Raw genomic sequence first — 56,900 nt, 5'->3', positions numbered from 1 at the left:
CTCGCCGTCGACGCCCGCGCGGGCCGACTCGTCGGCCAGACACCCGCGCGCCTCAACTCCAACTCCGACCGGATCAGCGCGGCGCTGCCCGAACCCGTCGTAACAACCAACCACGTCTACGCAGCCGCCCCCGACGGCACGATCTTCGCCGTCAACTCCCTTACGCCCAAGGCCTGGTAGCGGCAGCCGAAAGGGCCGCCCCCGTCAGAACGAAGGGGGCGGCCCCGCAATGCGGCAATGCCGTGTCTCAGCCGAGCTTGCTGACGTCCCGCACGGCCCCCCGGTCCGCGCTGGTGGCCATCGCCGCGTACGCGCGCAGGGCGGCCGAGACCTTGCGGTCGCGGTTCTTCGGGGCGTACCGGCCCTCCAGGGCGGCCTCGCGACGCGTCAACTCGGTGTCGTCGACGAGGAGTTCGATGGTGCGGTTCGGGATGTCGATGCGGATGCGGTCGCCGTCCTCGACCAGCGCGATCGTGCCGCCGGAGGCCGCCTCGGGGGACGCGTGGCCGATGGACAGGCCCGAAGTGCCGCCGGAGAAGCGGCCGTCGGTGATCAGGGCGCAGGTCTTGCCGAGGCCGCGGCCCTTGAGGAAGGAGGTCGGGTAGAGCATCTCCTGCATGCCGGGGCCGCCCTTGGGGCCCTCGTAGCGGATGACGACGACATCGCCGTGCGTCACCTGTTTGTTGAGGATCTTCTCGACGGCTTCCTCCTGCGACTCGCAGACGACCGCCGGGCCCTCGAAGGTCCAGATCGACTCGTCGACGCCGGCCGTCTTCACGACGCAGCCGTCGACGGCGAGGTTGCCCTTGAGGACCGCGAGGCCGCCGTCCTTCGAGTACGCGTGCTCCGCGCTGCGGATGCATCCCTCGGCCGCGTCCTCGTCCAGCGCCTCCCAGCGCTCGGACTGGGAGAAGGCCTCGGCGGAGCGGACGCAGCCGGGGGCCGCGTGCCAGAGTTCGATCGCCTCCGGGGAGGGGGAACCGCCGCGCACGTCCCATGTCTTGAGCCAGTCCGCGAGGGACGGGCTGTGGACGGAGTGGACGTCCTCGTTGAGCAGGCCCGCGCGGTGCAACTCGCCCAGCAGGGCGGGGATGCCGCCGGCGCGGTGCACGTCCTCCATGTAGTACGTGCGGTTCTTCGCGACGTTCGGGGCGACCTTGGCGAGGCACGGGACCCGGCGCGAGACCTCGTTGATCTCCTCCAGGCCGAACGGGACCTCCGCCTCCTGGGCCGCGGCCAGCAGGTGCAGGATCGTGTTGGTCGAGCCGCCCATCGCGATGTCGAGGGCCATCGCGTTCTCGAACGCGGCGATCGTGGCGACGTTGCGGGGCAGGACCGTCTCGTCGTCCTGCTCGTAGTAGCGGCGGGTGATGTCCATCACCGTGCGGGCCGCGTCCTCGTACAGGCCCTTGCGGGCGGTGTGCGTGGCGAGGACCGAGCCGTTGCCCGGCAGGGAGAGGCCGATGGCCTCGGTCAGGCAGTTCATCGAGTTGGCGGTGAACATGCCGGAACAGGAGCCGCAGGTCGGACAGGCGTTCTCCTCGATACGGAGGATGTCCTCGTCCGAGATCTTGTCGTTCACGGCGTCGGAGATCGCGTCGACGAGGTCCAGGGTGCGGACCGTGCCGTCGACGAGCGTGGCGCGCCCGGACTCCATCGGGCCGCCGGACACGAAGACCGTCGGGATGTTCAGCCGCAGGGCCGCGTTGAGCATGCCCGGGGTGATCTTGTCGCAGTTGGAGATGCAGATCAGGGCGTCGGCGCAGTGCGCCTCGACCATGTACTCGACGCTGTCCGCGATCAGGTCGCGGGAGGGCAGGGAGTACAACATGCCGCCGTGGCCCATCGCGATGCCGTCGTCCACCGCGATCGTGTTGAACTCGCGCGGGATGCCGCCGGCCGCGGTGATCGCCTCGCTGACGATCCGGCCGACCGGCTGGAGGTGGGTGTGACCGGGCACGAACTCGGTGAAGCTGTTCGCCACCGCGATGATCGGCTTCCGGCCGATGTCCGCACCGGGTACACCGGAGGCGCGCATAAGGGCGCGTGCGCCCGCCATGTTGCGTCCGTGGGTGACTGTGCGGGACCTCAGCTCGGGCATCGTCGCTCGCTCCTTCAGACAGATAGGGCTGCTAACGAGCGTACGCCGGTCATCCAGGGGGCGGACACGATGTCCGCATTACGGGATGCCCGTCTCGCCGTAGGACGGCTTCACGGGCCGGTCAGATGCCCCTGCACCACCGGCGCCACCCGCGCGATGATCAGCTCAGGGTCCGCCGAGGCCAGCGGCTCCACCTTGATCACGTAGCGCAGCATCGCCGTACCGACCAGCTGCGCCGCCGCGAGTTCGGCGCGCAGTTCCGCGTCCGGGAGGTCGAGCTGGGCGGCGACCCGGCCCAGCACCTGGGAGACCACGAGCCGGCGGAAGACGGCCGCGGCGGCTTCGTTGTTGACGGCGGAACGGACGATCGCCAGCAGTGGCCTACGGGTGGCCGGGTTCTCCCAGACGCCGAAGATGAACCGGGTCAGCCGCTCGCCGACACCGTCCACCGGCCCCTCTGCGACGGCCTCCGGCGCGTCCAGGGCGGGCGCGAAGGCGACCTCGATGGCCGACTCGAAGACCTGTTCCTTGGTACCGAAGTAGTGGTGCACGAGCGCCGGGTCGACCCCGGCGGCCTTGGCGATGCCGCGCACGGACGTCTTCTCGTAGCCCCGCTCGGCGAACTCGTCCCGGGCCACGGTCAGGATGCGGTCCCGGGTGTCGGCGGATTCCGTACGAGGGGGTCGGCCCCGACGTTTGGCGGTGGCGTCGGTCACCGTCGGGGCACCTTCACGGCCGAGGCCAGATGCAGCCGCGTGAAGGCGAGCGCCTCCGCGAGATCGGCCTCGCGTTCGGCGCTGGACATCGCGCGGCGGGTGTTGACCTCGATGACGACATGGCCGTCGAAACCGGTCAGCGCGAGCCGTTCCAGCAGTTCGGCGCAGGGCTGGGTGCCGCGGCCGGGGACGAGGTGCTCGTCCTTGTTGGAGCCGTTGCCGTCGGCGAGGTGGACATGGCCGAGACGGTCGCCCATGCGGTCGATCATCTCGGTCGCGTCGACGCGGGCGGTCGCGGTGTGGCTGAGGTCGATCGTGAAGTGCCGGTAGTCCTCTTTGGTCACGTCCCAGTCGGGGGCGTAGGCGAGCATCTCGCGGTCGCGGTAGCGCCACGGGTACATGTTCTCTACGGCGAACCGCACATCCGTCTCGTTCGCCATCCGCCAGATCCCGCTGACGAAGTCCCGCGCGTACTGGCGCTGCCAGCGGAACGGCGGGTGGACGACGACGGTGCTCGCGCCGAGCTTCTCGGCGGCCGCCCGGGCGCGCTGGAGCTTGATCCACGGGTCGGTGGACCACACCCGCTGCGTGATGAGCAGGCAGGGAGCGTGCACGGCGAGGATCGGCACCTGGTGGTAGTCGCTGAGTCTGCGCAACGCGTCGATGTCCTGGCTGACCGGGTCGGTCCACACCATGACCTCGACCCCGTCGTAGCCGAGGCGCGCGGCGATCTCGAAGGCCGTCGCCGTCGACTCCGGATACACGGACGCCGTGGACAGCGCGACCTTCGCATCCGGGATGCGCACGACTGGTTCTGCCACGGAGGACAGACTACGGGGCGCCGCTTTGCGCACGGGAGCCGGTTGCTGTGCCCGCCCTGTGCGGGGTACGGCAACCGGCCATCCGCGGCGTGGGGTCGCGTTGTGGGGATACTTCATGGGGGTCTGATACGTGACGCACCTTGCGGGTGTTCAGTGGTGGGGGTGTTGGGTGCGGGGCGCCGGACGGCCTGGAAGCGCGGGCCATGACCGGGGGGCGTGCTCGTGCTGTGCACGGACGGGTGCGGGGGCATGACCGGGCGGGCGTACGCCCGGGGCAACCGCGCGAGCAGGCACCACGGCGGAGCGGGCGGGCGCCGGCACAAACCAGGCGAAGGGGCCCACGCGGGCAGTCGGGGCCGTGGGCGTCGCCCACGCGCGCGTGCACAGCGGACGGCCGCACGCGCGTGGACCACAGCCACGCGGGCGGAGGGCTTGGAGAATCCACGTGCCCCCCACGCGCGCGTGCCCGACGGACGACCACGCGCGCGTGCCCTACGGCCAGGCAGGCAAAGGGACCGATCGGCGCCTCTCGGACAGTCACGCCCGTCCACCACGGCTACACCCACGCACGCGCACCAAAGCCCCGCGCCTCTCAGGACACCGGACTCCCCAGCCCCGCCTACGCCGACGGCATCTGGTCCAGCCGCCGCAGGATCACGCCCTCGCGCAGGGCCCACGGGCAGACCTCCAGGGTTTCGACGCCGAAGAGGTCCATCGCGCCCTCGGCGACCATCGCGCCGGCCAGGAGCTGTTCGGCGCGGCCTTCGGAGACGCCGGGGAGGACGGCTCGCTGGGCGGTGGTCATGCCGCCGAGGCGGGGGACCCAGGCCTCCAGCGACTCGCGCTTCAGCTCGCGCTGGACGTAGAGGCCGTCGGCGGAGCGGGCGGCGCCGGCCAGGCGGGCGAGCTGCTTGAAGGTCTTCGACGTGGCGACGACGTGGTCGGGGGCGCCGAAACGGCTGAACTCCCCCACCGTACGGGCGATCTGGGCGCGCACATGGCGGCGCAGGGCCCTTATCGCCCCGGCTTCGGGCGGGTCCCCGGGGAGCCAGCCGGCGGTGAGGCGGCCCGCGCCGAGGGGCAGCGACACGACCGCGTCGGGCTCCTCGTCGATGCCGTAGGCGATCTCCAGGGAGCCGCCGCCGATGTCGAGGACGAGGAGTTTTCCGGCGGACCAGCCGAACCAGCGGCGGACGGCGAGGAAGGTCAGCCGGGCCTCCTCGGCGCCGGTGAGGACCTGGAGTTCGACGCCGGTCTCGGCCTGCACGCGCGCGAGGACGTCGTCCGCGTTGCTGGCCTCGCGGACGGCGGAGGTGGCGAACGGGAGCAGTTCCTCGACGCCCTTGTCCTCGGCGGCCTGGAGCGCCTCATGGACGACGCCGATGAGTTTGTCGACCCCGTCGGGGCCGATGGCCCCGTCCTCGTCGAGGAGTTGGGCAAGGCGGAGTTCCACCTTGTGCGAGTGCGCGGGCAGCGGGCGCGCGCCCGGGTGTGCGTCCACCACCAGCAGATGCACCGTGTTCGATCCCACGTCGAGGACACCGAGTCTCATGTACGGAACGCTACTGCCACCTGCACCGATCTCTGTCCCCGGAGCGGTTTCTGGGGCCGCCCCGGGCGACTTACCCTGGACGCGTGCCAAAGACGAAAAAGGCGAAGACCGACAAGGCGGCCAAATCACCCGGCGATTCCTCGCCGGTGAAGTCGGCCAAGCCCCCGAAGCCGTCGCAGATGTCGAAGAAGGCCCTGAAGAGCGACGAGAAGGGGCTCGACTTCGCGCGCGCGTGGGTGGAGTTCCCGGATCCGGCGGACGAGGAACAGCTCTTCCGCTGCGATCTGACATGGCTGACCTCTCGCTGGAACTGCATCTTCGGAAGCGGCTGCCAGGGCATCCAGGCGGGCCGCGCGGACGACGGGTGCTGCACCCTGGGCGCGCACTTCTCCGACAAGGACGACGAGAAGCGGGTCGCCGGGCATGTGGCGAGGCTCACTCCGGAGATCTGGCAGCACCACGACGAGGGCGTGGAGCACGGCTGGATCTCCGAGGACGAGGACGGCGACCGCCAGACCCGCCCCTACAAGGGCTCGTGCATCTTCCAGAACCGCCCCGGCTTCGCCGGCGGCGCGGGCTGCTCGCTGCACATCCTCGCCGTGAAGGAGGGCCGCGAGCCCCTGGAGACCAAGCCGGACGTCTGCTGGCAGCTCCCGGTGCGGCGGACGTACGAGTGGATCGACCGGCCGGACGACACGCGTGTGCTCCAGGTGTCGATCGGCGAGTACGACCGCAGGGGCTGGGGTCCCGGCGGCCACGACCTGCACTGGTGGTGCACGTCGGCGACGTCGGCGCACGGCGCGGGCGACCCGGTCTACGTGTCCTACGGCCCGGAGCTGACCGAGCTGATGGGCAAGGCGGGCTACCACCGGCTGGTCGAGCTGTGCGAGGAGCGCCTGGCCTCGCAACTGCCGCTGCTGGCACCGCATCCGGCGGACCCGGTCGGCTGACCGGTCAGGACGAACTCGGGTCGCCGCCGTCGTCGGGCGGCGATGTCGAGCCCCCGGGGTCGGCGGGCGCCGAGTCCGTTGGGGTGGGGTCCGGGGCGGTGGAGGTGGGCGGGGGCTCGCTCGGCGTCGGGTCGCTCGGGGCCGTGCCCGTGGGCGTCGGGTCCGGGCCGGACGAGGGCGGTCCGCCGGGGCCGGGATCCGAGGGGTGCGACGGGTGCGAGGGGTCGGTCGGGGCGGGCGCGCTGCCGTAGCCCTCGATCGAGACGACGGCGCCGGCGGGTGAGACGGCCACGCGCGCGGTCCAGTGGCCGGAGGGCTCGCGCAGATGGTCGACGTACACCTTGATCGTCAACGACTCGCCCGGTGCGAGGGTTCCCGAGGACTGGCTGAGGTAGAGCCAGGGTGCGGCGGTGGTCGCGGACCAGCGGACCGGGGCCGAACCGGACGCGGTGAGGGTGATGAGCGTGGTGTCGGCGCTGTTGGCGGCCGAGACACCGAGGTGCCCTGCGCCCTTCTGACCGGCGCCGGTGACGCTGATGACCTCCACTGAGACGTCGTTCTTGCCGCTCTTGCCGGGCCGGCCGCCGGGGCTCGCGGTGCCGACGTCGCCGGCGTTCTCGTAGCCGCCGCTCGCGACCTCGCCCTCCAGGCTGCCGGAGCCGTGCTGCTCGCTCGCGGTGACCGCCCGGCCGTCGGCCCCCTCGCCGGTCGGTGTGCCCCGGTAGGCGGCCCACAGGGCCAGTACGGGTGCCGCGATGACGGTGGCGACGACGGTCGTCGTGACGGCACGCGCGCGTAGCCGGTCTCTTCGGGCCGCGCGGTCCTTGGGGTCCATCGGGAAACCGCGCCGGTCGAAGCGGGGTGCCGCGGTGCCACGCGCGCGCGGGAGGTGCGCCATCGCCATGTGCAGGGCCGCGCGCGGCGCCTCCAGCACAGGCAGTTCGGCGGGCGTGACACTCGCGCCGGGCCAACTGCCGGGCAGCGCGCGCTCGGCGGTACGACGGCAGCGCGGGCAGTCGTCGACGTGCCGGACCAGCTCGCGGCGCAGGGCACTGCTCAGCACGAGCTGGTGGTCGCCGGTCAGGCGGGCGACGCTCGGACAGGTCCCGGTCTCCACGACGGCGAGGGCCGCACGCGTGCGTTCCACCTCGCAGGCGGCGGAGGCCAGCAGCTCGCGGGCGGTGGCGAGGTCCATGCCGAGGACGGCGGCGACCTCGTGGGCGGCGAGCCGGTGGCGCACGGCGAGTTCGAGCGCCTCGCGCTGCTCCGGGGTGGTCCCGGCGGCCTCCGGCCAGGCGAGCCGGGCGAGTTCACGCCGCCGCTGTTCACGCGCCCCCTCGGAGAGGGACGATTCCTCCGTCTCGGTACGCCCCACCGCGTGCGTGCCCTGACGTTTCTGCTTGGCCTCGGCCAGCTTGCGCAGGCACACCCAGCGGGCCAGCGCGTACAGCCAGGCCCTGCGGTCCCCGGCCGGCTCCGGCACCCGCCCGCCCCGGCGCTCGGCCAGCGCCAGCACGTCTCCCAGGGCCGCGGTCGCGGTGTCGTGGTCGCACAGCACGGACAGGCAGTACGTGAACAGGCCGTCCAGATACGGCTCGTAGCGCGCGGGCGGACACTGCGCCAGCGTGCGCGCCGCAGCGCGGTCGCGCGCCTCCCGATGCGCCCGGTGTGCGCCGGTGGTGCGGGTCGAGGTCTCCGGACTGCTGCTCATCACCCGTGCGACCGTAGGCGGCGGGAGATGACACCTTCCGCCCCCTTGAGCACTTTTAATCCGTACGGGTGAAACGATCCCTCAATAGGGGACAGGAACCCCGGATCCCCTGGCTCGTTCCCGACGGGCAGTGGCCGGATACCGAGCACTGACGATCCGTCCGCCGACCGCGTTGTCAGTGCCGCCGGTTACGGTTCACGCATGGCTGCCCGTACGAAATCCACCAAGGACCGTCCGTCCTACCGCTGCACCGAGTGCGGCTGGCAGACGGCCAAGTGGCTCGGCCGCTGCTCCGAGTGCCAGGCCTGGGGGACGGTCGAGGAGTACGGCGCGCCCGCCGTGCGTACGACGGCCCCCGGCCGGGTCACCACCTCGGCGGTGCCCATCGGCCAGGTCGACGGCCGCCAGGCCACCGCCCGCTCGACCGGTGTGCCCGAGCTGGACCGGGTGCTCGGCGGCGGTCTCGTCCCCGGAGCGGTCGTCCTGGTCGCGGGCGAGCCCGGCGTGGGCAAGTCGACGCTCCTCCTGGACGTGGCGGCCAAGTCGTCGAGCGACGAGCACCGCACGCTCTATGTGACGGGCGAGGAATCGGCCAGCCAGGTCCGCCTCCGCGCCGACCGCATCAAGGCCCTGGCCGACCACCTGTATCTCGCCGCCGAGACCGATCTGGCCGCAGTCCTCGGCCACTTGGACGCGGTGAAGCCGTCCCTCCTGATCCTGGACTCCGTACAGACGGTGGCCTCCCCTGAGATCGACGGCGCGCCCGGCGGCATGGCCCAGGTCCGCGAGGTCGCCGGCGCCCTGATCCGCGCCTCCAAGGAGCGCGGCATGTCCACCCTCCTCGTGGGCCATGTCACCAAGGACGGCGCGATCGCCGGCCCCCGCCTCCTGGAGCACCTGGTGGACGTGGTCCTCTCCTTCGAGGGCGACCGTCACGCCCGCCTGCGTCTGGTCCGGGGCGTCAAGAACCGCTACGGCACGACGGACGAGGTCGGCTGCTTCGAGCTGCACGACGAGGGCATCACAGGCCTGGCCGACCCGAGCGGCCTGTTCCTGACCCGCCGCGCGGAGCCCGTCCCCGGCACCTGTCTGACCGTCACCCTGGAGGGCCGCCGCCCCCTGGTCGCCGAGGTCCAGGCGCTCACCGTCGACTCCCAGATCCCCTCCCCCCGTCGCACCACCTCGGGCCTGGAGACCTCCCGCGTCTCGATGATGCTCGCCGTCCTGGAGCAGCGCGGCCGGATCAGCGCCCTGGGCAAGCGGGACATCTACTCCGCGACGGTGGGCGGGGTGAAGCTCTCCGAACCGGCCGCCGACCTCGCGATCGCCCTGGCCCTGGCCTCCGCGGCGAGCGACACCCCCCTCCCCAAGAACCTGGTCGCGATCGGCGAGGTGGGCCTCGCGGGCGAGGTCAGAAGGGTCACGGGCGTCCAGCGCAGACTCTCCGAAGCACACCGCCTGGGCTTCACCCACGCCCTCGTCCCGAGCGACCCGGGCAAGATCCCGCCCGGCATGAAGGTCCTCGAAGTGGCCGACATAGGAGACGCCCTCCGGGTCCTTCCACGCTCCCGTAAGCGAGAGGCCCCACGGGACGCCGAGGACCGCCGGTAGACTTTGCCCTGGTCTCGCCCGTCCGTACGAACCAGGTACGTGAAACGGGAGCACCAGAAGAACCTGCGACCCGAGGAGTGCAGTGGCAGCCAACGACCGGGCGTCAGCTCCCGGAAAGTCCGGCGGGAGCTCCGGTGCCGATGGCCTGATGCGCGCCTCCCTGAGCGCCGTGGCACCCGGCACGGCCCTGCGCGACGGCCTGGAGCGGATCCTCCGCGGCAACACGGGCGGGCTCATCGTGCTCGGTTCCGACAGGACCGTGGAAGCGATGTGCACCGGCGGTTTCATACTGGACGTCGAGTTCACGGCCACCCGCCTGCGCGAACTCTGCAAGCTCGACGGCGGCATCGTGGTGTCGTCCGACCTCTCCAAGATCCTCCGAGCGGGCGTCCAACTGGTCCCCGACCCCACGATCCCCACAGAGGAAACAGGCACCCGCCACCGCACAGCGGACCGAGTGAGCAAACAGGTCGGCTTCCCCGTGGTCTCGGTCTCCCAGTCGATGCGCCTGATCGCCCTCTACGTGGACGGCCAGCGCCGCGTCCTGGAGGACTCGGCGGCGATCCTGTCCCGAGCAAACCAGGCTCTCGCCACCCTGGAGCGCTACAAGCTCCGCCTCGACGAAGTGGCAGGCACCCTCTCGGCGCTGGAGATCGAGGACCTTGTGACGGTCCGCGACGTGTCGGCCGTGGTCCAACGCCTCGAAATGGTCCGCCTGATCGCCACCGAGATCGCCGAATACGTAGTGGAGTTGGGCACGGACGGCCGCCTACTGGCCCTCCAGCTGGACGAGTTGATCGCGGGCGTGGAGCCGGAACGCGAACTGGTGGTCCGCGACTACGTCCCCGAGCCCACCGCGAAACGCTCCCGCACGGTGGACGAGGCCCTGGCCGAACTGGACGCCCTCTCCCACGCCGAACTCCTCGAACTCCCCACCGTGGCCCGTGCCTTGGGCTACACCGGCTCCCCCGAGGCCCTCGACTCGGCGGTCTCCCCCCGAGGCTTCCGCCTCCTGGCCAAGGTCCCGCGCCTGCCCGGCGCGATCATCGACCGCCTGGTGGAACACTTCGGCGGCCTCCAGAAACTCCTGGCGGCAAGCGTCGACGACCTCCAGACGGTCGACGGCGTAGGCGAGGCAAGGGCAAGAAGCGTACGAGAAGGCCTCTCCCGCCTGGCGGAGTCCTCAATCCTGGAACGCTACGTCTGACCCAAAACCGTCAGTCACTGGCCAGCACGAACGAGGTCTGCGCCTTGGCGAACCCGGAGGCCTCAGCCTCCACCAAATAGGTCCCCGCCCCAGCCGAACCAGCGGCCGGGGTAGCGCACTCGGGCGCACTCGGCTTGCGGTCCCACTTCAGGGTGTACGTGACGCTGCTCCCAGCCGAAACCCGGTAATAGACACTCCCGGAGCTCTTGGGACAGTCGGCCGACGACCAGAAATCAGCAGCGCCCCCCGCCTCCGTGATCGTCAACACCGCACTCTTGGGCCCGAGATCAACCTTGCAGTCACTGCCGGAGGAGTTCTTGGCGGTCAGCACAAAGGTCGGCGTCTGATCGGGCGAGTAGGAGTTATGAAGACTCCGCAGACTCAACTGCACGGCACTGGCAGTGCAGTTGGGCAGAGTCGAGTCGGCAGGCACCGTAGTCCCCGTACTACTACCGCCGTTACTCGCCCCACCGGACCCACTACCGCTACCGTCACCGGAGCCACCACCCACCGACCCACTGGCCGCACCCGACCCGCCACTACTGCTGCCACCACCGCTGCTGCTGTCGCCACCACTGGACTCATCACGCCCGCCCGGGTGTTGACTGATGGCGGGCCCAGAACCGGACGGCCCGGCAGTGATCGTAGGAGCGGGCGTCTTCCCGTTCTTCGCCCCATCCGCACCGTTCTTGCCGCCCCCGCCACCCGACGTGACGATCCAGGTGATCAGCAGTGCCAACAGGGCGACCACGGACACCATGAGGACCCTCCGTCGCCAATAGATGGAGGAGGGAAGCGGCCCGACCGGATTGCGCAGAGATCCCACGGCGCAAACTGTACGAGAGATCGGCGAGTTACCTCGCCCCACCCGCCGCCCCAGCCCCAACTTTTCCGGATCATCATCCCGGTAAGGGAGTTGAGCGGAGCGGACCGCAGGCCGCGTACGGCACGAAGGTGTCGTGTCGGGGGGTATCCGCCCGCAGCGGTTGGCGCGTCAACACGGCCCCCTTCTCGAGATACCGATTCCGCGCCGTTCCGAGGACGGACACCCCCGGCGCGGCACCGACCCACAACGAAACGACGGGCGAACCACCCACACACCCGCACCCGCCGAACCACCCGCGCATGGCAGGATCGGACGGCGATGACTGCGCCTACGAAACCCCCTCAGAGCAGCCCCTCCGACGGAGCGGCCCTCCACTCCCCCGTGATCGACTGGTTCGAGGACCACGCCCGCGACCTCCCCTGGCGCCGCCCCGACGCCGGCCCCTGGGGTGTGATGGTCAGCGAGTTCATGCTCCAGCAGACGCCGGTCACACGCGTGCTGCCCGTCTACGAGCAGTGGCTGGCCCGCTGGCCGCGCCCCGCCGACCTGGCCAAGGAGGCCCCCGGCGAGGCGGTCCGCGCCTGGGGCCGCCTCGGCTACCCCCGCCGCGCCCTGCGCCTGCACGGCGCGGCCACCGCCATAACGGAACGCCACGGCGGCGACGTCCCCACCGACCACGCCCAGCTCCTCGCCCTCCCCGGCATCGGCGAGTACACGGCCGCGGCCGTCGCGTCCTTCGCCTACGGCCAGCGCCACGCCGTACTCGACACCAACGTCCGCCGCGTGTTCGCGCGCGCGGTCACCGGCGTCCAGTACCCCCCGAACGCCACCACCGCCGCCGAACGCAAGCTCGCCCGCGCCCTGCTCCCCGAGGACGAGCCCACCGCCGCCCGCTGGGCCGCGGCCTCCATGGAACTGGGCGCCCTGATCTGCACGGCGAAGAACGAGACGTGCCACCGCTGCCCGATCGCCGCCCAGTGCGCCTGGCACCTCGCGGGCAAGCCGGAACACGAGGGCCCGGCCCGCCGCGGCCAGACCTACGCCGGCACTGACCGCCAGGTACGCGGCAAACTCCTCGCCGTACTCCGCGAGGCAGAGGCCGACACCCCCGTCCCCCAGTCGGCACTGGACCGCGTGTGGCACGAGCCGGTCCAGCGGGCCCGCGCCCTGGACGGCCTGGTGGCCGACGGCCTCGTAGAACCCCTCCCGAACGGCCTGTACCGCCTGCCCGCGACCCGCACCTGACACACGGTCACTTCACAGACGGGCGACGACCCCACAGCCCACACCCAGCCCTCGCAACACTCCCGCAGACCACAAACCACCCCATAACAACCCCAAAGACCCCGCCCCCTTACCCCGCACCTACTTCCGTTACACAACCGACGGACAGCCGAGCGCTCCCCGCAGGCTGCTGCGCACAACCCCGTGACAACCCCTCCGTAGCTTCGTTCCTGTGCCGCAGACCGGCGGGACACAGCAACGAAAAACCGGCAGCAGGCAGGTCGGAAACGGGGATGGAGGCGGTTGATCATGGCGCAGGGCGAGGTGCTCGAATTCGAGGAGTACGTCCGCACCCGACAGGACGCGCTGCTGCGCAGCGCCCGCCGGCTGGTGCCGGACCCGGTCGACGCCCAGGACCTGCTCCAGACCGCGCTGGTACGGACGTACGGCCGCTGGGAGACCATCGAGGACAAGCGCCTCGCGGACGCCTACCTGCGCCGCGTCATGATCAACACCCGGACCGAGTGGTGGCGGGCCCGCAAGCTGGAGGAGGTCCCCACCGAGCAGCTGCCGGACGCGTGCGTCGACGACGCGACCGAGCAGCACGCGGACCGGGCACTCCTTATGGACATCATGAAAGTTCTCGCTCCGAAGCAGCGCAGTGTGGTCGTCCTGCGACACTGGGAGCAGATGTCCACCGAAGAGACGGCCGCCGCCCTGGGCATGTCGGCCGGTACGGTCAAGAGCACGCTGCACCGGGCGCTCGCCCGGCTCCGGGAGGAGCTGGAGGCCCGCGATCTGGACGCACGCGCGCTGGAGCGTGAGGAGCGGGAGCGTTGCGCGGCCTGAGCGACACCCATGGGCCCGGCCTGAGCGACGACATTCCCGGGCCCGGCCCGAGCGGCCCCTCCGGACCCGGCAGAGGTCGCGGGAGCAGGGCTCGCGGGAGCTACGAGGCGGCGTTCACGGCGATGGCCGTGCTCGCCGCCCTCGCCCTGTTGGTGTCCGGCTGCGCGACCGGCGGCACCGGTGCCCGTGACGAGGGCCCGGCGCACTCGGACACGGTGGCGGGCCCCGTGGAGGCCGCCAAGTCCCCCTCGCCCTCCGCCACCGTCGACGACCACGTGGACGCGGTCAAACTCGTCAAGGACGATCCCAAGGTCTCGGCGGCGGTCAAGCGCGAGCTGAAGCCGTGCGTCGCCGACGAGTACGCGGTCGACGTGTCGTACGGCGAGCTGACCGGAGGCACCGTCAACGACGTAGTCGTCAACGTGATGACCTGCGGCGACGCGGTCGGCATCGGCTCATACGTGTATCGCGAGACGGGTGGGACGTACGAGAATGTGTTCAAGACCGAGGAACCCCCGGTCTACGCGGAGATAGACCGCGGCGATCTGGTCGTCACCAAGCAGGTGTACGAGAAGGGCGACCCCGTGTCGAGTCCCTCCGGTGAGAACGTGATCACGTACCGCTGGGCCGCGGGCCGTTTCATTCAGGAGTACAGCACCCACAACGAGTACAGCAACGCGGTCGGCGGCGACGCCACGCCCGCCCCGACCGCGAACTGAGCGGAAACCGAGCGGGAACCGAACCGGCACTGAACCGATCGGCCCGCCCGAACCGATCCTCCAGTGAACGCGGACGCCGCCCCAGGCGTCCCATGCTTGAGAACGACCTGTACGAGTCATACGAGGACTGAGAGCACCGGGATGGCAGACCAGACCCACGTCCTGTTCGTCGAGGACGACGACGTCATCCGTGAGGCCACCCAACTCGCCCTGGAGCGGGACGGCTTCGCGGTCACGGCGATGCCCGACGGGTTGTCGGGCCTGGAGGCGTTCCGGGCGAACCGCCCCGACATCGCGCTCCTCGACGTCATGGTCCCCGGCCTGGACGGCGTGAGCCTGTGCCGCCGGATCCGCGACGACTCGACCGTGCCGGTGATCATGCTCTCGGCGCGCGCGGACTCGATCGACGTGGTGCTGGGCCTGGAGGCCGGCGCCGACGACTACGTCACCAAGCCCTTCGACGGCGCCGTCCTGGTCGCCCGGATCCGCGCGGTGCTGCGCCGCTTCGGACACGCGAGCGGCGGCGACCGTACGACGGACGTGGAGGCGGCCCCGGTCGACGGCGGGGTGCTCACCTTCGGCGATCTGGAGATCGACACCGAGGGCATGGAGGTGCGCCGGGCCGGGCAGCCGGTGGCGCTGACGCCGACCGAGATGCGGCTACTGCTGGAGTTCTCCTCCGCGCCGGGCACGGTCCTGTCCCGCGACAAACTTTTGGAGCGGGTGTGGGACTACGGCTGGGGCGGTGACACCCGGGTCGTGGACGTCCATGTGCAGCGGCTGCGGACGAAGATCGGCCAGGACCGGATCGAGACGGTCCGCGGCTTCGGCTACAAGTTGAAGGCCTGAGCAGGGTATGCGGGGGAAATCACAGCGCGGAGTCCCGTCGTTCATGGACAGAGCGGGCATTCGTACGGGCCTGAGATGGAAGCTCAGCGCGGCCATCGCGCTGGTCGGCACACTGGTGGCGATCGCGCTCAGCCTGGTGGTGCACAACGCCGCCCGGGTCTCGATGCTGGACAACGCGCGCGACCTCGCGGACGAGCGGGTCCAGATCGCCCAGCGCAACTACGAGCTGTCCGGGCGGCCGAACTTCCCCAGCATCAAGATCGACGACCCCAGCCTGCCGCCGGCCCTGCGCCAGAAGGTCGAGGAGGGCCGACGGGCGACCTACGTCACCGACCGGCCGCACGGCATCCCGGACATCTGGGCGGCCGTACCGCTCAAGGACGGCCATGTGATGTCCCTGCACACCGGGTTCACCGACCGCAGCACGGACATCCTCAAGGATCTCGACCAGGCCCTGGTCATCGGCTCGATCGCGGCCGTGCTCGGCGGCAGCGCGCTCGGTGTGCTGATCGGCGGTCAGCTCTCGCGCCGGCTGCGCAAGGCGGCCGCCGCGGCGAACCAGGTCGCCAAGGGCGAGACGGACGTACGGGTGCGGGACGCGATCGGCGGTGTCGTACGGGACGAGACCGACGACCTCGCGCGCGCGGTGGACGCGATGACGGACGCGCTGCAGCAGCGACTTGAGGCCGAACGCCGGGTCACCGCGGACATCGCGCACGAACTGCGCACCCCGGTGACGGGCTTGCTGACCGCCGCCGAACTGCTCCCCCCCGGCCGCCCCACGGAACTCGTCCTGGACCGCGCGAAGGCGATGCGCACCCTCGTCGAGGACGTCCTGGAGGTCGCCCGTCTCGACGGGGCCTCCGAGCGGGCGGAGTTGCAGGACATCATGCTGGGTGACTTCGTGGGCCGCCGGGTGATAGCGAAGGACCCGGACGCGGTGGTGCACATCGTGCACGAGTCGGCGGTCACCACGGACCCGCGCCGGCTGGAGCGCGTGCTGTTCAACCTGCTGGCCAACGCGGCCCGGCACGGCAAGCCGCCGATCGAGGTCTCGGTCGAGGGCCGGGTGATCCGGGTCCGCGACCACGGCCCCGGCTTCCCCGAGGAGCTCCTCGCGGAGGGCCCGAGCCGCTTCCGCACCGGCAGCAAGGACCGCGCGGGCCACGGCCACGGCCTCGGCCTGACCATCGCGGCCGGCCAGGCCCGCGTCCTCGGCGCCCGGCTGACCTTCCGCAACGTACGGCCCGCGGGCGCGCCGGACCACATTCCGGCGGAGGGCGCGGTCGCCGTCCTGTGGCTGCCGGAACACGCGCCGACGAGCACGGGCAGCTACCCGATGCTGCCGTAGCCCCGTCCGGACGGGAGGAGGCCACGCCCCTTCAGGTGCGGGCCACCATCACCTCCTCCCCTCTGGACGGCCCCACCCCGGCTCCCCGGCCGGCGAAGTACCGCCGGGCGAGCTCGGCCGCCGACACATGCCGAACCTCCCGGAACCCGCATTCCCGCCCCAGCTCCAGCACTTCCTCCGGGGTGAAGAAGCTCAGGAACGGCGTGCCCGCGGCACGAGCGCCCTCCACCGCCACCTCCAACTGCGCGCGCTGCTCCGGCTCCACGTCGTCGACCGGCCGTAGGAACGTGGTGACCAGGGTGGAACCCGGGGCGAGTCCTGCGACCAGGCGGAACGTGGTGGTGATCGCGTCATGGGTGAGGTACATGATCACCCCGGTCGCGGCGACCACGGCGGGCCGGCCGGTGTCGAGGCCGGCGGCGGCCAACCGCCCCCACCAGTCGCCCTCGAAGTCCACCGGCACGAACCGCAGCCAGTCCGGGACGTCGTACCCCAGCTCCGCCAGACGCCGCCGCTTCCAGGCCTGGGTACCGGGCCGGTCGACCTCGAAAACCCTTATTTTCGCGCCCAGTTCAGGTCGGCGCTGGGCGAAGGTGTCCAGCCCGGCACCGAGTACGACGTACTGGTCCACGCCCTCTCCCGCCCGCTCCACCACCACGTCCTCCACGAAGCGGGCCCGCGCCACGATCGAGGCCCGGATCCGACGGGTGGCCTCGACGTCCATGTCGGGACGGTCCCGCCAGTCGTCCCCCGGGTCCGCGAGCCGCAGCCCGACCTCGTCCTCGATCACATGCGGCGGCGGATCGGCCTGAGCGTGCAGCGCCCGCCAGAGGGCGACCCGCACCGCGGTGTGGTCGGCGGTCGCGGGTTCCCGCTCGGCGGAGCCGCTCAGCAAGCCCAGTCCTTCGACAGGTCGAGCTCGCCTTCGCGGGGCTGGGTGAAGGAGAACCAGTTGCCGGAGTCGTCGCGGAACACCGCCTCCGTGCCGTAGGGACGCTCCTGCGGCTCTTGCAGGAACTCCACGCCCCGGTCCTTGAGCTTCTTGTAGTCCCCGTGGATGTCGTCCGTCGTCAGCGCGCCCGCGCCGAGGACCCCCTTGGCCACGAGTTTCCTGACCATCTCGGCGGACTCGGGGTCCATTGCGGGCGGCCCCGGAACCATCAGCGTGAGGTCGACGTCGGGCTGGTTCTCGGCGCCGACGGTGAGCCAGCGCATGCCGCCTTCGCCCATCGTCATGTCCGAGCGGACCTCAAGGCCCAGCTTCTGGGTGTAGAACTCCTTGGCCCGGTCCTGGTCGAGAACCCAGACGGTCGAGATCTTGAGTCCCTTGATCACGGTGTGCTCCTGCCGACGGTGGTTGTCTCCCGGTCTCCCAGGCTCCGGTCTCCTGCTCCATCACCGTAGGCAGCGGCGACGTCAGCCCGCTTCTCCGGAATTGCTGCGCCGCGCGCCGCCGGGGCCGCTGCTGAAGCCGCCGGCCCAGAGCATGGCGTAACACCCCGGTATGAGCGCGGCCCCGCGGCCCACGTGCTTCGCCCGGTACTCGGTGGGGGTCAGCCCGGTCCACGCCTTGAACCGCGTCGAGAACGTGCCCAGGCTGCTGAAGCCGACGAGGTTGCAGATCTCGGTCACCGACAGGTCGGCGGTGCGCAGGAGGTCCTCCGCGCGCTCGATGCGGCGATGCGTCAGATAGTGACCGGGCGTCTCGCCGTATGCCTCCTTGAAGGCCCGGATGAAGTGATACCGCGAGTACCCGGCATGCGCGGCCACCGCGCCCAGATCGAGCTCAGGCTCGGCCCAGTCACGATCCATGGCGTCCTTGGCGAGACGCAACTGCCGCATTTTGTCCATGAACCCGATGGTGACACGGGCCACTGACATCGACGCGGGTCCGGCCCTTCTCAGCACCGGCCCGCATCCTTCAGCCCGTCCGGCGTTTGAGGACAAGGCCCTTCAGGCCGGCGGGGGTCCGGGGGCGGAGCCCCCGCAGCGGACCCGCACACGACGACCAAAAGAAGGCCCCCCGGGGCGGACACCAGCCGGGGGACCTTCAGCTCACGCGCAGCGGATCAGACAGCCTCGACGATCGACGCCGGCGCCGCGGCTTCCGCTTCCTCGCCAGGCTTAGGCGCAGCCGCCCCCGCTCCCTTCAGCGGAACCTCCTTCACGAACACCGCCGCCACCAGCGCGACCACCGCGACCACGGCCCCCAGCAGGAACGCGGAGTGCGTGCCGGCCGACACCGCGTGCTGGTACGCCTCGCGGGCCGCCGCCGGCAGCTTGGCCAGGCTGGCCGCGTCCAACTGAGCGGACTGCTCGGTCACCTTGGAGCCCAGTGCGCCGGCCCGCTCGGCCATGACGTCCTGGACGCGGTGGTTGAACAGCGCGCCCATGATGGCGACACCGAAGGACGAACCGAGCGTGCGGGACAGGGTGCTCGTGGAGGACGCGACACCCATGTCCTTCATCTGCACGCTGTTCTGCGCGACCAGCATGGTGATCTGCATCAGGCAGCCCATGCCGAGACCGACGACGGCCATGAACACACCGGACATGAACCGGGTCGTGTCGGTGTCCATGGTGGACAGCAGGTACAGGCCGACACCCATCAGGACGCTGCCGACGACCGGGAACACCTTGTACTTACCGGTGTTGGTGGTCACCCGCCCCGCGACCATCGAGGTCACGAGCATCGCGCCGAGCATCGGCAGGAGCAGCAGGCCCGAGTTGGTCGCGGACGCGCCCTGCACGGACTGCTGGTACAGCGGCAGGAACAGGGTCGCGCCGAACATCACGAAGCCGGTGATGAAGCCGATGATCGCCATCAGGGTGAAGTTGCGGCTGCGGAAGATGTGCAGCGGCACGACCGGCTCGGTGGCCTTGGTCTGCCAGAACACGAACCCGATGAGCGCGGCCACGCCGATGCCGATCAGTTCCATGATCCGCGCGGACGTCCAGGCGTACTGCGAACCGCCCCACGTGGTGACGAGCACGATCGAGGTGATGCCGAGGGTCAGCAGTCCGGCGCCCAGGTAGTCGATCCGCGCCTGCGAGCGCTTCTTCGGCAGGTGCAGTACGACACTGATCGCGGCGAGCGCGACCACACCGAGCGGCAGGTTGATGTAGAAGGACCAGCGCCAGCCCCAGTTGTCCGTGATGGTGCCGCCGACCAGCGGTCCGCCGATCATCGCGAGCGCCATGACGCCGGCCATCATGCCCTGGTACTTGCCCCGCTCACGCGGCGGGATCAGGTCACCGATGATCGCCATGACGCCGACCATCAGACCACCGGCGCCGAGGCCCTGGATGGCCCGGAAACCGATCAACTGCCCCATGTTCTGGGCCATGCCGCTGAGCGCGGAACCGAAGAGGAAGATCACGATCGACGTCATGAAGGCGCCCTTGCGCCCGTACATGTCGCCGAGCTTGCCCCACAGGGGCGTCGAGCTGGCGGTCGCGAGCGTGTACGCGGTCACGACCCAGGAAAGGTGCTCGAGCCCGCCCAGCTCACCGACGATCGTCGGCATCGCCGTACCCACGATCATGTTGTCGAGCATCGCGAGCATCATGGTGATCATCAGGGCGAGCAGGACGACCCGCACGCTCTTCGGTTGCTTCTCGGTTTTCTCCGGCACGGCTTCGCCTGGCCCGGTGTCGACCGTCTGTGTGTCCGCCATCTTTCCCACTCCCCTACATACCGCCACCGTCCGGCTACTTACTTGCCGCCCGGCTAGTTGACTACACTAAGGGAAAGTAGCCCCGTAACTAGCCGGGCGTCAAGTAAGTTTGCTGGAGCATGAGACGAATGGGCGGCACCATGGACGGCACCAAGCGGCAACGTCGCGGAGACACCCGCCAGCGCATCCAGGACGTGGCGCTCGAACTCTTCGCCGAGCAGGGCTACGAGAAGACCTCGCTGCGCGAGATCGCCGAGCACCTGGACGTCACGAAGGCGGCGCTCTACTACCACTTCAAGACCAAGGAAGAGATCCTGGTCAGCATCTTCGAGGACCTCACCAAGCCCATCGAGGACCTGATCGAGTGGGGCCGCGACCAGCCCCACACCCTGGAGACCAAGCAGGAGATCGTACGGCGCTACGGCGACGCGCTCGACGGCGCGACCCCGCTGTTCCGCTTCATGCAGGAGAACCAGGCGACGGTACGGGACCTGCGCATCGGCGAACGCTTCAAGGACCGTATGCGCGGCCTGCGGGAGATCGTCATCGACCCCGAGTCGAACCTCGTCGACCAGGTCCGCTCGCTCAGCGCGATCTTCACGCTGCACGCCGGCATGTTCGCCGTACAGGACCTCGAAGGCGACCCCGAGGACAAGCGCAAGGCCGTCCTGGAGGTCGCCACCGACATGATCACGCAGGCCCACGCGGGCACGCGGAACGCCTAGGAACCGTCCTAGACGGTCACACCCTTGCCGCGCAGGAACGCGACCGGGTCTATCGCCGAGCCGTAGTTGGCGGTCGTACGGATCTCGAAGTGCAGGTGGGGACCGGTGGTGTTGCCGGTGTTGCCGGACAGGGCGATGTGCTGGCCGGTGCTGACGACCTGGCCGACCTTCACGTCTATGCGCGAGAGGTGGGCGTACTGCGAGTAGGTGCCGTTGCCGTGCTTGATGACGATGGCGTTGCCGTACGCGGCACCGTCACCGGCACCGTTCGAACCGGCCTTGACGACGGTCCCGCCGTGCGCGGCCACGACCTTGGTGCCGCTGGGCACGGCGAAGTCCTGCCCGCTGTGGGTGGACTGCCACAGGCTGCCGGCCTGGGCGAAGCTCGCGGACAGCGTGTACTTCTTCACCGGGTCGACCCAGGACGCGGCGGTCTTCGCACTCACCGTCTTCGGCGCGACGGTGGCGGAGGCGGCGCTCGCGACCCCGGTGCCCAGCACGGCGGTGGCTCCCAGCCCGACGGCCAGGACGGCCACCCGGGTGCGGAGCGGAGTCGTACGGGAAGAACGGGACGTGGCGCGCTGGAACATCGAGACCTCACGGGGGACGGGGACAGAAAAACCACCCGGCACGCATACGGCCGCCGGATGGCACGTTCATTGGTAACCCCCGTCCCCACGAACCCCCAAACCGCTCTTCTACGACGGAAGCTAGTACTTCATTGCAAAACTTCCGACTCCTTGACAGAGCACACTTTCGTCACGAATCGCCCTCCAGACGGCCAAAACGCCCATTCGGTTCCACTCGATTCCAAGCAATAAATCCCTTTTGCCCCGAATGAGGCTTACGACTACCCGCCCTAGTAGAGGCCGAATCGCCTGTGCGGCTTGTCACCGGCGGGGGCGCCCGCCGACCTCCGAAATGTGGCGCAGACCTCTATCCACCTACCCATCAGTAACCTTATGGTTCCCCTCCCGCCACCCTCGCCCCCGAACATGTGTTTTCCGTACTGGCCGTGAGAGGAACCCCACCCCCATGACGAGACGACGCCCCTGGGCTCGCCGTACCGCCGTAGCCGCCGCCGTGTCCACGGCCGCCCTCGTGGCCGTGACCGTCCCGGCGCAGGCCGCGACCACCACCGCCGCCACGACGGCCACGGTTGACTACGCCACCTGGCAGACCGACTGCCAGTCGGTCATGAACCAGGCACTGCCCTACCTGAAGCAGCGGATCGCGGCCACGAAGCCCGGCGAGAAGCAGGCGATCGTCTTCGACATCGACAACACCACACTGGAGACCGACTTCGGCTTCAGCTGGCCGCAGCCGGCCAACAAGCCGGTCCTCGCGGTCGCCGAGTACGCCCAGGAGCACGGCGTCTCGCTGTTCTTCGTGACGGCCCGCCCCGGCATCATCTACCTGCCGACCGAGTACAACCTCGAACACGACGGCTACGACGTCGACGGCCTCTATGTGCGCGGCCTCTTCGACCTCTTCAAGGACGTCGCCGCGTACAAGACCGCCCAGCGCGCCGACATCGAGAACAAGGGCTACACGATCATCGCGAACATCGGCAACAGCGCCACCGACCTGTCGGGCGGCCACGCCGAGAAGACGTTCAAGCTGCCTGACTACGACGGCCAGTTGTCGTAGCGACCGGTTAGGCTCCATCCGCTCACAGAACTCGGGGGAGGGTGGCGGATGGAGCCCGCGGTACTCGGCGGCAAACTGGCGTCCAGCCTGATCGCACCGCTGGTGAAGAGACTGTTCGTCGCGGACGGCCCCGGCGCGGGCCTGACCGACAAACCGGTCCGCCTGAAGGACCTGGTGTCCTTCAGGGGCGAGAAGCGCGTACTCGGCGAGAAGGACGTCCGCAAACTCGCCGAGCATTTCGTCCAGCAGGCGATGGACTCACCCGGCGAACGCCCCTTCCGCTCCGCCGAACAGACCGCCGTGGCCGACGCGTTGGCCCGCAGACTGCTCGCCCTGGGCGACCTCGACATGGACGACGTCCAGGCCGTCCGCCTGGGCCACCGCGAACTCGCCAAGAAACTCCACTACCAGGCCCCGGCCCCCGACGGACTCTCCACCGACGCCTGCTACTTCCTCGACTCGGCGACCGAGTGGGCCTGCCTGCAGATCCTGGAGTTCTTCACCCGCCGCTCCACCTTCGTGGCCCGCACCCTCGTCGAGCAGACCCGCGCCCAGGCCGAACTCATCGCGAGAATCGACGAGTTGATCGCCCGCAGCCCACGCCCCGGATCCCAGGACCGCACGTTCGAGCGCCGCTACCTCCCCTACGTCGCCGAACGCCACAACCACATCACCATCTACGGCATCGACCTGCGCGACTCCCCGGACCGCTGGCCCCTCGAAGTGGCGTACCTGAGCCTGGAGGCGACGGCGACGGAGGAGCGCCGGCTCACGGACGAACAGCCCGGCGCCGCCTTCACCGTCCAACTCCCCGCCGAGGAAGCCCTGCTGACCCACGACCGGGTGCTGCTGCGCGGCGACGCGGGTTCCGGCAAGACGACGCTGGTGCAGTGGCTCGCGGTGACGGCGGCGGGGGACGGCGACCGTATCCCGTACGTCCTCCCCCTGCGCACGCTGATCCGCACCGGCCAACTCCCCTCCCCCGCCGACTTCCTGGCCTCGACCGGCTGCCCCCACACCCCGCCCGAGGGCTGGACCGAACGCGTCCTGACCGCCGGCCGCGCCCTGATCCTGGTCGACGGCCTGGACGAGATCCCGTCCGCCGACCGCCACCGCACCCGCGACTGGCTCCTGGCCCTGATCCGCGCCTTCCCCGGCAACCGCTGGCTCCTCACCTCCCGCCCCACCGCCGTACGCCCCGACTGGCTGGCCTCGGAGGGCTTCCGCGAACTGACCCTGGCCCCGATGCGCCGCCCCGAGGTGAAGACCTTCGTGGAACGCTGGCACGCGGCGGCCCGGGCCCCGGAGTACGAGACCCCCCTCCTGGACTCCCTCCGCACCAAACGCGATCTGGCCCGCCTCGCCACCAACCCCCTGATGTGCGGCCTGATCTGCGCCCTGCACCGCGAACGCCGGGGCTATCTCCCCACGGGCCGCAAGGAGTTGTACGACGCGGCCCTCACGATGCTGCTGGCCCGCCGGGACCGGGAGCGGGGCATGGGCGCACTGGAGGGCACCGAGCTGGGCGAGGAAGCACAACTGGAGTTGTTGCAACGGCTTGCCTACGCCCTGGTGTTGAGCGGCCGCACCGAGATGGACGTCGAGACGGCCGAGGGCATCGTGGAGCGCAGCCTGCCGACGATCGCGGGGCAGGGCAACGCCGGGACGGTACTACGAGAACTGCTTCTGAGAAGCGGCCTGCTGCGCCAACCCGCCGACGGCGTCCTGGACTTCGTCCACCGCACCTTCCAGGACTACCTGGGCGCGCGGTACGCGGTCGAGGAGGGCCACCTGGACGTCCTCACCAGCCGGGCGGACGACGCGCAGTGGGAGGACGTGATCCGGATGGGCGTGGCGCATGCCCGGCCGCGCGAACGGGTCGTACTGCTACGGCAGTTGCTGGCGCGGGAGGAACCCCGGCTGACGTTGCTCGCGCTGGCGTGCCTGGAGCATGCGACGGCGTTGGACCCGGGGGTTCGGGCAGAGGTCGAGCAGCGGGCAGGGGCTCTGATTCCGCCGCGTACGACGCAGGACGCGCATGCGCTGGCGGGAGCGGGACCGCTGGTCCTGGAGTCGCTGCCGGGACCGGACGGGCTGACGGACGAGGAGGCGAGGGCCGTCACGGTCACCGCCTCGGTCCTGGGCACGGAGGAGCCCGACGGCGCACTGGCCGTGCTGCGACGCTTCCGCACTCATCCGTCCTTCGACGTACGGCGTCAGCTCGCGGGCACATGGGACCGGTTCGATGCACGTGACTACGCGGTCGAGGTGCTCGACCACCTGCTGCGGGACGACCTCTTCGTACGCTGCGCCTCGCCCGAGCAACTGGCGGCACTGCGCCTCATGCGGCCTTGGCACAGGCTGACGGTCACCGGCTCGCCCGAGCTGAGCGAGATCGTCGATGCCGTCCCTGATCCGGGCGCGGTCGACCTCCTGAGTCTTGAGCACCACGGGACCATGTCCGCGCTGGACGAGTTGCTGGCCTTCCGAACCCTGCGCGCGTTGTGGCTGCAGGACTGCTTCGGTGTCCGCGATCTCGTCCGCCTGTCCGAACTGCCTCTCACCGAGCTGGCGTTCAACCACATCACCGACCCGTCGGGCCTGCCGGCGCTGCGCGGGCTCACCCGGCTCTCTGTGGACCAGCCGTTCACGGGCGGCCACCTCTCCGACCACCTGCCCTTGGACGCGCCTCTGGAGTACCTGTTCCTGGGCCAGGAGACATTGGCCGGCACCGGCCTGCGCGGTCTGGAGAGCTGGCCGACACTCACGTCGCTGAGCCTCGGCAAGCCGCCCGCCACCATGGACGCAACGGACTGGGAGCAAGTGGAACGCCTGCCCGTCCTGCGGAACCTCGTCCTGAACACGTCCCTCAGCCGCTACGCCCTGGAGTTCATGCCGGAACTGCCCTCCGTCGAGTCCCTCTCCATGCCCTCCCAGCGCAAGGCCGACGACCACCTCCGCGTCCTCGCCGCCCGCCTCCCCGGCCTACGGACCCTCACCCTCAAGACGTCGGGCAGAAGGGGTGTCCCGCTCGACACCTACGCCGAATTCTTCCCGACCGCCGAAGTGACCGACGACCGCCGCTGACCCCTGCCCCGGACAAACGAAAGGGGCCGGTGCCCAAAAGGCACCGGCCCCTTTCCCGGTCGTAAAGCCCGAAAGCCTTACGCCTCCTTGCTCAGATTCGGACCGGCCCCACCCGCGGCCGCGTCCTCGATCGGCGGGACGTCGGGCAGCGCCGACTTCTCCTCGCCCCGGAAGGTGAAGGTCTTGGTCTCGCCCTCGCCCTCCGTGTCGACGACCACGATGTGACCGGGGCGCAGCTCGCCGAAGAGGATCTTCTCCGAGAGCGTGTCCTCGATCTCGCGCTGGATCGTGCGCCGCAGCGGACGCGCGCCCAGCACCGGGTCGTAACCCTTCTTGGACAGCAGCTCCTTGGCGGCCTGCGACAGTTCGATGCCCATGTCGCGGTCCTTGAGGCGCTCGTCCACCTTGCCGATCATCAGGTCGACGATCTTGAGGATGTCCTCCTGGGTGAGCTGCGGGAAGACGACCACGTCGTCGACGCGGTTGAGGAACTCGGGCCGGAAGTGCTGCTTCAGCTCGTCCGAGACCTTGTTCTTCATGCGCTCGTAGTTGGACTTGGTGTCACCCGTGGCCGCGAAGCCCAGGTTGAAGCCCTTGGAGATGTCCCGGGTGCCGAGGTTGGTCGTCATGATGATGACCGTGTTCTTGAAGTCCACGACCCGGCCCTGGGAGTCGGTCAGGCGACCGTCCTCCAGGATCTGCAGCAGCGAGTTGAAGATGTCCGGGTGGGCCTTCTCGACCTCGTCGAAGAGGACGACCGAGAACGGCTTGCGGCGGACCTTCTCCGTGAGCTGGCCGCCCTCTTCGTAGCCCACGTAACCGGGGGGCGAACCGAAGAGACGCGAGACCGTGTGCTTCTCGCTGAACTCCGACATGTCGAGGGAGATCAGCGCGTCCTCGTCACCGAAGAGGAACTCGGCGAGGGCCTTGGAGAGTTCGGTCTTACCGACGCCGGACGGGCCCGCGAAGATGAACGAACCACCGGGACGCTTCGGGTCCTTGAGGCCCGCACGCGTACGACGGATCGCCTTCGAGAGCGCCTTGACGGCGTCCTTCTGGCCGATGACCCGCTTGTGGAGCTCGTCCTCCATGCGCAGCAGACGCGAGGACTCCTCCTCGGTGAGCTTGAAGACCGGGATGCCGGTGGCAGTCGCGAGGACCTCGGCGATCAGCTCGCCGTCGACCTCGGCGACGACGTCCATGTCGCCGGCCTTCCACTCCTTCTCCCGCTTGGCCTTGGCGGCCAGGAGCTGCTTCTCCTTGTCGCGGAGGGAGGCGGCCTTCTCGAAGTCCTGCGAGTCGATCGCGGACTCCTTGTCGCGGCGGACGCCGGCGATCTTCTCGTCGAACTCGCGCAGGTCCGGCGGCGCGGTCATCCGGCGGATGCGCATCCGGGAGCCGGCCTCGTCGATCAGGTCGATCGCCTTGTCCGGCAGGAAGCGGTCCGAGATGTACCGGTCGGCCAGCGTGGCGGCCTGCACGAGCGCCTCGTCCGTGATGGAGACACGGTGGTGGGCCTCGTAGCGGTCGCGCAGACCCTTGAGGATCTCGATGGTGTGCGGCAGGGACGGCTCCGCGACCTGGATGGGCTGGAAGCGGCGCTCGAGGGCCGCGTCCTTCTCCAGGTGCTTGCGGTACTCGTCCAGCGTGGTGGCGCCGATGGTCTGCAGCTCACCGCGGGCCAGCATGGGCTTCAGGATCGAAGCGGCGTCGATGGCGCCCTCGGCGGCACCCGCACCGACCAGCGTGTGCAGCTCGTCGATGAACAGGATGATGTCGCCGCGGGTGCGGATCTCCTTGAGCACCTTCTTCAGGCGCTCCTCGAAGTCACCGCGGTAGCGGGAGCCGGCGACCAGCGCGCCGAGGTCCAGGGTGTAGAGGTGCTTGTCCTTGAGGGTCTCGGGCACCTCGCCCTTGACGATGGCCTGGGCGAGGCCCTCGACGACGGCGGTCTTGCCGACGCCGGGCTCACCGATCAGGACCGGGTTGTTCTTGGTGCGCCGGGACAGCACCTGCATGACCCGCTCGATCTCCTTCTCGCGCCCGATGACCGGGTCGAGCTTGGACTCACGAGCGGCCTGGGTGAGGTTCCGGCCGAACTGGTCGAGGACCAGGGACGTCGAGGGGGTGCCCTCCGCAGGGCCGCCGGCGGTGGCGGTCTCCTTGCCCTGGTAACCGGAGAGCAGCTGGATCACCTGCTGCCGCACACGGTTGAGATCAGCGCCCAGCTTGACCAGGACCTGGGCGGCGACGCCCTCGCCCTCACGGATCAGGCCGAGCAGGATGTGCTCCGTGCCGATGTAGTTGTGGCCCAGCTGAAGAGCCTCGCGGAGCGACAGCTCCAGGACCTTCTTGGCACGGGGAGTGAAGGGGATGTGACCGGACGGCGCCTGCTGGCCCTGTCCGATGATCTCCTCAACCTGCTGGCGGACCGCCTCAAGCGAAATGCCGAGGCTCTCCAGGGCCTTTGCGGCGACACCCTCACCCTCGTGGATCAGGCCCAGGAGGATGTGCTCGGTGCCGATGTAGTTGTGGTTGAGCATCCGGGCTTCTTCCTGAGCCAGGACGACAACCCGCCGCGCGCGGTCGGTGAACCTCTCGAACATCGTTAATCGCTCCTCAGAGCGGTCAGGCAGTAAGGGGACGCTCCCCTCCCTGTCCTTCCGCAGCTTAGTCCCGCAAGCGGGGACCGCTCATTCCAACTGCCGACACCGGACCGAGAACCAACACTGCCTCCTGAACCCGAACGCCGACATCTGCTCCAACCTGATGGTGCGAGACGATGTTCCCGCAGGCCAGGCAGTTACCCTCACCATGAGTACGCCGATGGCGAACGTGAGACGCCCTTTTCTGCGTGTCGCCCCCTCCCACTAGGGATGTCTTACCCGTACGGACTGACACTCCATGCCGAGCGCACCGGTTCCCTCAGCTACGGGCGAACAACCTTGCACCGCTCCACACCCCCGAACGCCCCCAATTCCAGCACCCAAAGCAATCGCTGGACCACCCAGCGTAACTCCCGGCCCGCTTCGGCGGTTGCTCTTGTCATGGTTGACACAGTCCCCCCGGTCGCCACCGTCCCGCTCCCCCGTCGCCCGCTCGATCCGGACGACGGGCGGCGCCACTGGTACGAGAACGCACTGGGGTGGCGGACGGTGCCCGGAGAGCCGCTGCGGCTCGTCACGGGCCTGCGTTTCGACGTTCTGGACGTGCCGGTGGAGGCGGGCGTCGCGGCGCTGTGGCGGCTGGGCCCGGACTCGCCGGTGGCCGTACGGGGCGACCGGATGCGGCTGCTGGTGGCCGCGGGCAGCGCGGAGGAGCTTCCGGGACTGCTGGACTGGCTGGAGTGGGGCGCGCTGGCGCCGGAGCTGGATCTGCTGGCGCTCGGCGAGGGCGGGCACATGGAGGCGCCGCCGGTCCCTGGAACGGGGCCCGGGAGCGGGCGACCGCGTCCCTTGCAGGGGGCCGCCGTATGGCTGCGGCCCCCCGAGCCGGGGTGCGAGGTCGAGGCCTCGCTGCCGACGCTGTCGGCCGTGGGGGGCGTTGGGGGCGCCCCTGATCTCGTACGACTGGTGGACACGGTGGCCACACAGTGCCACCGGGTCCGGCTGCGGCGCTCGTGCGCTCAGCCGTTGGCCTTCTCGTAGGCCTCGCGAATGGACGCGGGAACACGGCCGCGGTCGTTGACCTCGTAGCCGTTCTCCTTGGCCCACGCGCGGATCTGCGCGGTGTCCTGGCTGCCGCCCGTTGCGGCACGCGCCTTTCCGCGACCGCCCGAAGCGCGGCCACCGGTACGGCGCCCGCCCTTCACGTAAGCCTCAAGAAGGCCACGGAGCTTGTCCGCATTCGCGGTGGTGAGATCGATCTCGTACGTCTTGCCGTCCAGTGCGAACGTCACCGTCTCGTCCGCCTCGCCGCCGTCGAGGTCGTCGACAAGAAGGACCTGAACCTTCTGTGCCACCGGATTTCCTTTCATCGATTACTTGCGGGCCTGGGGTCTGCGGCGTCCGCCGTTTCGCCGTCCCCTGTTATATGCAGTACTGCAGTACGTCGGAAAGCAAACCGCTTTTGCTGGAAAAACACAAACCCCCGGGAGAGACCGACTGACCTCACCCGCCCGGAAAGATGCGCGTTTCGGACATAGGGAACCTGGGCAGGGCGACCCCGCCGAATTGAGCGCGGCGATCACAGATGCAGAAGCATCCGGCTGTTGCCCAAGGTGTTCGGTTTCACTCGTTCGAGACCGAGGAACTCCGCCACGCCCTCGTCATAGGAACGCAACAGCTCCGCGTAGACATCGGTGTCGACCGGTGTCTCACCGATCTCCACGAAGCCGTGCTTCGAGAAGAAGTCCACTTCGAAGGTGAGACAGAAAACGCGACGAACGCCTAGCCAACGAGCCGTGTGCAGCAACTTCTCCAGCAACTGATGACCCACACCGGCGCCCTTGAGGCCGGGCTTCACCGCGAGAGTGCGGACTTCCGCGAGGTCTTCCCACATGACATGCAGCGCACCGCAGCCGACGACCTCCGCGTTGTCGTCCCGTTCGGCGACCCAGAACTCCTGTATGTCCTCGTAAAGAGTCACCGTCGCTTTGTCGAGCAGGATGCGACCGCGGACGTAGGCGTCAAGGAGTCGGCGTACCGCCGGTACATCGCCGGTCCTGGCCCGCCGGACGGTGATGGCTTTCGCGGTGACTTCGGGCTGCTCTGCTGACATGAGCGGACGCTATCGCCCACCGCCGGAGGGCGCGGAGCCGGGGTTCTCGGCGTCATCCGCGGGTTCGGGTGTTTCCGGTCCCTGGACGATGCGTACGGCGCTGCGCAGGGCCTCACGCTGTTCGTCGCTCATCATCCCGAAGAAGGCGACGAGAGCGGCCGCGGGGTTGTCGCTCTGGGACCAGGCGTCGTTCATCAGGGCCGCCGAGTAGGCGGCTCGGGTGGAGACCGCCTCATATCGATAGGCCCTGCCTTCCGCCTCGCGACGCACCCAGCCCTTCTGATGGAGATTGTCCAGAACGGTCATCACCGTGGTGTACGCGATGGACCGTTCCTGCTGAAGGTCTTCCAGGACTTCTCGAACGGTCACCGGGCGGTTCCACTTCCACACCCGCGTCATGACCGAGTCTTCGAGTTCTCCCAATGGGCGAGGCACAGCTCAGAACCATAGTGGAAAAGGAACAAAAAGGGCGTACGACTCGGAAAGCGCACGCGCGCGTGCGGGAGTCGTACGCCCTTGAAGACGCCGTCGAAGCCGTCGAAAGAGGTGGGTTCAGGCGTCGGTGGTCGAAGAGGCCTGGCGGGCGCTCTCCGCGCGCGCGATGGCCGCGTCGACGGCCGCGTCCTCCTTGGCCTTCATGGCCCCGCCCTGGGTCTTCACGATGACCCGGATCAGTCCGATGAAGAACACGGCCATGACGACCGGGGGTACGAGCGCGGAGACATAGTCCATGCCCTCCAGAGTAGCCACGGGCCCAAGGGAGGACGGGGCGGGGTCGGTTCAGCCGGCGGCGAGCTGCTGCGGCGGGTTCGTGGGGGGCGGTGCCGGTTTGCGCCGGGGGAAGACCTCGCCCGGGGTGGGGATCGGCCGGGACGGCTTCGGGGCCGCGGGCGCCGGGGTGGGCTTCGGCCGCTCCACGGGCTTGCGCACGGGCTCCTTGGCCTGCTCCCCTGCGGGTTCACCGGCCGGCACGGAAAGGCCCCCTGAGAGGCCCCCAGGGAGGGCCAGGAGGCGGGTGCGGGAGGCGGGGACCGTGGGGGCGGGGCGGGCGGTCGTACGGCGGGCCAGGCGCGCGCGTACGTCCTGTTCGGCGAGCGTGAGGCAGCGGTCCAGGAGGGCGGCGGCCGCCGGGTTGCCGCGCAGCGCCCGCAGCGCGGCGAGGTCGTCGACGTCCGGGCGGTACCCGGCGCCGAGCGCCTCCTCCAGGAGCGTGAGGTAACCGGCGGTGGTGCCGGGCAGGGCGGCGCGGTACCGGGCGAGGTCGGCGACCAGGAAGGCGCGCAGCCGGACTCCCTCGCGTACCGCCTCGTCGAGGGATTCGGCGAGCCGTAGACAGTCCTGGACGTCCTCGGCCGAGGCGGCTTTGGGCTGGAGGGCGAGGGCGAGGGCGCGACGGAGCACACGCAGCTCCTCCGCACCGAACGCCATGCCGCCGCGGGATCCGTATGGCGTGGGCATGCGGCGACGATACGCGCTAATCAGACAAATTCGACATAGGGGGCGGGTGTGGCGCGGGGTTTTCGTCCGCAGGTCAGGGGGTGTCGTTTCCGGACGACACCCCCTGGGTCACATCCGCGACACGTTGCGCTCGTAGACCAGCCGCAGGCCGATCAGGGTGAGCCAGGGCTCGTGCTCGTCGATCACCGAGGCCTCGCCCAGGACCATCGGGGCCAGCCCGCCGGTCGCGATCACCGTCACGTCCTCGGGGTCGTCGGCGAGTTCCTTGGCCATCCGGTTGACGACCCCGTCGACCTGGCCGGCGAACCCGTAGACGATGCCCGACTGCATCGCCTCGACGGTGTTCTTGCCGATCACGCTGCGCGGCCGGGCCACCTCGATCTTGCGGAGCTGGGCGCCCCTGACGCCCAGCGCCTCGACCGAGATCTCGATCCCGGGGGCGATGACACCGCCGATGTACTCCCCGCGCGCGGAGACCGCGTCGAAGGTGGTCGCCGTACCGAAGTCGACGACGATCGCCGGGCCGCCGTAGAGCTCGACCGCGGCGACCGCGTTGATGATGCGGTCCGCGCCGACCTCCTTGGGGTTGTCGGTCATGATCGGCACACCCGTCTTGACGCCCGGCTCGACGAGGACGGCGGGCACGTCGCCGTAGTAGCGGCGGGTGACCTCGCGCAGTTCGTGCAGGACGGACGGGACGGTGGCGCAGATCGCGATGCCGTCGATGCCGTCGCCCAGCTCCTCTCCGAGGAGCGGGTGCATGCCCATCAACCCCTGGAGGAGTACGGCGAGTTCGTCGGCGGTGCGGCGCGCGTCGGTGGAGATCCGCCAGTGCTCGATGATCTCCTCGCCGTCGAACAGACCCAGGACGGTGTGCGTGTTGCCCACGTCGATCGTGAGGAGCATGACTACTGCGCCTCACGGAGGTCGAGGCCGATGTCCAGGATCGGCGCGGAGTGGGTCAGGGCTCCTACGGCGAGGTAGTCCACCCCGGTGTCGGCGTACGCCTTGGCGTTGTCCAGGGTGAGCCGTCCCGAGGCCTCCAGGGCCGCGCGGCCGGCGACGATGCCGACGGCCTCGGCGCATTCGCCGGGCGTGAAGTTGTCGAGGAGGATCAGGTCGGCGCCGGCGTCCAGGACGTCACGGAGCTGGTGCAGGGTGTCGACCTCGACCTCGATCGGCACGTCCGGGAAGGCCTCCCGTACGGCCTTGAAGGCCTGGGCGACGCCGCCGGCGGCGACCACGTGGTTGTCCTTGACGAGGGCCGCGTCCGACAGGGACATGCGGTGGTTGACACCGCCGCCGCAGCGGACCGCGTACTTCTCCAGGGAGCGCAGTCCGGGCGTCGTCTTGCGGGTGTCGCGGACGTTCGTCCTGGTGCCCTCCAGGGCGTCCGCCCACGCGCGCGTGGCGGTCGCGATGCCTGAGAGACGGCACAGGAGGTTCAGCGCGCTGCGCTCGGCGGTGAGGAGGTCACGCGTGCGCGTGGTGACCGACAGGAGCTTCGCTCCGGCCTCCACGCGGTCGCCGTCCTCCACGTGGCGCTCGACCTCGAACTCATCGGTGCACACTACGGAGATCACCGCTTCGGCGACCCTGAGGCCCGCCACGACACCGGCCTCGCGCGCGGTGAAGTCGGCGGTGGCGACGGCCTCTTCGGGGATGGTCGCCACGGTCGTCACGTCGACGCCGTGGGCCAGGTCCTCCTGGATGGCGACATTGGCGATGTCCTCGACCTCCAGGGGGTCGAGTCCGGCGTCGGCCAGGAGTTCGGCGAGCGCGGGGTCGAGGCCGCACTCCAGATACTCCGCGTCGGCGCCCGCGCCACAGGCACAGCCGTCGCCGCAGCCGCCGCTGTCGGCGAGGGGAAGGTCGTGGGTGCTCACTTCTGTCACTGCTCCTGGGGACGGTGCTGCCGGGTCGGGGGGAAGTCTGCGGTGTCCGTGGTGCGTACGGCCAGCGTGCGGTCGGGGTTCAGCCGTACGACGATGTGGCGGCGCCAGGCGCTGTCGTCGCGCTCGGCGTGGTCCTCGCGCCAGTGGCAGCCGCGGGTCTCCTCGCGCTGGGAGGCGGCGGTGACCAGGGCGCGGGCGACGCACAGGAGGTTGGTGGCCTCCCAGGTGTCGACGCCGGGCTCGGCGGTCTTGCCGTTCTCGTCGAGGGCGTCGCGGGCGTCGGTGTGCAGTTGCTGGAGCTGTCCGGCGGCCCTGGCGAGGGAGTCCGCGGAGCGCAGGACGCCCGCGCCCTCGGACATGATCCGCTGGATCGCGAAGCGGGCCTCGGGGGCGAGCAGCGGGTGCGCGGGCTTCTGGGGGTGCGGGACCGGTTCGGGCACGCGCGCGTGGAGGACGGTCTCCGTCCGGCTCTCGATGATGTCGGCGACGATGCGCTCGGCGTAGACGAGACCTTCGAGGAGCGAGTTGGAGGCGAGCCGGTTCGCGCCGTGCACACCGGTACAGGCGACCTCACCGCACGCGTACAGGCCGGGGACGGTCGTACGGCCCCGGGAGTCGGTGCGGACGCCGCCGGAGGCGTAGTGGGCGGCCGGGGCGACCGGGACGGGCTCGGTGACCGGGTCGATGCCGTGGCTGCGGCAGGCGGCGAGGATCGTCGGGAAACGGTGCTCCCACATGTCGGCGCCGAAGTGCCGGGCGTCGAGGAACATGTGCTCGGCGTCCAGCTCCTGCATGCGCCGCATGATGCCCTTGGCGACGATGTCCCGGGGCGCCAGCTCGGCCAGCTCGTGCTGGCCCACCATGAAGCGCACGCCGTCGGCGTCGACCAGGTGGGCGCCCTCGCCGCGCACCGCCTCGGAGACCAGGGGCTGCTGGCCCTCCGCGTCGGCGCCGAGGAACAGCACGGTCGGGTGGAACTGCACGAACTCCAGGTCGGAGACCTCGGCACCCGCGCGGAGGGCGAGGGCGACGCCGTCGCCCGTCGACACGGACGGGTTGGTGGTGGCCGAGAAGACCTGCCCCATGCCGCCGGTCGCGAGGACCACGGCGGGCGCGTGCACCGCGCCCACACCGTCGTGCTGCCCCTCGCCCATGACGTGCAGGCTCACGCCCGCCGTACGGCCTTCGGCGTCCGTGAGCAGGTCCAGGACGAGCGCGTTCTCGATCGTGCGCAGGCCACGCGCGTGGACGGCCTCGACGAGCGCCCGGGAGATCTCGGCGCCGGTCGCGTCGCCGCCGGCGTGTGCGATGCGGCGCCGGTGGTGGCCGCCCTCGCGGGCCAGTTCCAGTCCTCCTTCGGAGGACTCGTCGAAGTGGGCGCCGGTCTCGATCAGCCGCCGTACGGCGTCGGGGCCCTCGGTGACGAGGATCCGTACGGCCTCCTCGTCGCACAGACCCACGCCCGCCACCAGGGTGTCGGCCAGGTGCTGTTCGGGGGTGTCGCCCTCGCCCAGGGCGGCGGCGACCCCGCCCTGGGCCCAGCGGGTGGAGCCGTCGTCCAGGCGGGCCTTGGTCACGACGACCGCCCGCAGGCCGGCCGCCTGGCAGCGCAGGGCCGCGGTGAGACCGGCCACTCCGGAGCCGACGACCACCACGTCCGCGTCGATGGACCACCCGGGGGCGGGTGCGTGCAGTCGTATGCCTGTGTTGCTCACGAGGCGGCTCCGAAGGTTCCGAAAGCGAGTGGGATGTTGTCGATCAGCCGGGTCGTCCCGACCCGGGCGGCGACGGCGAGAACGGCCTCGCCGGTGAAGTCCTCGTCCACGTCGGTGAAGTCGGACGGGTCGACCAGGGCGAGGTAGTCCACGGCGAGCGGCGGGTCCAGTCGGGCGGCGTCGTCGAGGACCAGGCGGGCGGCGGCGCGGACGGACGCCGGGCCGCCGGGGCCGGGGGCGGCCTTGGCGACGGCGTGCGCGTCGGCCGCCGCGCGGGACTCCCCTATGGCGCTGAGCGCCTCGGCACGCGCGTGCGTGGCGGGCACCTCGCGGGCCCGCGCACGCAGCGCCTCCTGGGCGGCGTGCCGGTCGCGGCCGGCGAACAGGGCCTGAGAGAGGGCGAGCGCGGTGCGCCGCTCCTGGGGGGACAGATAGCGGTTGCGGCTGGACAGGGCCAGGCCGTCGGCCTCGCGCACGGTCGGCACGCCGACGATGTCCATGCCGAAGTTCAGGTCGCGCACCATGCGGCGGATCAGGGCGAGCTGCTGGGCGTCCTTCTGGCCGAACAGGGCGACGTCGGGGCGGGTGAGCTGCAGCAGCTTCGCGACGACGGTGAGCATGCCGTCGAAGTGGCCGGGGCGGACCGCGCCCTCCAGGCGTTCGCCCATGGGGCCCGCCGAGATGCGGACCTGGGGTTCGCCGCCCGGGTAGACCTCGTCCACGGAGGGGGCGAACACGACGTCCGCGCCCGCCAGTTCGGCGATCTTGAGGTCGGCGTCCAGGGTGCGCGGGTAGCGGTCGAGGTCCTCGCCCGCGCCGAACTGGAGCGGGTTCACGAAGACGGTGACCACGACCTCGCCGCCGGGTCCGGCGAGCTCGCGCGCGGCGCGGACCAGGGTGGCGTGGCCCTCGTGCAGGGCGCCCATCGTCATCACGACGGCGCGACGGCCCGCACGCGTGCGTGCGTGCAGTTCGTCGGCGGTGCGCAGCAGCGTGCTGGTCATCCGGCATCTCCCTCGGCGCCGTTGGCGAGTACCCCGAGGAGGTCCTCGGCGAGTTCCGGCTTGAGCAGCCCGTGGGCCAGGGCCCGGTCGGCGGTCGCGCGAGCCATCGCCAGATAGCCGGCGACGGTCTGGGGAGCGTGCTTGCGCAGTTCGGTGACGTGGGCGGCGACGGTGCCCGCGTCCCCGCGCGCGACGGGGCCGGTGAGGGCCGCGTCGCCGGAGCGCAGCGCGTTGTCCAGGGCGGCGCCCAGCAGCGGGCCGAGCATCCGGTCGGGGGCCTCGACGCCGGCCGTGCGCAGCAGCTCCATGGACTCGGCGACCAGGGTCACCAGGTGGTTGGCTCCGAGCGCGAGGGCCGCGTGGTACAGCGGGCGGTTCTCCTCGGCGATCCACTCGGGCTCGCCGCCCATCTCGATCACCAGGGCCTCGGCGGCCAGCCGGAGTTCCTCGGGCGCGGTGACCCCGAAGGAGCAGCCCGCGAGGCGCTGTACGTCCACTGGGGTGCCCGTGAAGGTCATCGCGGGGTGCAGGGCCAGCGGCAGCGCGCCGACGCGCAGAGCGGGCTCCAGGACCTGCGTGCCGTACCGCCCGGAGGTGTGCACGAGCAGTTGGCCGGGGCGCACGGCCCCGGTCTCGGCGAGGCCCTCCACGAGCCCCGGCAGCGCGTCGTCCGGGACGGTGAGCAGCACCAGGTCGGCGCGCTCCAGGACCTGCGCGGGCGTGAGGACCGGCACCTCGGGGAGCATCAGCGCGGCCCGTCGCCTCGACGCGTCGGAGACCCCGGAGACGGCCACCGGGCGGTGGCCCGCCAGTTGGAGGGACGCGGCCAACGCGGGACCCACCCGGCCGGCGCCGACGACACCGACGGCGAGCCGCGCGGGGCGGTCCTTGGGCTCTGGCTGTTGGAATGTACTCACGCGTGGGCGGCCTTCCCGTTCCAGTCCGCTCCGGGTACCGGACGATTTCTCGTCATGTTAACGCGATCGGTTCGAGGGGCGTCCGGTTGTCCACAGGCTGTGGGTAGTCGCACACTCCGAGTCCTGCCGGAAAGCCGACGGAAACTCGGGTGCTCGCACAGACGTGCGCCGGGCATCATCCGGAGCATGAGTGATACGGCGGGACAGGGCGAAGAGCGGGCGGAGCCGACCACGGAGGAGGAGCGGATCAAGGGTCGCCGTAAACGGCGCATCGACGCGAACCGCAACGCGGAGCGCGCACTCGCCCGCCTCGGTTTCCTGGGCCCCCTCCGGGAGCGGCTCGCCTTCGTCCAGGAGGCGGCCGAGCTGTACGACCTGGACGAGACCTCGGACATGTACGGCAGCGGTGTCGTGGAGACCCTGGAGAAGCGGGTCGCCGAAATCCTCGGCAAGGAGGCCGCCGCGTTCTTCCCCACGGGCACGATGGCCCAGCAGGTGGCCCTGCGCTGCTGGGCGGGCCGTACCGGCAACCCGACGGTCGCCCTGCATCCGCTCGCCCACCCCGAAGTGCACGAACGGGACGCCTTCGGCCAGGTCGCCGGACTGCGCCCGGTCCATGTGACGAGCGAGCCCCGGCAGCCGACCGCCGACGAGGTGCGCGACTTTCCCGAGCCCTTCGGGGCGCTGATGCTCGAACTGCCCCTCCGGGACGCCGGTTTCGTCCTGCCCTCCTGGGAGGAGCTCTCCGCCGTCGTCGATGCCGCCCGCGAACGCGACGCGGTGGTCCACTTCGACGGGGCCCGCCTGTGGGAGTCCGCCCCGCACCTCGGCCGCCCGCTCGACGAGATCGCCGACCTCGCGGACAGCGTCTACGTGTCGTTCTACAAGTCCCTCGACGCCCTCGGCGGCGCCGCGCTCGCCGGCCCGAAGACCCTGATCGACGAGGCGAAGACCTGGCGGCACCGCTACGGAGGCGCGGTCTTCCAGCAGTTCCCCACCGCCCTGACCGCACTCGCGGGCCTGGACCGGGAGCTGCCCCGGCTGCCCGCGTACGTGGCCCACGCGCGCGTGGTCGCCGAGGCGCTGCGCGAGGGGTTCGCCGCGGCCGGGGTGCCCTGGATGCGCGTCCAGCCCGAGCGTCCGCACACGAACGAGTTCCAGGTCTGGCTGCCCTACGACCCCGACACCCTCGCGGAGGCCGCGATCCGCCAGGCCGAGGAGACGAGCACCACCCTCTTCGCCAACCCCTGGGACACGAAGGGCCCCGGGCTGGCGGTCACCGAGGTCTACGTCCGCGCAGCGGGCCTGGAGTGGACGGCCGACGACGTGAAGGCCGCGGTCACGGACTTCGTGACCCGGCTCAAGGAGGAGAGCGGGGGCTGAGGTGGGGGCGGGCCGACGGCCCCGTGCCTCCCGCAGCCTCCCCTGGACCGGACGGCGGAGGGACCTCGCCGAGCCGAGCGGCCGGGCCGGTCTCAGCAGATCCCGCGCGCCCCCAGGCGCAGCCACCGGCCCAGTAGTCGCCGTAGCCGACCGTGAAGCCGGGCACCCCGCGACAGCCGCACGGAACCGGCGGTAGACGCGCAACTCGCGGGCCCTCCACCGCTCGTGCGCGCCGGGCAGCGGGCAGCGGAGGAAGAGCCTCGCCGAGCCGGGCCGCCGAGCCGCCGGGCCGACCGCAGCAAACCCCACACACCCCAGGCGCAGCCACCGACCCACTCCCGGGCCCTCCGCCGGTCACGCGCGCCGGGCGGCGGCGCGGGGACGCCGCCGAGCCGCCGGGCCGGGCGGGTGTCGAGCGTGTGCTGCCGGGTGATGCTCGTGCCCCCCGTGCCGCGCCGCCCGGCCCCGGCTGTCGCGGCGATTGACGGGCGCCGTCAAACGGCGGGGGCGTTGTCAGTGGCGGGGTGCACGATGGGGGCATGAGCGTGCACATCGACATCACCGGGCTGCGGCCGGAGCGAATCACCTTCGCGCCCTCGCCGCTGGGCGAGCTGTGCATGGCGCTGCACGCGATGTCCGAGCCGGGGCACCATCCCGGCCTCCAGGGCTGGGTCACCGGCGTCACCGCCCGGCTCGATCCGCATCTGGCCGACCGGATGTGCGAGGCGGACTTCCTGTGGCGGTTGACGTTCTCCGACCTGTTCCTGCCGTACGCGGGCATCCCAGGCCGGAGCACGCTCCCCGGGGCCACGCTCGCCGAGGAGCTGGATTTGTTGGACAAGTTGACTGACGAGCAGTTCGTGGACGCGGCACTGGAGTTCACCACCTGCGCGATCTCGTACGCCACGGGCGGACCCGGCCCGCTCAGCGACACCGGGATCCGGCGACGTGCCCTGGAGCAGGCGGCCGCGCGGGGCCCGCATCAACTGGCTTTCACCGAGCGGCTGTTGGCCGACCCACCGCGGACCAGGGCCTGGCTGCGGCAGTTCCTGGAGGACTGCGACGAGGCGTTCTTCGCGGAGACCTGGTCCCGGATGGAGCACCAGCTCACGGCCGACGCCCGCCACAAGACGGACCTCCTGCGCCGCAAGGGCCTGGCGGAGGCGCTGGCGTCGATGTCCACCGCGATGACCCTCGACGAGAGCGCCACCCGGATCACGGTCGACAAGCTCGGTGACGGCCGTACGGCGACCCAGGACGGCGGCCTCCTCCTGGTGCCCACCAGCCTGGGCTGGCCGCACCTGACGGTCCTGTACCGGCACGGCTGGCAGCCCGTCGTGCACTACCCCGTGGGATCGCCCAGGCTCACGGCACCGACCTCCGTGGAGCTGCTGACCCTGCGGATGACCGCCCTGTCCCACCCGGTCCGTATGCGCCTGTGCCGCAGCCTCGCCCGCAGCGCGTTCACCACCGGTGAGCTGACCCAGGTGCACGGCATGACCGCCCCCGAGATATCCCGCCATCTCGGCGTCCTGAAAAAGGCCGGCCTGATCACCACCCGCCGCCGCGGCCGCTATGTGCTGCACCAGTTGGACGTCACGACGGTGGCCCGCCTGGGCAGCGACTTCCTGGAGGGCATCCTCAGATGACCCGCACCGGGCGGCCAGGCGTCTAACCGTGCCCGCCCGCCCGCACCAGCCCCGTCTCGTAGGCCAGGACGACCACCTGCACCCGGTCCCGCAGACCGACCTTGGTCAGGATGCGGCCGACATGGGTCTTCACCGTCGCCTCGGACAGCACCAGGCGGGCCGCGATCTCGCCGTTGGACAGCCCCTGTGCGACCAGGATCATGACCTCGCGTTCGCGCTCGGTGAGGCGCTCCAGCTCCTTGCGCTGGGGCTCCTTGCCGGTGGCGGGCAGCATCGGGGCGAAGCGGTCCAGGAGCCGACGGGTCGTGGAGGGCGCCACCACGGCGTCCCCGCTGTGCACCGAGCGGATCGCGGTGAGGAGTTCGCCGGGCGGCACATCCTTGAGCATGAAGCCGGAGGCGCCCGCCTTCAGCCCGGAGAAGGCGTACTCGTCGAGGTCGAAGGTGGTCAGGATCAGCACCTTCGGCGGGTTCTCGCCCTGGCAGATGCGGCGGGTGGTCTCCACCCCGTCCAGCTTCGGCATCCGGACGTCCATCAGCACCACGTCGACCGCGGTCGCGGACAGCACCTGGAGGGCCTCGACGCCGTCGCCCGCCTCCGCGACGACCTCCATGTCCGGCTGGGCGGCGAGCACCATCCGGAACCCGGTGCGCAGCAGCACCTGGTCGTCGACGAGCATCACGCGGATCGTCATCGGGTCCTCTTCCGTTCCGTCTAAAGGTCGTTCAACTGTTCGTTACAGGTGTCAGTGCCCGGCGTACGAAAGGTCAGTGCGCGGGTTTCAGCGGCAGCAGCGCGCTGATGCGGAAGCCGCCGCCCGGGCGCGGGCCCGCGTCCAGGGTGCCCCCGACCATGCCGACCCGTTCCCGCATACCGATCAGACCATGCCCCTGGCCGTCCACGCCGCCCTCCTCGTACAGCTCGTGCGGGGCGCCCTTGCCGTCGTCCTCGACGAGCAGCCCGAGACCGTCGTCGAAGTAGACCAGGCGCACACTGGCGCCCGTGTTCGGGCCGCCGTGCTTGCGGGTGTTGGTGAGCGCCTCCTGCACGATCCGGTAGGCGGTCAGCTCGACGCCGCTGGGCAGTGGGCGCGGGGTGCCCTCGACCTTGAAGTCGACGGGCAGTCCGGACGTACGGCACTGCTCGACCAGGTCGTCGATCTGCTCCACGTCCGGCTGCGGCACGTACTCCCCGACCTCCTTGTGCTCGCCGGTGCGCAGCACGCCCAGCAGGCGGCGCATCTCGGCGAGGGCCTGGCGGCCGGTGGAGGAGATCGTCTCCAGGGCCTTCTTCGCCTGGTCCGGCGCGGAGTCGAGGACATAGGCGGCGCCGTCGGCCTGGACCACCATCACCGACACGTTGTGCGCGACCACGTCGTGCAGCTCGCGGGCGATCCGGGCGCGCTCGGCGGCGACCGCGACCTTGGCCTGCGCCTCGCGCTCCTTCTCCAGCCGGGCGGCGCGCTCCTCCAACTGCGCGAAGTACGCGCGCCGGGTGCGCATCGAGTCGCCCAGCACCCAGGCCAGCGCGAACGGCACCGTCTGGAAGATCGCCAGCGCGATCAGCCCGAGGGAACTGGTGTGCTCCTGGGGCCAGCGGATCTGCGCCAGGGTCGCCGCGGACAGACCGGCGGCCAGGGCGAAACGGGAGGCCCAGCGGGCACCGACCGCGGCGACCGTGTAGACGATCACCAGCATGGCGAAGTCGGCCACCTGGGGCTCGATGTCGAGGACCAGTTGCACGAGGCCCGTCGCGCAGGCCAGGACGAGCATCTTCTCCGGCCACCGGCGGCGCAGCGCGATCGCCGCACACATCACGACGGACACCACCAACGGCCCGACGGCCGAGTCGTGATGGCCCGGCGAGTAGTGGACACCGACGATGCTCACGCCACTCAGCCCCAGCAGGAAGACAGCCCAGAAGGTGTCGACCCATGTCGGGTGTCTGCGGAGGAAGTCATAGAGGCGCTGCACGTAACCCAGCGTAGGGACGCGTGCGGTGTGCCGGGGTCAACCGGAGGATCGATCCGTATACGCCCGACGTACTCCCCAAGGTGGAGGCCCCGTTGTCCTGTGCACTTAGTCTGGCCGCGTGACGGAAGACACCTCGGGACGGTGGCGCGGCTGGCGGGCGGCGGCCGAGGACGCCCTGTACGGCCCTGAGGGGTTCTATCGCAGGCCCGAGGGACCCGCCGGGCACTTCCGTACGTCGGTGCACGCTTCGGCGCTCTTCGCCGGGGCCGTGGCACGGCTGCTGTGCCGGGTGGACGAGGCACTGGAGGGGCCGGCGGTGCTGGACTTCGTGGATCTCGGCGCGGGCCGCGGCGAGCTGGTGACCGGTGTGCTCGCCGCCCTGCCCGCAGAAGTGGCGGCACGCGTGCGTGCGTACGGCGTCGAGCTCGCCGACCGCCCCGGGGGACTCGATCCCCGTGTCGAGTGGCGGGCCGAGGTGCCGAAGGGCGTCACCGGGCTGCTGTTCGCCAACGAGTGGCTGGACAACGTGCCCGTGGAGGTCGCCGAGGTGGACTCCGCCGGCGTACCGCGCCTCGTGCTCGTACGCGAGGACGGGACCGAGCGGCTCGGGGAGCCCCCCTCCGGTGCGGAGGCCGGGTGGCTCGCGCGGTGGTGGCCGCAGCCGCCCGAGGAGGGGCAGCGCGCCGAGATCGGCCTCCCCAGGGACACCGCCTGGGCGTCCGCCGTCGCCGCCGTCGACCGGGGACTCGCGATCGCCGTCGACTACGCGCACACCGTGGACACCCGGCCCCCGTTCGGCACGCTCACCGGTTTCCGCGAGGGCCGCGAGACGGCACCCCTGCCGGACGGCTCGTGCGACATCACGGCGCATGTCGCACTGGACGCCTGCGCACTCCCCGGCGCACGCCTGCTCACCCAACGCGCCGCCCTGCACGCCCTGGGCGTCACAGGCGCGCGCCCCCCGCTCACGCTGGCCTCCACCGACCCGGCGCGGTACGTCCGCGCCCTCGCGGGCGCCGGCGAGGCGGCCGAACTCACCGCACCGGGCGGCCTCGGCGACTTCGGCTGGCTCGTACAGCCGGTCGGAATCCCGGACCCGCTCGACCAACCGTGAACAGCCTCTACCAGTAGGTCTCCGCTTATCGACCTCTACTTGTCGCCCTCTACTTGTCGATGTCCCCGACCACGAAGAACAACGACCCAAGAATCGCCACCATGTCCGCCACCAGCGTCCCCGGCAGCAGCACCGCGAGCGCCTGGATGTTGTTGTAGGACGCCGAGCGCAGCTTCAGCCGGTACGGGGTCTTCTCGCCCTTGCTGACGAGGTAGTAGCCGTTGATCCCGAGCGGGTTCTCGGTCCACGCGTACGTGTGCCCCTCGGGCGCCTTCAGGACCTTCGGGAGCCGCTGGTTGATCGGGCCGGGCTCCAGCTCGGCGAGCCGGTCGAGGCAGGCGTCCGCGAGGTCGAGGGCGTTGTGGGTCTGCTCCAGGAGCACCTCGAAGCGGGCCAGGCAGTCGCCCTCCTGGCGCGTGACGACCTTCAGGGTGTCCTGGAGTTCGCCGTACGCGAGGTACGGCTCGTCGCGCCGCAGGTCGAAGTCGACGCCCGAGGCGCGCGCGATGGGCCCGCTCACCCCGTAGGCGTGCACGGCCTCGGCCGAGAGGGTGCCCACGTCCCGGGTGCGCCCCCGGAAGATCTCGTTGCCGAGCACCAGGTCGTCGAAGCGGTCCATCCGGGAGCGCACCGCGGCGACGGCTTCACGCGCGCGGGAGGCCCATCCGGCCGGCAGGTCCTCCTTGAGGCCGCCGACGCGGTTGAACATGTAGTGCATGCGTCCGCCGGAGACCTCCTCCATGACGTTCTGCAGCACCTCGCGCTCGCGGAACGCGTAGAACACCGGCGTGATGCCACCGAGTTCCAGGGGGTAGGACCCCAGGAACATCAGGTGGTTGAGCACCCGGTTCAGCTCGGCGAGCAGGGTGCGCGTCCACACCGCGCGCGTGGGAACCTCCATGCCGAGCATCCGCTCCACGGCGAGGACCACTCCCAGCTCGTTCGAGAAGGCGGACAGCCAGTCGTGGCGGTTGGCGAGCATGATGATCTGGCGGTAGTCGCGCGCCTCGAAGAGCTTCTCGGCGCCGCGGTGCATATAGCCGATCACCGGCTCCGCATGCTGGATGCGCTCGCCGTCGAGGACGAGCCGCAGCCGCAGCACACCGTGCGTGGAGGGGTGCTGGGGGCCGATGTTGAGCACCATGTCGGTGCTCTCCGCGGCGCCGCCGATCCCGACCGTGGTCTCCGTCGTGGGAGTCATGGACACAGTGTCTCGTACGTACGCTTGCCCCATGGAAACGGGGACTGCCGCGCAGGACGACGCGGCGCGCGAGCCGGTGTGGACCGGGCTGCCGCCGGGGCTGCTGAAGCTGCGACGGCTGTTGCTGGTGGTGTGGCTGGGGCTGCTGGCGGTGGCCCTGGGCGTGCCGCTTGCACTGTTCGCCGGTCCCGGCTGGGCGGCGTTCGCGCTGCTGCCACTCGGCCTGATGGCGTGGGGCTGGGTGCTGCTGGGCCGTAACTGGCGCTCCTGGAAGTACGCCGAGCGCGCCGACGACCTGCTGATCAGCAGGGGCGTGCTGTGGCACCACGAGACGATCGTGCCGTACGGACGGATGCAGCTCGTGGAGGTGACCTCGGGGCCCGTGGAGCGGCACTTCGGGCTGGCGAGCGTGCAGCTGCACACGGCCGCCGCGGCGACCGACGCGACGATCCCGGGGCTGGTCCCGGCCGAGGCCGAACGGCTGCGCGACCGGCTCACCGAGCTGGGCGAGGCCCGATCGGCGGGGCTGTGACGACGCCGGGCACCGAGAAGGACGTAGCCGCACACGTACCCCTCGTGGAACGGCGGCTGCATCCGGTGACGCCGTTGCGCCGGGCGTGGGCGCCGGTCGCCGTCATCATCGGGTGGGCGGTGCACGACCCCAACCAGGCGCAGGAGCAGCTCACCCGGCTGACCACGGTCACGCTCCTGATCGGGCTCGCCGTGTTCGTGCCGGCGGCCGCCCTGTACGGCTTCCTGACCTGGTGGTTCACCCACTTCGCGGTGACCGACACCGAACTGCGCATCCGTACCGGCCTGTTGTTCCGGCGCACCGCGCACATCCGGCTGGAGCGCATCCAGGCGATCGACGTGACACAGCCGCTCCTCGCGCGCGTGGCGGGCGTCGCCAAGCTGAAGCTGGACGTCGTAGGGGCCGACAAGAAGGACGAACTGGCCTTCCTGGGCGAGGGCGAGGCGCGGGCGCTGCGGGCCGAACTGCTTGCGCGGGCCGCCGGGTTCGCGCCCGAGACCGCGCACGAGGTCGGCGAGGCGCCCGCGCGGCAGTTGCTGCACGTGCCGGCCGGGGTGCTCGCGGTGTCCCTGGTGCTGACCGGCGCCACCTGGGGATCGCTGGCCGCCGCACTCGTCGTACCGCCGCTGCTCTGGTTCGCCACCCACAGCGTGTGGACGGTCCTCGCGACCGCCCTGCCGCTGCTGGGCGCGGCGGGCGCGAGCAGTGTGGGGCGGTTCGTCGGCGAGTACGACTGGACGGTGGGCGAGTCCCCGGACGGGCTGCGCATCGATCACGGGCTGCTGGACCGCACGCACGAGACGGTGCCGCCGGGGCGGGTGCAGACCGTGCGGATCGTGGAGCCGCTGCTGTGGCGGCGGCGCGGGTGGGTCCGGGTCGAGCTGGACGTGGCCGGATCGTCCAACTCGGTGCTGGTGCCGGTCGCCCCGCGCGAGATCGCCGAGTCGGTCGTCGCGCGTGTGCTGCCCGGGGTGACGGTGCCCCCGCGCTCGGCGCTGTCCCGGCCGCCGCGCCGGGCGGGCCGGTGCGTACCGCTGTGGTGGCGGGGCTACGGCCTCGCGGTCACCGACACGGTGTTCGTGGCCCGGCACGGACTGCTCCGCCGCAGCGTGGCGCTGGTGCCGCACGCGAAGGTGCAGAGCGTACGGCTGAAGCAGGGGCCCTGGGAGCGGCTCTGGCGGCTTGCCGAGGTGCGTGTGGACACCGGGGCCAACAAGACCGTCACGGCCCGGCTGCGGGACGCTCAGGAGGCCGCGGAGCTGCTCCGCGGGCAGGCCGAGCGGTCGCGGACGGGCCGCAGGGACGCGCGGCCCGACCGCTGGATGGCCTGAGGCCCGGTCAGGAAGCCGCGCTGCGCAGCCCGGGGAGGTTGATCTGCTCGGTCTCGTCGTGCGCCGTCAGGTCGATGACCTGGACCGCGCCGACACCGCGCGACCGGTCGTCGGCCGGCTTGAACTCCGCCTCCGCCTCGGCCTTGTGCACCGCGAGGGCCTCCTGGCCCACCACGTCGGCGAGGTCCTCGTTCTGCACGGCGTCCATGTCGGCGGACGACGGGCCCTTCTGCATGCCGAAGAAGTCGAACCCGCCCTCGGTCACCGGTCGCCGTACAGGAGCGGCCGGTACGACCGCCACCGCGGTCGGCACGGTGAAGTGCCCCGACGGGTGCGCGGGCTGGGCGGACTTCGCGGCCGGAGGGACGGCGGCCGCGTGCTCGTGCCCGTCGACCGCCTCGGGCTTCCCCTCCGCCTCGTCCTCCTGCGCGGCCTCCGACTCGGCGGGGCCGCTGTCGGCCGCCATCGGGGCGGGCTCGGCCGGCGCGGAGTCCTCGTCCCTCGGCGCGGGCACCCCGGCCTCACCTTCGTCGAGCCGGACCAGCGCCGCCTTGGCCCGCAGGAACAGCTTGGACCCCTCCGGGGAGAACACCGTGGAGACCGCGGGCTTCTCCTCCTCGACGACCTCGGCCTCGACCGGGGCAGCCACAGCCCCGGTGTCGTCCGTGTCGACCGCGTCGTCGTTCGCGAAATCGTCGTCCTGGAGATCCACGTCCAGGTCCGCGTCCACATCCGCCGAGGTCTCGTCGTCGGCCTCCACCAGAGCGGCTGGCAACGCGCGCGCGGGTTCCGCGGCCTCTATCTCCAGCAGGCGGCGCCCCTCCAGGGCGCTGGCGCGCTCGGTCTCCGCCGTGGCGTACCGGCGCAGCAGCGCCGCGTGTTCGTTGCGCAGGCCCGCCAGCTCCGTGCGCTTGGCGCGCAGCTTCTGCTCCAGCTTGACGCGCAGTTCGCGCGACTCGTCGAGGTCCGACTCGAGTTCGGCCAGCCGCTCCTCGTAGCGCCACTCGTCGCTCGTACGCGCGCGTACCAGGTCGGCGACCTGTTTGCCCGCCTGAGTGTCCCAGCGGCGCATGACGGCCGCCCCGACGAGCGCGGTCGCGGCGGCGATCGCCGCGACTATCCGCAGTGCGGCCGCCTGCGAGAAGACCCATGGCCCGAAGGCGCAGACGAGCGACACGCCTGCGATCGCCGAGGGGGGCAACAGCCGGTGCAACGGCGGGGAATGGCGGTGACGTCCACGTGGCATGGCCAGAAACTTACCGCGCGTAGGCGAATGATGGTGCCCCGCCCGGTAAAAACACAGCCACCCCTATTCCCTCACACCGTTTCAGAGGTCACTTTCACCGATCACCGGTCACCGAGCCGTCCGCTCATCCACTCAAGGGCCGCCGGGATCTCCCGTCGCCAGGTGTTGAAGTTGTGACCGCCGCTGTCCAGGATGATCGACGCGATACGGGTGGAGTTCTTGGCCTTCACCAGGTCGATGAATTCCAGGGTGTCCTTGTAGTCGTGTTCACCGACCTTGCTGCTGCTGACGAGCAGTGAGGTGTCCGGCCCGGGCCGGTGCTTGAGGAACCACCGCAGATCGGCCTCGTTGCGCAGCTTCTCGTCGCCCTGGAAGAGGTCGCCCGTGGTGGGGTCGATCGGTGCCTTGTAGTACGGCGACAGGCCGGCCCCCGCGGCGTACACACCGGGGTGGTGCATGGCGAGCTTCAGGGCGCAGTAGCCGCCCGTGGAGTCGCCGATCACACCCCAACTGCCGGGTTTTCTGCCCACCCTGTAGTGGGCCATCATCGCGTCGGGCAGGTCCTTGGCGAAGAACGACTCCGTCCGCGGCCCGCCCGGGACGTCCACGCACTCCGTGTCGCGCGGCGGCGCCACCGTCGGCCGCAGCATCACCAGGATCATCGGCTGCATGCGGCCGTCCTTGGCCAACTGCAGGGCCGTGCGCGGGTAGTGCAGTTTGTCGACGAGCGCCTGGGCGGTGCCCGGATACCCGGTGAGCACGACCGTCGCCGGGAACGTGCGGGTGCGGTACCGCGACTGGAAGTACTCGGGCGGCAGATAGACGTACGCGGGGGTGGCGATGTGGGTCGTACGGCCCACTATGTCGACCTGCTGCACCTGGCCCACGCTGCGCGGCCGCGTGGAGCCTCCCGGTGCGTCCACCTTCCGGGTCCCGACCACCTGGAGGGGTCCGCCGGCGCCCTGGAGCGAGGTGTGGTCGACGACGACCCCCTGGTCGGTCTCCTTGCCGAACAGGTCGGCCCAACTGGCGTAGAAACCGAAGGCCTGGTTGGCGCCGAGGCCCACCGAGGCGAAGAGCACCAACTGCGTTGCCAGCAGCAGTCCCACGCGTCCGCTGACGGCCCGCCAGTTCCGCCGGGCCAGCCGCGGCCACAGCCACACCGTGCCGATGAACAGCAGCGCGGCACACACGAACGCCAGTACCAACACCTTGTTGCTCGTGAGTCCCATGAGCTGTCCCCGCCTGCGCTTTCCGCCGAGGGCACACAACTTTCGCGAGCGTTTGCCCCGGGCTTTCCTCTGCCTTTGAACCGGCTTTCCGGTGAGGAAGGAACCTCCTTCCCCTAGACACCGTCCTAGAGGGCGCAATGTCGCCGGATGCCCGAATCGGGCCCGGATCCAAGGTCTCTCGCAGAACTACGGGATGCGATGTCTGTCAGGATAGATGGGGAAATGTCGGGTGGGGTTCCGAGCCGTTCAGGCCGGGTCCGGCGCATAGTCCGAGGTCCGCGCCCCGAAATCGTTCCCACGCTCGTCGCCAGGGCCTGTGCCCTGGTCGGCCTGCTGGACATCGCGGCGGGGGTGTTCCCCCGCTTCCGGCACAGCCGTATGCACACCATCGCGGAGGTGCTGCCGGGCGCGCTCGGTCCCTTCGCGGCGGCGCTCTCGCTCAGCGCCGGCGTGCTGTTGCTGCTCCTCGCGCACGGTCTGCGGCGGCGCAAGCGCCGGGCCTGGCGGGCCGCGGTGGCGTTGCTTCCGGCGGGCGCGGTGGCGCAGTTCGCGTACCGGCACTCGCTCACAGGAGTCGTCATCTCGGCCGCGCTGCTCGCGCCGCTGCTGATGCACCGTGACGAGTTCCGGGCGCTGCCCGACCCGCGCAGCCGGTGGCGCGCGCTCGCCAACTTCGTGCTCATGGGCGCCGGTTCCCTCGTCCTCGGACTGGTCATCGTCAGCGTCCACTCCAAGCGCATGGTCGGCGACCCGAGCCTGGCCGATCGGATCACCCACGTCCTGTACGGCCTGTTCGGCTTCGAGGGCCCGGTCGACTACGAGGGCAGCACCTCCTGGACGGTCGCGTTCTCGCTCGGCGCGCTCGGCCTGCTGACCGCCGTGACGACGATCTACCTCGCGTTCCGTCCCGAGCACCCGGCCGCCCGCCTCACCCCGGAGGACGAGACGCACCTGCGCGCCCTCCTGGAGAAGCACGGCCGCCGTGACTCGCTCGGCCACTTCGCCCTGCGCCGCGACAAGGCCGTCGTCTTCTCGCCCAGCGGCAAGGCGGCGGTGACGTACCGCGTCGTGTCCGGCGTGATGCTCGCCAGCGGTGACCCCATCGGCGACGTGGAGGCCTGGCCGGGCGCCATCGAGCGGTTCATGGACGAGGCGAAGGCCCACTCCTGGACCCCGGCCGTCATGGGCTGCTCCGAGACGGGCGGCGAGGTGTGGACCCGCGAGACCGGTCTCGACGCGCTGGAACTCGGCGACGAGGCGGTGGTCGACGTGGCGGATTTCTCGCTCGCCGGGCGAGCGATGCGCAACGTACGCCAAATGGTGAAGCGCATCGAGCGGGCCGGCTACGAAACCCGGGTACGGCGTGTACGTGACCTCGGCGAGGGCGAGTTGGAGCGGATCCGGCGCGCGGCGGAGGACTGGCGGGGCACCGACACCGAGCGCGGCTTCTCCATGGCGCTCGGCCGGATCGGCGACCCCGACGACGGCGACTGCTTCATCGCCACCGCCCACAAGACGGACGAACAGCCGGGCGAGTACGGCGACCTGAAGGCGATCCTGCACTTCGTGCCCTGGGGCACCGACGGCATGTCCCTGGACCTGATGCGCCGCGACCGCTCGGCGGACCCGGGGATGAACGAACTGCTGATCGTCGCCTCCCTCCAGGCCGCGCCGAAGCTCGGCATCACCCGGGTCTCGCTGAACTTCGCGATGTTCCGGTCGGCTCTCGCCCGGGGCGAGAAGATCGGCGCGGGCCCGGTGCTGCGCGCCTGGCGCGGACTGCTCGTGTTCCTCTCGCGCTGGTTCCAGATCGAGTCCCTGTACAAGTTCAACGCGAAGTTCCAGCCCCGCTGGGAACCCCGCTTCGTCGTCTACAGGGCGTCCGGCGACCTCCCCCGCATCGGCTTCGCCGCCATGCAGGCCGAGGGCTTCGTCAACCTGGCCCTCCCGCTGCCGCGCTTCCTGCGGCGCCGCAAGGCCGTGGCTCCGGCCTGCGCCCACGCGGTGGCGGAGCGGGACGCACGAGCGGCTTGAGCGACGGGGCCGGCCCGCGCGAGAACCCCGCCTCCGCGCGGGGGACATCGCCCGGACCGGCCCCGGAGTCCCGCCCCGCGTGGCCCGGCGGATTCGCCCGGCCGCGCGGGCGCCACGGCGACGGGAGCGGGCCCGTCCCGCACCGGACCAGCGCCCTGCGCTCCGGCCCGCGGCGCCGCGGCCCCTCCCCCGGGGCCTACGCTGAACGTATGAGCAAGCAGAGCGGACGCGGGCGCGTCGCGGGCCTTCCGGAGTGGGACCGGTGCGCGGTCATGGGGGTCGTGAACGTCACCCCCGACTCCTTCTCCGACGGCGGCCGCTTCTTCGACACCACGGCCGCCGTGAAGCGCGGCCTCGGCCTGGTCGCCGAGGGCGCGGACCTGGTCGACGTCGGCGGTGAGTCCACCCGCCCCGGCGCCACCCGCGTCGACGAGGCCGAGGAACTCAAGCGCGTCATCCCGGTCGTCCGCGGCCTCGCCGCCGAGGGCGTCACGGTCTCCGTCGACACCATGCGCGCCTCCGTCGCCGAGCGGGCCCTCGCCGCCGGCGCCGTCCTCGTCAACGACGTCAGCGGCGGCCTCGCCGACCCGGCGATGATCCCGGTGGTCGCCGCCTCGGGCGCCCCCTTCGTCGTCATGCACTGGCGCGGCTTCCTGGAGGGCGGCAACGTCAAGGGCGTCTACGAGGACGTCGTCACCGAGGTCGTCGACGAACTGCACGCACGCGTGGAGGCCGTTCTCGCCGGCGGTGTCGCCCCCGACCGCGTCGTCGTCGACCCGGGCCTCGGCTTCTCCAAGGACGCCGAACACGATCTCGTCCTCCTCGCCCACCTCGACCGACTGCTCACCCTCGGGCACCCCGTGCTCGTCGCCGCCTCCCGCAAGCGGTTCCTCGGCCGGGTCCTCGCCGGTCCCGAGGGAGCGCCCCCGCCCGCGCGCGAGCGCGACGCCGCCACGGCCGCCGTCTCCGCGCTCGCGGCGCACGCGGGCGCCTGGGCGGTGCGCGTCCACGAGGTACGCGCCACCGCGGACGCCGTGCGCGTCGCCCGCGCCATCGAGGGAGCCCGGTGAGCGCCCCCCACACCGACGTCGAGCAGGTGGAACTCGCCAACACCGCGTTCTACGAGACCCTGGAGCGCGGCGACTTCGACGAACTGTCCGCGCTCTGGCTCACCCCGGCCGACCTCGGCGTCGACGAGGAGTACCACGACCCGGCGGACACCGGCGTGATCTCCTGCGTGCACCCGGGCTGGCCGGTGCTCACCGGACGCGGCGAGGTCCTGCGGTCGTACGCGCTGATCATGGCGAACACCGAGTACATCCAGTTCTTCCTCACCGACGTGCATGTCTCGGTGACCGGCGACACCGCGCTGGTGACCTGCACGGAGAACATCCTCAGCGGCGGCCCGTCCCCCGACGACAGCGATGAGCTGGGCCCGCTGGTGGGCCAGCTCGTGGTCGCCACGAACGTGTTCCGGCGCACATCCGAGGGCTGGAAGCTCTGGTCGCACCACGCGTCGCCGGTTCTGGCCGAAAACGACGAGGACGAGAGCGACGACTCACCCACCTGAGTGGGTAGGCGCACCCCCACAGCACCAAGAAGTGGTTGGAATCACGAACTCGCGGGTAGGGGCGGCTACCGACCCATGAGCCGCCGGGTTCCCCGGGGAAAACGCTCGATGAAACCTCCGGGCCCCGACCGCGCCCATGCCCCCGTGGCCCGGCATTGTCAGTGCCCGCAGGTAGATTCGTTCGAGGCCGGTGTACCGCCCGCACCCGGTACGAACCGGCCACCACCGACGATTGCAGGAGTGATTCGCGTGGATCGTGTCGCGCTGAGCGGCCTGAAGGCCCGCGGCCACCACGGCGTGTTCCCCAGGGAGCGCGAGGAGGGCCAGACCTTCATCGTGGACCTCGTCCTGGGCCTGGACACCCGGCCGGCCGCCGCCGACGACGACCTGACGAAGACCGTGCACTACGGCGTCGTGGCGGAGGAGGTCGTGGCCGCCGTCCAGGGCGAGCCCGTCAACCTCATCGAGACGCTCGCCGAGCGCATCGCGCAGACCTGCCTGAAGCACGAAGGGGTCGAGGAGGTCGAGGTCCGCGTCCACAAGCCGGACGCCCCGATCACCGTCCCCTTCGACGACGTGACCGTCACCATCACCCGGAGCCGAGTATGACCTTCTCGTTCACCGAGGGTCACAGCGACCCGACCGTCCAGCCGGTGCCCGCCTCCGTGGTGCAGCAGGTGGACGCCGCCGACACCACGCTCAGCAACCCGAAGCGCGCCGTGATCTCCCTCGGCGCGAACCTGGGCAACCGCCTGGAGACCCTCCAGGGAGCCATCGACGCCCTGGAGGACACGCCCGGCGTCCGCATCAAGGCCGTATCGCCGGTCTACGAGACGGAGCCGTGGGGCGTCGAGCCCGGCAGCCAGCCGTCGTACTTCAACGCGGTCGTCGTCCTGAAGACCACCCTGCCCCCGTCCTCCCTGCTGGAGCGGGCGCACGCGGTCGAGGAGGCCTTCCACCGGGTCCGCGAGGAGCGCTGGGGCGCGCGCACGATCGACGTCGACATCGTCGCGTACGCCGATGTGGTCTCCGACGACCCGGTGCTGACGCTCCCCCACCCGCGCGCCCACGAGCGGGCGTTCGTGCTCGCCCCCTGGCACGACGTGGAGCCCGAGGCGCAGTTGCCCGGCCGCGGCCCGGTGGCCGAACTCCTGGACGTGATGACGCGTGAGGGTGTCGCGCCGCGCAAGGATCTGGAACTCCGGCTGCCCGAGTAGTCGTTAAGGTCGAGACGACCACTACGCCCGGACCGGGCACGGGGAGCTGAAGGAACACCGTGAGAGAGCTGCGGATCAGGGTGCTGGCCGGCGTGTTCGTCGTCGCCGGGGTGCTGTCATGGGCGGGGGCGCGCCTGTGGAGCGCGGTGGGGACCCTGCCCAGTGTCCCGCTGGCCGCCCCGATCGTCCTCGCCGTGATCGCCGTGGTCCTGCTGGCCACGGCGCTCTCCCTGCGCGCCCGCCTCAAGGCGCAGCGCGAGCGCCGTCCCGGCGCCAAGGGGGTCGACCCCCTGATGGCGGCCCGCGCGGTCGTCTTCGGCCAGGCCAGCGCCCTGGTCGCCGCCCTCGTCGCCGGGATGTACGGCGGCACGGGCGCCTATCTCCTGGAGTCCCTGGACATCCCCGCCCGCCGCGACCAGGCGATCTACGCCGGCTTCTCGGTCCTGGCGGGCATCGCGGTGATAGCGGCCGCGATCTTCCTGGAGCGCGTGTGCAAGCTCCCTGAGGACGACGACAACAACGCCGCGGGGGCGACCCCCGTCACCTGACGGCCTCAGCGCGCCATGATCAGGCTCATCGCCTCGTTCCGGGTCGCCGAGTCGCGGAGCTGTCCGCGCACCGCCGACGTGATGGTCTTGGCGCCGGGCTTGCGCACGCCCCGCATCGACATGCACATGTGCTCGCACTCGACGACGACGATGACCCCGCGCGGCTCCAGGATCTTCATCAGGGAGTCGGCGATCTGCGTGGTGAGCCGCTCCTGCACCTGCGGCCGCCGGGCGTAGACGTCCACCAGCCGGGCCAGCTTCGACAGGCCCGTGATCTTGCCGTCGCCGGACGGGATGTACCCGACATGGGCGACCCCGACGAACGGCACCAGATGATGTTCACAACTGCTGAGGACCTCGATGTCCTTCACGAGGACCATCTCGTCGTGCCCCAGGTCGAACGTCGTCGTCAGTACGTCCTCGGGCTTCTGCCACAACCCCGCGAATATTTCCTTGTACGCCCGCGCCACCCGCGCCGGAGTCTCCCTCAGCCCCTCACGGTCAGGGTCCTCGCCGACCGCGATCAACAGCTCGCGAACGGCGTTCTCGGCGCGCTTCTCGTCGAAGACACCGATGGTTCCCTCGCCGTCCAGCGTCACGGGGTCGGTCATGTCGTGCCTCGTTCCTGTGCGGGTCACGCGTGTGCGGGACACACGTCTCAGTTGCCGGCACATGGAAATGCCGCGCTCCCCAGGCTAATTCCAGGGGAGCGCGGCATCCATTTCACGCCGTGTGAGACTCGCGTCAGTTCTCGGGGCGCTCCTCCGGGGCCTTCTCCAGCGTGGGAGAGGACTCGGCGGTCGCACCGGCGGTGATCGCGGGACCCGCGCCGTTCGTCCCGTTCGTCAGCGACAGCTCCTTGGGGGAGAGCACCGGCGGGCGGGTGGACGGCGTACGCCGGGAGGAGCCGGTCCACGAGGGGCGGGCCGGGCGCTTCACGATGGGAGCGAAGACCTCGGCGATCTGCTCCTTGTTCAGCGTCTCCTTCTCCAGCAGCTGCAGCACCAGCGCGTCGAGCACGTCACGGTTCTCGACCAGGATCTCCCAGGCCTCGTTGTGCGCGTTCTCGATGAGCTTCTTGACCTCTTCGTCGACGAGCGCGGCGACCTCTTCCGAGTAGTCGCGCGGGTGCGACATCTCCCGGCCCAGGAAGGGCTCGGTGTTGTCGCCGCCGAACTTGATCGCGCCGAGGCGCTCGGTCATGCCGTACTGCGTGACCATCGCGCGGGCCGTGGCGGTGGCCTTCTCGATGTCGTTCGCGGCGCCCGTGGTCGGGTCGTGGAAGACCAGTTCCTCGGCCGCCCGGCCGCCCAGCATGTAGGCGAGCTGATCGAGCATCTCGTTGCGCGTGGTCGAGTACTTGTCCTCTTCGGGCAGCACCATCGTGTAGCCCAGAGCACGGCCTCGGGAGAGGATCGTGATCTTGTGGACCGGGTCGGAGTTGGGAGAGGCCGCCGCGACCAGGGCGTGTCCGCCCTCGTGGTACGCGGTGATCTTCTTCTCCTTGTCCGACATGATCCGGGTCCGCTTCTGCGGGCCCGCGACCACACGGTCGATCGCCTCGTCCAGCATGGAGTTGTCGATCAGCTTGCGGTTGCCGCGGGCGGTGAGCAGGGCGGCCTCGTTGAGGACGTTGCTCAGGTCCGCGCCGGTGAAGCCCGGCGTGCGGCGCGCGACGGCCGACAGATCGACGTCCGGTGCGACCGGCTTGCCCTTCTGGTGGACCTTGAGGATCTCCAGACGGCCCTGCATGTCCGGGCGGTCGACCGCGATCTGGCGGTCGAAGCGGCCGGGCCGCAGGAGGGCCGGGTCGAGGATGTCGGGCCGGTTCGTCGCGGCGATGAGGATCACGCCGCCCTTGACGTCGAAGCCGTCCATCTCGACGAGCAGCTGGTTCAGCGTCTGCTCGCGCTCGTCGTGACCGCCGCCGAGGCCGGCACCGCGATGGCGGCCGACCGCGTCGATCTCGTCGACGAAGACGATCGCCGGGGCGTTCGCCTTGGCCTGCTCGAACAGGTCACGGACTCGGGAGGCACCGACACCGACGAACATCTCGACGAAGTCGGAACCGGAGATCGAGTAGAAGGGCACCCCGGCCTCGCCCGCGACGGCGCGCGCCAGCAGGGTCTTGCCGGTGCCGGGAGGGCCGTACAGGAGTACGCCCTTGGGGATCTTGGCGCCGACGGCCTGGAACTTCGCCGGCTCCTGGAGGAACTCCTTGATCTCGTGCAGTTCCTCGACGGCCTCGTCGGAGCCCGCGACGTCCGCGAACGTCGTCTTCGGGGTGTCCTTGGTGATGAGCTTGGCCTTGGACTTCCCGAAGTTCATGACTCGGGAGCCGCCGCCCTGCATCTGGTTCATCAGGAACAGGAAGACGACCACGATGAGGACGAAGGGGAGCAGCGACAGCAGAATCCCGACGAAAGCGTTCTGCTTCGTCGGCGAGACCGTGTAGCCGTCCGGAATCTGCTTGTCCTGGTACTTGGTCTGCAGCGTGCCGGCAATGTCCACGCCCTGGTCGCCGATGTAGCTCGCC

53 protein-coding genes (2 of these 53 only partly in view) are annotated in these 56,900 nt (G+C 70.7%); 24 read left to right on the top strand and 29 right to left on the bottom strand.

Features of this window, described 5'->3' with window-relative positions:
• Positions 1-180, top strand: the 3' end of a protein-coding gene (locus AB0M63_RS43130) for a serine/threonine-protein kinase (RefSeq protein ID WP_366023233.1). It extends 1,923 nt beyond the left edge of the window; 180 of the gene's 2,103 nt are visible here — the last part of the coding sequence; the start codon falls outside the window, past its left edge; the stop codon is at positions 178-180.
• 67 nt (positions 181-247) lie between these two features.
• Here AB0M63_RS43130 and ilvD read toward each other — a convergent pair whose 3' ends face one another.
• From ilvD to AB0M63_RS43110, 4 genes are all read right to left on the bottom strand, one after another.
• Entirely contained in the window at positions 248-2,101 is a 1,854-nt protein-coding gene (gene ilvD / locus AB0M63_RS43125) for a dihydroxy-acid dehydratase (protein ID WP_355907992.1), read from the bottom strand.
• Between the two features lie 110 nt (positions 2,102-2,211).
• A complete protein-coding gene (locus tag AB0M63_RS43120) occupies positions 2,212-2,817 on the bottom strand; it encodes a TetR family transcriptional regulator (RefSeq protein WP_366023232.1) in 606 nt (201 codons plus the stop codon).
• Positions 2,814-3,638 (bottom strand): sugar phosphate isomerase/epimerase, encoded by an 825-nt coding sequence (locus AB0M63_RS43115; RefSeq protein ID WP_355907987.1) that lies wholly within the window; start codon positions 3,636-3,638, stop codon positions 2,814-2,816. The genes AB0M63_RS43120 and AB0M63_RS43115 overlap by 4 nt, the downstream gene beginning before the upstream one ends.
• 619 nt (positions 3,639-4,257) lie before the next feature.
• The gene (locus AB0M63_RS43110; RefSeq protein ID WP_355907984.1) at positions 4,258-5,190 is read right to left on the bottom strand and encodes a Ppx/GppA phosphatase family protein; all 933 of its coding nucleotides are present in this window, start codon (positions 5,188-5,190) and stop codon (positions 4,258-4,260) included.
• An 83-nt stretch (positions 5,191-5,273) separates the two neighbouring features.
• On the opposite strand from AB0M63_RS43110, the gene AB0M63_RS43105 reads away from it, so the two are divergent.
• The gene (locus AB0M63_RS43105; RefSeq protein WP_366023231.1) at positions 5,274-6,140 is read left to right on the top strand and encodes a hypothetical protein; all 867 of its coding nucleotides are present in this window, start codon (positions 5,274-5,276) and stop codon (positions 6,138-6,140) included.
• A gap of 4 nt (positions 6,141-6,144) precedes the next feature.
• Here the strand turns inward: AB0M63_RS43105 and AB0M63_RS43100 are convergent, their stop codons facing one another.
• Positions 6,145-7,854 carry a hypothetical protein gene (locus AB0M63_RS43100; protein ID WP_366023230.1) on the bottom strand — a complete coding sequence of 570 codons (1,710 nt, stop codon included), beginning with the start codon at positions 7,852-7,854 and terminating at the stop codon, positions 6,145-6,147.
• A 198-nt stretch (positions 7,855-8,052) separates the two neighbouring features.
• On the opposite strand from AB0M63_RS43100, the gene radA reads away from it, so the two are divergent.
• Positions 8,053-9,462, top strand: a complete 1,410-nt coding sequence (gene radA, locus AB0M63_RS43095) for a DNA repair protein RadA (RefSeq protein ID WP_355907975.1) — start codon at positions 8,053-8,055, stop codon at positions 9,460-9,462.
• A gap of 82 nt (positions 9,463-9,544) precedes the next feature.
• Positions 9,545-10,669 carry a DNA integrity scanning diadenylate cyclase DisA gene (gene disA, locus AB0M63_RS43090; RefSeq protein WP_355907972.1) on the top strand — a complete coding sequence of 375 codons (1,125 nt, stop codon included), beginning with the start codon at positions 9,545-9,547 and terminating at the stop codon, positions 10,667-10,669.
• A gap of 10 nt (positions 10,670-10,679) precedes the next feature.
• Here disA and AB0M63_RS43085 read toward each other — a convergent pair whose 3' ends face one another.
• Entirely contained in the window at positions 10,680-11,495 is an 816-nt protein-coding gene (locus AB0M63_RS43085; protein ID WP_355907969.1) for a hypothetical protein, read from the bottom strand.
• A 318-nt stretch (positions 11,496-11,813) separates the two neighbouring features.
• Here AB0M63_RS43085 and AB0M63_RS43080 point away from each other — a divergent pair, with 318 nt between their 5' ends.
• The 5 genes from AB0M63_RS43080 to cseC all read left to right on the top strand — a co-directional run bounded on the left by AB0M63_RS43080 (position 11,814) and on the right by cseC (position 16,487).
• Complete coding sequence (locus tag AB0M63_RS43080) at positions 11,814-12,740, top strand: A/G-specific adenine glycosylase (RefSeq protein WP_355907966.1); 927 nt, start codon at positions 11,814-11,816, stop codon at positions 12,738-12,740.
• 288 nt (positions 12,741-13,028) lie between these two features.
• Entirely contained in the window at positions 13,029-13,568 is a 540-nt protein-coding gene (locus AB0M63_RS43075) for a SigE family RNA polymerase sigma factor (protein ID WP_355907963.1), read from the top strand.
• Between the two features lie 122 nt (positions 13,569-13,690).
• Entirely contained in the window at positions 13,691-14,287 is a 597-nt protein-coding gene (locus AB0M63_RS43070) for a hypothetical protein (protein ID WP_355908067.1), read from the top strand.
• A 141-nt stretch (positions 14,288-14,428) separates the two neighbouring features.
• Positions 14,429-15,136: a two-component system response regulator CseB gene (gene cseB / locus AB0M63_RS43065; protein WP_355907960.1), complete on the top strand. Its 708-nt coding sequence runs from the start codon at positions 14,429-14,431 to the stop codon at positions 15,134-15,136.
• 43 nt (positions 15,137-15,179) lie between these two features.
• Complete coding sequence (gene cseC, locus AB0M63_RS43060) at positions 15,180-16,487, top strand: two-component system sensor histidine kinase CseC (RefSeq protein WP_355907957.1); 1,308 nt, start codon at positions 15,180-15,182, stop codon at positions 16,485-16,487.
• A 31-nt stretch (positions 16,488-16,518) separates the two neighbouring features.
• Here the strand turns inward: cseC and AB0M63_RS43055 are convergent, their stop codons facing one another.
• The 4 genes from AB0M63_RS43055 to AB0M63_RS43040 all read right to left on the bottom strand — a co-directional run bounded on the left by AB0M63_RS43055 (position 16,519) and on the right by AB0M63_RS43040 (position 20,164).
• The gene (locus tag AB0M63_RS43055) at positions 16,519-17,379 is read right to left on the bottom strand and encodes a class I SAM-dependent methyltransferase (protein WP_366023246.1); all 861 of its coding nucleotides are present in this window, start codon (positions 17,377-17,379) and stop codon (positions 16,519-16,521) included.
• Positions 17,376-17,822 carry a VOC family protein gene (locus AB0M63_RS43050; protein ID WP_355907954.1) on the bottom strand — a complete coding sequence of 149 codons (447 nt, stop codon included), beginning with the start codon at positions 17,820-17,822 and terminating at the stop codon, positions 17,376-17,378. Before AB0M63_RS43050 ends, AB0M63_RS43055 begins: the two co-directional genes overlap by 4 nt.
• Positions 17,823-17,903: 81 nt before the next feature.
• Entirely contained in the window at positions 17,904-18,338 is a 435-nt protein-coding gene (locus tag AB0M63_RS43045) for a helix-turn-helix transcriptional regulator (protein WP_355907951.1), read from the bottom strand.
• Between the two features lie 218 nt (positions 18,339-18,556).
• On the bottom strand, positions 18,557-20,164 hold the full coding sequence (locus AB0M63_RS43040) for an MDR family MFS transporter (protein WP_355907948.1): 1,608 nt from the start codon (positions 20,162-20,164) through the stop codon (positions 18,557-18,559).
• 128 nt (positions 20,165-20,292) lie between these two features.
• On the opposite strand from AB0M63_RS43040, the gene AB0M63_RS43035 reads away from it, so the two are divergent.
• Positions 20,293-20,889 (top strand): helix-turn-helix domain-containing protein, encoded by a 597-nt coding sequence (locus tag AB0M63_RS43035; protein WP_366023245.1) that lies wholly within the window; start codon positions 20,293-20,295, stop codon positions 20,887-20,889.
• An 8-nt stretch (positions 20,890-20,897) separates the two neighbouring features.
• On the opposite strand, the gene AB0M63_RS43030 is transcribed toward AB0M63_RS43035, so the two are convergent.
• Positions 20,898-21,479 (bottom strand): M23 family metallopeptidase, encoded by a 582-nt coding sequence (locus AB0M63_RS43030; RefSeq protein WP_355907945.1) that lies wholly within the window; start codon positions 21,477-21,479, stop codon positions 20,898-20,900.
• A gap of 445 nt (positions 21,480-21,924) precedes the next feature.
• On the opposite strand from AB0M63_RS43030, the gene AB0M63_RS43025 reads away from it, so the two are divergent.
• Together AB0M63_RS43025 and AB0M63_RS43020 are read left to right on the top strand one after the other, a co-directional pair.
• Entirely contained in the window at positions 21,925-22,539 is a 615-nt protein-coding gene (locus AB0M63_RS43025) for an HAD family acid phosphatase (RefSeq protein WP_355907942.1), read from the top strand.
• A 48-nt stretch (positions 22,540-22,587) separates the two neighbouring features.
• Complete coding sequence (locus AB0M63_RS43020) at positions 22,588-25,626, top strand: NACHT domain-containing protein (protein ID WP_366023229.1); 3,039 nt, start codon at positions 22,588-22,590, stop codon at positions 25,624-25,626.
• A 77-nt stretch (positions 25,627-25,703) separates the two neighbouring features.
• Here the strand turns inward: AB0M63_RS43020 and AB0M63_RS43015 are convergent, their stop codons facing one another.
• Complete coding sequence (locus AB0M63_RS43015) at positions 25,704-28,232, bottom strand: ATP-dependent Clp protease ATP-binding subunit (protein ID WP_355907936.1); 2,529 nt, start codon at positions 28,230-28,232, stop codon at positions 25,704-25,706.
• 441 nt (positions 28,233-28,673) lie between these two features.
• On the opposite strand from AB0M63_RS43015, the gene AB0M63_RS43010 reads away from it, so the two are divergent.
• Positions 28,674-29,273: an SCO3374 family protein gene (locus AB0M63_RS43010; RefSeq protein ID WP_366023228.1), complete on the top strand. Its 600-nt coding sequence runs from the start codon at positions 28,674-28,676 to the stop codon at positions 29,271-29,273.
• Here AB0M63_RS43010 and AB0M63_RS43005 read toward each other — a convergent pair.
• The 10 genes from AB0M63_RS43005 to AB0M63_RS42960 form a co-directional block, all read right to left on the bottom strand.
• Positions 29,252-29,587, bottom strand: a complete 336-nt coding sequence (locus AB0M63_RS43005; protein WP_055512928.1) for an Lsr2 family protein — start codon at positions 29,585-29,587, stop codon at positions 29,252-29,254. The two genes, AB0M63_RS43010 and AB0M63_RS43005, sit on opposite strands and share 22 nt — an antisense overlap.
• Positions 29,588-29,811: 224 nt before the next feature.
• The gene (locus AB0M63_RS43000) at positions 29,812-30,345 is read right to left on the bottom strand and encodes an amino-acid N-acetyltransferase (RefSeq protein WP_026179546.1); all 534 of its coding nucleotides are present in this window, start codon (positions 30,343-30,345) and stop codon (positions 29,812-29,814) included.
• A 9-nt stretch (positions 30,346-30,354) separates the two neighbouring features.
• Positions 30,355-30,780, bottom strand: a complete 426-nt coding sequence (locus tag AB0M63_RS42995; protein WP_355907929.1) for a BlaI/MecI/CopY family transcriptional regulator — start codon at positions 30,778-30,780, stop codon at positions 30,355-30,357.
• A 117-nt stretch (positions 30,781-30,897) separates the two neighbouring features.
• Positions 30,898-31,077 carry a hypothetical protein gene (locus tag AB0M63_RS42990; protein ID WP_355907926.1) on the bottom strand — a complete coding sequence of 60 codons (180 nt, stop codon included), beginning with the start codon at positions 31,075-31,077 and terminating at the stop codon, positions 30,898-30,900.
• A gap of 48 nt (positions 31,078-31,125) precedes the next feature.
• On the bottom strand, positions 31,126-31,773 hold the full coding sequence (locus AB0M63_RS42985; RefSeq protein WP_366023244.1) for a hypothetical protein: 648 nt from the start codon (positions 31,771-31,773) through the stop codon (positions 31,126-31,128).
• A gap of 138 nt (positions 31,774-31,911) precedes the next feature.
• Positions 31,912-32,709, bottom strand: coding sequence for a type III pantothenate kinase (locus AB0M63_RS42980; protein ID WP_355907923.1), 798 nt, complete (start codon positions 32,707-32,709; stop codon positions 31,912-31,914).
• Positions 32,710-32,711: 2 nt separating this feature from the next.
• On the bottom strand, positions 32,712-33,689 hold the full coding sequence (nadC, locus tag AB0M63_RS42975; protein ID WP_355907920.1) for a carboxylating nicotinate-nucleotide diphosphorylase: 978 nt from the start codon (positions 33,687-33,689) through the stop codon (positions 32,712-32,714).
• A 5-nt stretch (positions 33,690-33,694) separates the two neighbouring features.
• Entirely contained in the window at positions 33,695-35,413 is a 1,719-nt protein-coding gene (locus tag AB0M63_RS42970) for an L-aspartate oxidase (protein ID WP_366023227.1), read from the bottom strand.
• On the bottom strand, positions 35,410-36,417 hold the full coding sequence (gene panC, locus AB0M63_RS42965) for a pantoate--beta-alanine ligase (protein WP_366023226.1): 1,008 nt from the start codon (positions 36,415-36,417) through the stop codon (positions 35,410-35,412). Before panC ends, AB0M63_RS42970 begins: the two co-directional genes overlap by 4 nt.
• Positions 36,414-37,334 (bottom strand): DUF2520 domain-containing protein, encoded by a 921-nt coding sequence (locus AB0M63_RS42960; protein WP_366023225.1) that lies wholly within the window; start codon positions 37,332-37,334, stop codon positions 36,414-36,416. Before AB0M63_RS42960 ends, panC begins: the two co-directional genes overlap by 4 nt.
• A gap of 186 nt (positions 37,335-37,520) precedes the next feature.
• Between AB0M63_RS42960 and AB0M63_RS42955 the strand changes: the two genes are divergently transcribed.
• Together AB0M63_RS42955 and AB0M63_RS42950 are read left to right on the top strand one after the other, a co-directional pair.
• Entirely contained in the window at positions 37,521-38,717 is a 1,197-nt protein-coding gene (locus AB0M63_RS42955) for a beta-eliminating lyase-related protein (RefSeq protein WP_366023224.1), read from the top strand.
• A 539-nt stretch (positions 38,718-39,256) separates the two neighbouring features.
• A complete protein-coding gene (locus AB0M63_RS42950; RefSeq protein ID WP_366023223.1) occupies positions 39,257-40,366 on the top strand; it encodes a DUF5937 family protein in 1,110 nt (369 codons plus the stop codon).
• 22 nt (positions 40,367-40,388) lie between these two features.
• On the opposite strand, the gene AB0M63_RS42945 is transcribed toward AB0M63_RS42950, so the two are convergent.
• Together AB0M63_RS42945 and AB0M63_RS42940 are read right to left on the bottom strand one after the other, a co-directional pair.
• Complete coding sequence (locus AB0M63_RS42945) at positions 40,389-41,060, bottom strand: response regulator transcription factor (RefSeq protein WP_356052956.1); 672 nt, start codon at positions 41,058-41,060, stop codon at positions 40,389-40,391.
• A gap of 73 nt (positions 41,061-41,133) precedes the next feature.
• A complete protein-coding gene (locus AB0M63_RS42940) occupies positions 41,134-42,339 on the bottom strand; it encodes a sensor histidine kinase (protein WP_355907900.1) in 1,206 nt (401 codons plus the stop codon).
• A gap of 118 nt (positions 42,340-42,457) precedes the next feature.
• Here AB0M63_RS42940 and AB0M63_RS42935 point away from each other — a divergent pair, with 118 nt between their 5' ends.
• On the top strand, positions 42,458-43,453 hold the full coding sequence (locus AB0M63_RS42935; RefSeq protein ID WP_366023222.1) for an SAM-dependent methyltransferase: 996 nt from the start codon (positions 42,458-42,460) through the stop codon (positions 43,451-43,453).
• Positions 43,454-43,502: 49 nt separating this feature from the next.
• Here AB0M63_RS42935 and AB0M63_RS42930 read toward each other — a convergent pair whose 3' ends face one another.
• Complete coding sequence (locus tag AB0M63_RS42930) at positions 43,503-44,654, bottom strand: NADH-quinone oxidoreductase subunit D (protein ID WP_355907894.1); 1,152 nt, start codon at positions 44,652-44,654, stop codon at positions 43,503-43,505.
• Positions 44,655-44,685: 31 nt separating this feature from the next.
• Between AB0M63_RS42930 and AB0M63_RS42925 the strand changes: the two genes are divergently transcribed.
• Positions 44,686-45,186, top strand: coding sequence for a PH domain-containing protein (locus tag AB0M63_RS42925; protein WP_355907891.1), 501 nt, complete (start codon positions 44,686-44,688; stop codon positions 45,184-45,186).
• Entirely contained in the window at positions 45,183-46,517 is a 1,335-nt protein-coding gene (locus AB0M63_RS42920; protein ID WP_355907888.1) for a PH domain-containing protein, read from the top strand. Before AB0M63_RS42925 ends, AB0M63_RS42920 begins: the two co-directional genes overlap by 4 nt.
• Positions 46,518-46,524: 7 nt before the next feature.
• On the opposite strand, the gene AB0M63_RS42915 is transcribed toward AB0M63_RS42920, so the two are convergent.
• Together AB0M63_RS42915 and AB0M63_RS42910 are read right to left on the bottom strand one after the other, a co-directional pair.
• On the bottom strand, positions 46,525-47,763 hold the full coding sequence (locus AB0M63_RS42915; protein WP_366023221.1) for a hypothetical protein: 1,239 nt from the start codon (positions 47,761-47,763) through the stop codon (positions 46,525-46,527).
• A gap of 101 nt (positions 47,764-47,864) precedes the next feature.
• Complete coding sequence (locus tag AB0M63_RS42910; RefSeq protein ID WP_366023220.1) at positions 47,865-48,995, bottom strand: alpha/beta hydrolase-fold protein; 1,131 nt, start codon at positions 48,993-48,995, stop codon at positions 47,865-47,867.
• Between the two features lie 222 nt (positions 48,996-49,217).
• Here AB0M63_RS42910 and AB0M63_RS42905 point away from each other — a divergent pair, with 222 nt between their 5' ends.
• The 6 genes from AB0M63_RS42905 (at position 49,218) to AB0M63_RS42880 (ending at position 54,364) form a co-directional block, all read left to right on the top strand.
• Positions 49,218-51,029: a phosphatidylglycerol lysyltransferase domain-containing protein gene (locus tag AB0M63_RS42905; protein ID WP_366023219.1), complete on the top strand. Its 1,812-nt coding sequence runs from the start codon at positions 49,218-49,220 to the stop codon at positions 51,027-51,029.
• Positions 51,030-51,238: 209 nt separating this feature from the next.
• Positions 51,239-52,099: a dihydropteroate synthase gene (folP, locus tag AB0M63_RS42900; RefSeq protein ID WP_366023218.1), complete on the top strand. Its 861-nt coding sequence runs from the start codon at positions 51,239-51,241 to the stop codon at positions 52,097-52,099.
• Positions 52,096-52,599 (top strand): nuclear transport factor 2 family protein, encoded by a 504-nt coding sequence (locus AB0M63_RS42895; RefSeq protein WP_355907873.1) that lies wholly within the window; start codon positions 52,096-52,098, stop codon positions 52,597-52,599. The genes folP and AB0M63_RS42895 overlap by 4 nt, the downstream gene beginning before the upstream one ends.
• A gap of 249 nt (positions 52,600-52,848) precedes the next feature.
• Positions 52,849-53,208, top strand: a complete 360-nt coding sequence (gene folB / locus AB0M63_RS42890; protein WP_355907870.1) for a dihydroneopterin aldolase — start codon at positions 52,849-52,851, stop codon at positions 53,206-53,208.
• Positions 53,205-53,816: a 2-amino-4-hydroxy-6-hydroxymethyldihydropteridine diphosphokinase gene (folK, locus tag AB0M63_RS42885; RefSeq protein WP_355907867.1), complete on the top strand. Its 612-nt coding sequence runs from the start codon at positions 53,205-53,207 to the stop codon at positions 53,814-53,816. The genes folB and folK overlap by 4 nt, the downstream gene beginning before the upstream one ends.
• Before the next feature lie 59 nt (positions 53,817-53,875).
• Positions 53,876-54,364, top strand: a complete 489-nt coding sequence (locus AB0M63_RS42880; RefSeq protein ID WP_355907864.1) for a DUF3180 domain-containing protein — start codon at positions 53,876-53,878, stop codon at positions 54,362-54,364.
• A 5-nt stretch (positions 54,365-54,369) separates the two neighbouring features.
• On the opposite strand, the gene folE is transcribed toward AB0M63_RS42880, so the two are convergent.
• Positions 54,370-54,975, bottom strand: coding sequence for a GTP cyclohydrolase I FolE (folE, locus tag AB0M63_RS42875; RefSeq protein WP_355907861.1), 606 nt, complete (start codon positions 54,973-54,975; stop codon positions 54,370-54,372).
• A 133-nt stretch (positions 54,976-55,108) separates the two neighbouring features.
• A protein-coding gene (ftsH, locus tag AB0M63_RS42870) for an ATP-dependent zinc metalloprotease FtsH (protein ID WP_355907858.1) crosses the window boundary here: on the bottom strand, positions 55,109-56,900 show its 3' portion. It continues 242 nt past the right edge of the window; 1,792 of the gene's 2,034 nt are visible here — the last part of the coding sequence; its start codon lies beyond the right edge, outside the window; the stop codon is at positions 55,109-55,111.

Source organism: Streptomyces sp. NPDC051576, assembly GCF_040681835.1.
GTDB lineage: Bacteria > Actinomycetota > Actinomycetes > Streptomycetales > Streptomycetaceae > Streptomyces.
Note: the sequence above shows the minus strand (reverse complement) of the source record. Positions and strands in the feature narration are given on the sequence as shown.

Excerpts from the sequence above, each read along its gene's own strand:
- AB0M63_RS43070 (WP_355908067.1), top strand. The coding sequence starts at position 13,691 with ATGGCCGTGCTCGCCGCCCTCGCCCTGTTGGTGTCCGGCTGCGCGACC.
- AB0M63_RS42990 (WP_355907926.1), bottom strand. The coding sequence starts at position 31,077 with ATGGACTATGTCTCCGCGCTCGTACCCCCGGTCGTCATGGCCGTGTTC.
- folK (WP_355907867.1), top strand. The coding sequence starts at position 53,205 with ATGACCTTCTCGTTCACCGAGGGTCACAGCGACCCGACCGTCCAGCCG.
- AB0M63_RS43015 (WP_355907936.1), bottom strand. The coding sequence starts at position 28,232 with ATGTTCGAGAGGTTCACCGACCGCGCGCGGCGGGTTGTCGTCCTGGCT.
- AB0M63_RS42955 (WP_366023224.1), top strand. The coding sequence starts at position 37,521 with ATGAGTGATACGGCGGGACAGGGCGAAGAGCGGGCGGAGCCGACCACG.
- cseB (WP_355907960.1), top strand. The coding sequence starts at position 14,429 with ATGGCAGACCAGACCCACGTCCTGTTCGTCGAGGACGACGACGTCATC.
- panC (WP_366023226.1), bottom strand. The coding sequence starts at position 36,417 with ATGACCAGCACGCTGCTGCGCACCGCCGACGAACTGCACGCACGCACG.
- folP (WP_366023218.1), top strand. The coding sequence starts at position 51,239 with ATGAGCAAGCAGAGCGGACGCGGGCGCGTCGCGGGCCTTCCGGAGTGG.
- AB0M63_RS43020 (WP_366023229.1), top strand. The coding sequence starts at position 22,588 with ATGGAGCCCGCGGTACTCGGCGGCAAACTGGCGTCCAGCCTGATCGCA.
- AB0M63_RS43075 (WP_355907963.1), top strand. The coding sequence starts at position 13,029 with ATGGCGCAGGGCGAGGTGCTCGAATTCGAGGAGTACGTCCGCACCCGA.
- AB0M63_RS42905 (WP_366023219.1), top strand. The coding sequence starts at position 49,218 with ATGTCGGGTGGGGTTCCGAGCCGTTCAGGCCGGGTCCGGCGCATAGTC.
- AB0M63_RS42930 (WP_355907894.1), bottom strand. The coding sequence starts at position 44,654 with ATGACTCCCACGACGGAGACCACGGTCGGGATCGGCGGCGCCGCGGAG.
- AB0M63_RS43035 (WP_366023245.1), top strand. The coding sequence starts at position 20,293 with ATGGGCGGCACCATGGACGGCACCAAGCGGCAACGTCGCGGAGACACC.
- AB0M63_RS43110 (WP_355907984.1), bottom strand. The coding sequence starts at position 5,190 with ATGAGACTCGGTGTCCTCGACGTGGGATCGAACACGGTGCATCTGCTG.
- AB0M63_RS43010 (WP_366023228.1), top strand. The coding sequence starts at position 28,674 with ATGGTTGACACAGTCCCCCCGGTCGCCACCGTCCCGCTCCCCCGTCGC.
- AB0M63_RS43000 (WP_026179546.1), bottom strand. The coding sequence starts at position 30,345 with ATGTCAGCAGAGCAGCCCGAAGTCACCGCGAAAGCCATCACCGTCCGG.
- AB0M63_RS43080 (WP_355907966.1), top strand. The coding sequence starts at position 11,814 with ATGACTGCGCCTACGAAACCCCCTCAGAGCAGCCCCTCCGACGGAGCG.
- AB0M63_RS42945 (WP_356052956.1), bottom strand. The coding sequence starts at position 41,060 with ATGACGATCCGCGTGATGCTCGTCGACGACCAGGTGCTGCTGCGCACC.
- AB0M63_RS42910 (WP_366023220.1), bottom strand. The coding sequence starts at position 48,995 with ATGGGACTCACGAGCAACAAGGTGTTGGTACTGGCGTTCGTGTGTGCC.
- AB0M63_RS42915 (WP_366023221.1), bottom strand. The coding sequence starts at position 47,763 with ATGCCACGTGGACGTCACCGCCATTCCCCGCCGTTGCACCGGCTGTTG.
- cseC (WP_355907957.1), top strand. The coding sequence starts at position 15,180 with ATGGACAGAGCGGGCATTCGTACGGGCCTGAGATGGAAGCTCAGCGCG.
- AB0M63_RS43025 (WP_355907942.1), top strand. The coding sequence starts at position 21,925 with ATGACGAGACGACGCCCCTGGGCTCGCCGTACCGCCGTAGCCGCCGCC.
- AB0M63_RS43045 (WP_355907951.1), bottom strand. The coding sequence starts at position 18,338 with ATGGACAAAATGCGGCAGTTGCGTCTCGCCAAGGACGCCATGGATCGT.
- ilvD (WP_355907992.1), bottom strand. The coding sequence starts at position 2,101 with ATGCCCGAGCTGAGGTCCCGCACAGTCACCCACGGACGCAACATGGCG.
- AB0M63_RS43030 (WP_355907945.1), bottom strand. The coding sequence starts at position 21,479 with ATGTTCCAGCGCGCCACGTCCCGTTCTTCCCGTACGACTCCGCTCCGC.
- AB0M63_RS42985 (WP_366023244.1), bottom strand. The coding sequence starts at position 31,773 with ATGGCGTTCGGTGCGGAGGAGCTGCGTGTGCTCCGTCGCGCCCTCGCC.
- AB0M63_RS43040 (WP_355907948.1), bottom strand. The coding sequence starts at position 20,164 with ATGGCGGACACACAGACGGTCGACACCGGGCCAGGCGAAGCCGTGCCG.
- folE (WP_355907861.1), bottom strand. The coding sequence starts at position 54,975 with ATGACCGACCCCGTGACGCTGGACGGCGAGGGAACCATCGGTGTCTTC.
- AB0M63_RS42980 (WP_355907923.1), bottom strand. The coding sequence starts at position 32,709 with ATGCTCCTCACGATCGACGTGGGCAACACGCACACCGTCCTGGGTCTG.
- radA (WP_355907975.1), top strand. The coding sequence starts at position 8,053 with ATGGCTGCCCGTACGAAATCCACCAAGGACCGTCCGTCCTACCGCTGC.
- AB0M63_RS42950 (WP_366023223.1), top strand. The coding sequence starts at position 39,257 with ATGAGCGTGCACATCGACATCACCGGGCTGCGGCCGGAGCGAATCACC.
- AB0M63_RS42925 (WP_355907891.1), top strand. The coding sequence starts at position 44,686 with ATGGAAACGGGGACTGCCGCGCAGGACGACGCGGCGCGCGAGCCGGTG.